This window comes from Streptomyces sp. NPDC027962 (assembly GCF_055566095.1).
In genome coordinates this window covers 1-57018 of the sequence record NZ_JBVHTA010000025.1, presented here as the reverse complement: position 1 = coordinate 57018, position 57018 = coordinate 1, and the positions used below count along the sequence as shown (strand labels likewise).

Annotated in this window: 51 protein-coding genes and 1 pseudogene (1 of these 52 only partly in view); 17 read left to right on the top strand and 35 right to left on the bottom strand. The window is 70.3% G+C overall.

Going from position 1 to position 57018, the window contains the following annotated elements; translation table 11 throughout:
- A protein-coding gene (locus ACZ4SA_RS22935; protein WP_468277481.1) for an alpha/beta hydrolase crosses the window boundary here: on the bottom strand, positions 1–169 show its start. The gene continues 941 nt to the left of window position 1, outside the view; 169 of the gene's 1110 nt are visible here — the first part of the coding sequence; it begins with the start codon at positions 167–169; its stop codon lies off the left edge, out of view.
- A 144-nt stretch (positions 170–313) separates the two neighbouring features.
- Here ACZ4SA_RS22935 and ACZ4SA_RS22930 point away from each other — a divergent pair, with 144 nt between their 5' ends.
- The 6 genes from ACZ4SA_RS22930 to ACZ4SA_RS22905 all read left to right on the top strand — a co-directional run bounded on the left by ACZ4SA_RS22930 (position 314) and on the right by ACZ4SA_RS22905 (position 5347).
- On the top strand, positions 314–2200 hold the full coding sequence (locus ACZ4SA_RS22930; RefSeq protein ID WP_468277477.1) for a phosphatidylglycerol lysyltransferase domain-containing protein: 1887 nt from the start codon (positions 314–316) through the stop codon (positions 2198–2200).
- Between the two features lie 162 nt (positions 2201–2362).
- Positions 2363–3220, top strand: coding sequence for a dihydropteroate synthase (gene folP / locus ACZ4SA_RS22925; protein ID WP_468277475.1), 858 nt, complete (start codon positions 2363–2365; stop codon positions 3218–3220).
- Positions 3217–3663, top strand: coding sequence for a nuclear transport factor 2 family protein (locus ACZ4SA_RS22920; RefSeq protein ID WP_468277473.1), 447 nt, complete (start codon positions 3217–3219; stop codon positions 3661–3663). Before folP ends, ACZ4SA_RS22920 begins: the two co-directional genes overlap by 4 nt.
- A gap of 190 nt (positions 3664–3853) precedes the next feature.
- A complete protein-coding gene (gene folB / locus ACZ4SA_RS22915; RefSeq protein ID WP_468277471.1) occupies positions 3854–4213 on the top strand; it encodes a dihydroneopterin aldolase in 360 nt (119 codons plus the stop codon).
- On the top strand, positions 4210–4809 hold the full coding sequence (gene folK, locus ACZ4SA_RS22910; protein WP_468277470.1) for a 2-amino-4-hydroxy-6-hydroxymethyldihydropteridine diphosphokinase: 600 nt from the start codon (positions 4210–4212) through the stop codon (positions 4807–4809). Before folB ends, folK begins: the two co-directional genes overlap by 4 nt.
- Before the next feature lie 55 nt (positions 4810–4864).
- Positions 4865–5347 (top strand): DUF3180 domain-containing protein, encoded by a 483-nt coding sequence (locus tag ACZ4SA_RS22905; protein ID WP_468277468.1) that lies wholly within the window; start codon positions 4865–4867, stop codon positions 5345–5347.
- Between the two features lie 66 nt (positions 5348–5413).
- On the opposite strand, the gene ACZ4SA_RS22900 is transcribed toward ACZ4SA_RS22905, so the two are convergent.
- The 7 genes from ACZ4SA_RS22900 to dacB all read right to left on the bottom strand — a co-directional run bounded on the left by ACZ4SA_RS22900 (position 5414) and on the right by dacB (position 13222).
- A complete protein-coding gene (locus ACZ4SA_RS22900; protein ID WP_468277466.1) occupies positions 5414–5656 on the bottom strand; it encodes a hypothetical protein in 243 nt (80 codons plus the stop codon).
- Positions 5657–5774: 118 nt separating this feature from the next.
- Entirely contained in the window at positions 5775–6380 is a 606-nt protein-coding gene (gene folE, locus ACZ4SA_RS22895) for a GTP cyclohydrolase I FolE (protein WP_468277464.1), read from the bottom strand.
- A gap of 117 nt (positions 6381–6497) precedes the next feature.
- Positions 6498–8531 (bottom strand): ATP-dependent zinc metalloprotease FtsH, encoded by a 2034-nt coding sequence (gene ftsH / locus ACZ4SA_RS22890; protein ID WP_468277462.1) that lies wholly within the window; start codon positions 8529–8531, stop codon positions 6498–6500.
- A 152-nt stretch (positions 8532–8683) separates the two neighbouring features.
- On the bottom strand, positions 8684–9223 hold the full coding sequence (hpt, locus tag ACZ4SA_RS22885; RefSeq protein ID WP_468277595.1) for a hypoxanthine phosphoribosyltransferase: 540 nt from the start codon (positions 9221–9223) through the stop codon (positions 8684–8686).
- A 38-nt stretch (positions 9224–9261) separates the two neighbouring features.
- Positions 9262–10305, bottom strand: a complete 1044-nt coding sequence (gene tilS / locus ACZ4SA_RS22880) for a tRNA lysidine(34) synthetase TilS (protein WP_468277459.1) — start codon at positions 10303–10305, stop codon at positions 9262–9264.
- Positions 10306–10541: 236 nt separating this feature from the next.
- Entirely contained in the window at positions 10542–11696 is a 1155-nt protein-coding gene (locus ACZ4SA_RS22875; RefSeq protein WP_468277457.1) for a zinc-dependent metalloprotease, read from the bottom strand.
- Positions 11697–11782: 86 nt separating this feature from the next.
- Positions 11783–13222, bottom strand: coding sequence for a D-alanyl-D-alanine carboxypeptidase/D-alanyl-D-alanine endopeptidase (dacB, locus tag ACZ4SA_RS22870; protein WP_468277454.1), 1440 nt, complete (start codon positions 13220–13222; stop codon positions 11783–11785).
- Positions 13223–13288: 66 nt separating this feature from the next.
- Here dacB and ACZ4SA_RS22865 point away from each other — a divergent pair, with 66 nt between their 5' ends.
- Complete coding sequence (locus tag ACZ4SA_RS22865; protein WP_108151010.1) at positions 13289–13783, top strand: inorganic diphosphatase; 495 nt, start codon at positions 13289–13291, stop codon at positions 13781–13783.
- 137 nt (positions 13784–13920) lie between these two features.
- Positions 13921–15594, top strand: a complete 1674-nt coding sequence (locus ACZ4SA_RS22860) for a threonine/serine exporter family protein (RefSeq protein ID WP_468277452.1) — start codon at positions 13921–13923, stop codon at positions 15592–15594.
- Between the two features lie 15 nt (positions 15595–15609).
- On the opposite strand, the gene ACZ4SA_RS22855 is transcribed toward ACZ4SA_RS22860, so the two are convergent.
- Positions 15610–16314, bottom strand: coding sequence for a DedA family protein (locus ACZ4SA_RS22855; RefSeq protein ID WP_468277449.1), 705 nt, complete (start codon positions 16312–16314; stop codon positions 15610–15612).
- A gap of 133 nt (positions 16315–16447) precedes the next feature.
- On the opposite strand from ACZ4SA_RS22855, the gene ACZ4SA_RS22850 reads away from it, so the two are divergent.
- Positions 16448–16813, top strand: coding sequence for a YbjQ family protein (locus tag ACZ4SA_RS22850; RefSeq protein WP_468277447.1), 366 nt, complete (start codon positions 16448–16450; stop codon positions 16811–16813).
- A gap of 109 nt (positions 16814–16922) precedes the next feature.
- On the opposite strand, the gene ACZ4SA_RS22845 is transcribed toward ACZ4SA_RS22850, so the two are convergent.
- Positions 16923–17681: a MerR family transcriptional regulator gene (locus tag ACZ4SA_RS22845; RefSeq protein ID WP_468277445.1), complete on the bottom strand. Its 759-nt coding sequence runs from the start codon at positions 17679–17681 to the stop codon at positions 16923–16925.
- 86 nt (positions 17682–17767) lie between these two features.
- On the opposite strand from ACZ4SA_RS22845, the gene ACZ4SA_RS22840 reads away from it, so the two are divergent.
- Positions 17768–19192, top strand: a complete 1425-nt coding sequence (locus ACZ4SA_RS22840; RefSeq protein WP_468277443.1) for a glutamate decarboxylase — start codon at positions 17768–17770, stop codon at positions 19190–19192.
- Positions 19193–19356: 164 nt separating this feature from the next.
- On the opposite strand, the gene ACZ4SA_RS22835 is transcribed toward ACZ4SA_RS22840, so the two are convergent.
- The 6 genes from ACZ4SA_RS22835 to ACZ4SA_RS22810 form a co-directional block, all read right to left on the bottom strand.
- Entirely contained in the window at positions 19357–20136 is a 780-nt protein-coding gene (locus tag ACZ4SA_RS22835) for an ABC transporter permease (protein ID WP_468277440.1), read from the bottom strand.
- A complete protein-coding gene (locus ACZ4SA_RS22830; RefSeq protein WP_468277437.1) occupies positions 20133–21062 on the bottom strand; it encodes an ATP-binding cassette domain-containing protein in 930 nt (309 codons plus the stop codon). The genes ACZ4SA_RS22835 and ACZ4SA_RS22830 overlap by 4 nt, the downstream gene beginning before the upstream one ends.
- Positions 21063–21150: 88 nt before the next feature.
- A complete protein-coding gene (locus ACZ4SA_RS22825) occupies positions 21151–21792 on the bottom strand; it encodes a PadR family transcriptional regulator (RefSeq protein WP_468277433.1) in 642 nt (213 codons plus the stop codon).
- A 51-nt stretch (positions 21793–21843) separates the two neighbouring features.
- Positions 21844–22395 carry a DinB family protein gene (locus ACZ4SA_RS22820; protein WP_468277430.1) on the bottom strand — a complete coding sequence of 184 codons (552 nt, stop codon included), beginning with the start codon at positions 22393–22395 and terminating at the stop codon, positions 21844–21846.
- 139 nt (positions 22396–22534) lie between these two features.
- A complete protein-coding gene (locus tag ACZ4SA_RS22815) occupies positions 22535–23992 on the bottom strand; it encodes an aldehyde dehydrogenase family protein (RefSeq protein WP_468277427.1) in 1458 nt (485 codons plus the stop codon).
- Between the two features lie 62 nt (positions 23993–24054).
- Positions 24055–24975: a helix-turn-helix domain-containing protein gene (locus ACZ4SA_RS22810; RefSeq protein WP_468277424.1), complete on the bottom strand. Its 921-nt coding sequence runs from the start codon at positions 24973–24975 to the stop codon at positions 24055–24057.
- Positions 24976–25291: 316 nt separating this feature from the next.
- Here ACZ4SA_RS22810 and ACZ4SA_RS22805 point away from each other — a divergent pair, with 316 nt between their 5' ends.
- Positions 25292–25786, top strand: a complete 495-nt coding sequence (locus tag ACZ4SA_RS22805; protein ID WP_468277421.1) for an ATP-binding protein — start codon at positions 25292–25294, stop codon at positions 25784–25786.
- A gap of 51 nt (positions 25787–25837) precedes the next feature.
- Here the strand turns inward: ACZ4SA_RS22805 and ACZ4SA_RS22800 are convergent, their stop codons facing one another.
- Positions 25838–26074 carry a DUF397 domain-containing protein gene (locus tag ACZ4SA_RS22800; RefSeq protein ID WP_468277417.1) on the bottom strand — a complete coding sequence of 79 codons (237 nt, stop codon included), beginning with the start codon at positions 26072–26074 and terminating at the stop codon, positions 25838–25840.
- A gap of 272 nt (positions 26075–26346) precedes the next feature.
- Here ACZ4SA_RS22800 and ACZ4SA_RS22795 point away from each other — a divergent pair, with 272 nt between their 5' ends.
- A complete protein-coding gene (locus ACZ4SA_RS22795) occupies positions 26347–26844 on the top strand; it encodes a hypothetical protein (protein WP_468277415.1) in 498 nt (165 codons plus the stop codon).
- Between the two features lie 22 nt (positions 26845–26866).
- Here ACZ4SA_RS22795 and ACZ4SA_RS22790 read toward each other — a convergent pair whose 3' ends face one another.
- The 3 genes from ACZ4SA_RS22790 to ACZ4SA_RS22780 form a co-directional block, all read right to left on the bottom strand.
- Positions 26867–28975, bottom strand: a complete 2109-nt coding sequence (locus ACZ4SA_RS22790; RefSeq protein ID WP_468277413.1) for an FUSC family protein — start codon at positions 28973–28975, stop codon at positions 26867–26869.
- Between the two features lie 276 nt (positions 28976–29251).
- Positions 29252–30394 carry a DUF2786 domain-containing protein gene (locus tag ACZ4SA_RS22785; RefSeq protein ID WP_468277412.1) on the bottom strand — a complete coding sequence of 381 codons (1143 nt, stop codon included), beginning with the start codon at positions 30392–30394 and terminating at the stop codon, positions 29252–29254.
- A gap of 297 nt (positions 30395–30691) precedes the next feature.
- Positions 30692–31309 carry a lipoprotein gene (locus ACZ4SA_RS22780; RefSeq protein ID WP_468277409.1) on the bottom strand — a complete coding sequence of 206 codons (618 nt, stop codon included), beginning with the start codon at positions 31307–31309 and terminating at the stop codon, positions 30692–30694.
- A 161-nt stretch (positions 31310–31470) separates the two neighbouring features.
- Between ACZ4SA_RS22780 and ACZ4SA_RS22775 the strand changes: the two genes are divergently transcribed.
- Both ACZ4SA_RS22775 and ACZ4SA_RS22770 read left to right on the top strand, forming a co-directional pair.
- Positions 31471–32031 carry a sugar O-acetyltransferase gene (locus ACZ4SA_RS22775; protein ID WP_468277407.1) on the top strand — a complete coding sequence of 187 codons (561 nt, stop codon included), beginning with the start codon at positions 31471–31473 and terminating at the stop codon, positions 32029–32031.
- A gap of 220 nt (positions 32032–32251) precedes the next feature.
- Entirely contained in the window at positions 32252–33937 is a 1686-nt protein-coding gene (locus ACZ4SA_RS22770; protein WP_468277404.1) for a bifunctional 3'-5' exonuclease/DNA polymerase, read from the top strand.
- A 66-nt stretch (positions 33938–34003) separates the two neighbouring features.
- Here ACZ4SA_RS22770 and ACZ4SA_RS22765 read toward each other — a convergent pair whose 3' ends face one another.
- Positions 34004–34444 carry a hypothetical protein gene (locus ACZ4SA_RS22765; RefSeq protein ID WP_468277402.1) on the bottom strand — a complete coding sequence of 147 codons (441 nt, stop codon included), beginning with the start codon at positions 34442–34444 and terminating at the stop codon, positions 34004–34006.
- Positions 34445–34618: 174 nt separating this feature from the next.
- On the bottom strand, positions 34619–34846 hold the full coding sequence (locus tag ACZ4SA_RS22760; protein ID WP_468277400.1) for a hypothetical protein: 228 nt from the start codon (positions 34844–34846) through the stop codon (positions 34619–34621).
- Positions 34847–34983: 137 nt separating this feature from the next.
- Between ACZ4SA_RS22760 and ACZ4SA_RS22755 the strand changes: the two genes are divergently transcribed.
- The gene (locus ACZ4SA_RS22755) at positions 34984–37557 is read left to right on the top strand and encodes a polysaccharide lyase family 8 super-sandwich domain-containing protein (protein WP_468277398.1); all 2574 of its coding nucleotides are present in this window, start codon (positions 34984–34986) and stop codon (positions 37555–37557) included.
- Positions 37558–37706: 149 nt separating this feature from the next.
- On the opposite strand, the gene ACZ4SA_RS22750 is transcribed toward ACZ4SA_RS22755, so the two are convergent.
- Genes ACZ4SA_RS22750 through ACZ4SA_RS22735 form a run of 4 tightly spaced genes read right to left on the bottom strand, consistent with a single transcriptional unit; the run spans position 37707 to position 46159 of the window.
- Positions 37707–38981 carry a TIGR02679 family protein gene (locus tag ACZ4SA_RS22750; RefSeq protein WP_468277396.1) on the bottom strand — a complete coding sequence of 425 codons (1275 nt, stop codon included), beginning with the start codon at positions 38979–38981 and terminating at the stop codon, positions 37707–37709.
- Positions 38971–43080 carry a TIGR02680 family protein gene (locus ACZ4SA_RS22745; RefSeq protein ID WP_468277394.1) on the bottom strand — a complete coding sequence of 1370 codons (4110 nt, stop codon included), beginning with the start codon at positions 43078–43080 and terminating at the stop codon, positions 38971–38973. Before ACZ4SA_RS22745 ends, ACZ4SA_RS22750 begins: the two co-directional genes overlap by 11 nt.
- On the bottom strand, positions 43077–44564 hold the full coding sequence (locus tag ACZ4SA_RS22740; protein ID WP_468277392.1) for a TIGR02678 family protein: 1488 nt from the start codon (positions 44562–44564) through the stop codon (positions 43077–43079). Before ACZ4SA_RS22740 ends, ACZ4SA_RS22745 begins: the two co-directional genes overlap by 4 nt.
- Positions 44561–46159, bottom strand: coding sequence for a TIGR02677 family protein (locus ACZ4SA_RS22735; RefSeq protein WP_468277389.1), 1599 nt, complete (start codon positions 46157–46159; stop codon positions 44561–44563). The genes ACZ4SA_RS22740 and ACZ4SA_RS22735 overlap by 4 nt, the downstream gene beginning before the upstream one ends.
- A gap of 373 nt (positions 46160–46532) precedes the next feature.
- Between ACZ4SA_RS22735 and ACZ4SA_RS22730 the strand changes: the two genes are divergently transcribed.
- Positions 46533–46694: a hypothetical protein gene (locus ACZ4SA_RS22730; RefSeq protein ID WP_468277386.1), complete on the top strand. Its 162-nt coding sequence runs from the start codon at positions 46533–46535 to the stop codon at positions 46692–46694.
- A gap of 1311 nt (positions 46695–48005) precedes the next feature.
- On the opposite strand, the gene ACZ4SA_RS22725 is transcribed toward ACZ4SA_RS22730, so the two are convergent.
- From ACZ4SA_RS22725 to ACZ4SA_RS22700, 6 genes are all read right to left on the bottom strand, one after another.
- Entirely contained in the window at positions 48006–48317 is a 312-nt protein-coding gene (locus ACZ4SA_RS22725; protein WP_468277384.1) for an SCO5918 family protein, read from the bottom strand.
- A 53-nt stretch (positions 48318–48370) separates the two neighbouring features.
- Positions 48371–48775, bottom strand: a complete 405-nt coding sequence (locus ACZ4SA_RS22720) for a CBS domain-containing protein (protein ID WP_468277381.1) — start codon at positions 48773–48775, stop codon at positions 48371–48373.
- Between the two features lie 46 nt (positions 48776–48821).
- A complete protein-coding gene (locus tag ACZ4SA_RS22715; RefSeq protein WP_468277378.1) occupies positions 48822–50333 on the bottom strand; it encodes a DEAD/DEAH box helicase in 1512 nt (503 codons plus the stop codon).
- Positions 50334–50659: 326 nt separating this feature from the next.
- Positions 50660–50863 carry a cold-shock protein gene (locus tag ACZ4SA_RS22710; protein ID WP_468277376.1) on the bottom strand — a complete coding sequence of 68 codons (204 nt, stop codon included), beginning with the start codon at positions 50861–50863 and terminating at the stop codon, positions 50660–50662.
- Positions 50864–51277: 414 nt separating this feature from the next.
- A complete protein-coding gene (locus tag ACZ4SA_RS22705; protein ID WP_468277374.1) occupies positions 51278–51610 on the bottom strand; it encodes a hemolysin III family protein in 333 nt (110 codons plus the stop codon).
- A 58-nt stretch (positions 51611–51668) separates the two neighbouring features.
- Entirely contained in the window at positions 51669–51965 is a 297-nt protein-coding gene (locus ACZ4SA_RS22700) for a hemolysin III family protein (RefSeq protein ID WP_468277372.1), read from the bottom strand.
- Between the two features lie 502 nt (positions 51966–52467).
- Here ACZ4SA_RS22700 and ACZ4SA_RS22695 point away from each other — a divergent pair.
- Positions 52468–52884 carry a hypothetical protein gene (locus ACZ4SA_RS22695; RefSeq protein WP_468277369.1) on the top strand — a complete coding sequence of 139 codons (417 nt, stop codon included), beginning with the start codon at positions 52468–52470 and terminating at the stop codon, positions 52882–52884.
- A gap of 206 nt (positions 52885–53090) precedes the next feature.
- Here ACZ4SA_RS22695 and ACZ4SA_RS22690 read toward each other — a convergent pair whose 3' ends face one another.
- The 3 genes and pseudogenes from ACZ4SA_RS22690 to ACZ4SA_RS22680 form a co-directional block, all read right to left on the bottom strand.
- Positions 53091–53426, bottom strand: a complete 336-nt coding sequence (locus tag ACZ4SA_RS22690; RefSeq protein ID WP_468277366.1) for a MerR family transcriptional regulator — start codon at positions 53424–53426, stop codon at positions 53091–53093.
- Positions 53427–54931: 1505 nt separating this feature from the next.
- Positions 54932–55241 (bottom strand): annotated as a pseudogene (locus tag ACZ4SA_RS22685) (transposase); the annotation flags it as partial.
- 65 nt (positions 55242–55306) lie between these two features.
- The gene (locus ACZ4SA_RS22680; protein WP_468277363.1) at positions 55307–56635 is read right to left on the bottom strand and encodes a phosphoribosyltransferase family protein; all 1329 of its coding nucleotides are present in this window, start codon (positions 56633–56635) and stop codon (positions 55307–55309) included.
- Positions 56636–57018: the final 383 nt, after the last annotated feature.

Sequence of the window (57018 nt, the reverse complement as noted above, 5' to 3'; positions counted from 1 at the left end):
CGACGGCGGCGAACAGCGACAGCTGTGTCGCAAGCAGCAGGCCGATCCGTCCGGCCACCGCACGAAGACCACCTCCCGCCAGCCGCGGCCACAGCCGAACGGTGGCGGCGAACAGCAGCACCGCTGCCGAGGCGGCCAGGGCCAGGACTTTGACACTGGTCAGACCCATGAGTCGTGTGTGCCTTCTGCGTCGGGGAATTTCCGGGACGAATGAACCCGCCTCCCACAAGTCCCGTCCTAGAGAGCGCAAATCGTCCGGGCCGAACGACCTGCGGCCCTGGACACGGGATCTCATCCGGAGTCACGGGAAGCGATGTCTGCAACGCTAGATGGGGACAAATCAGGATTGGTTCCGAATCAGGCCCCGGATCGGGCCCCGAGTCGGCTGCCGGCCCGGATACCGGCTCGGATCCGCCGCCTGCTGCGCGGCCCCCGGCCCGAGGCGGTTCCGGGTCTGGTGGGCACCGCGTGCACCTTCGTCGGGCTGATCGACATCGCGGCCGGGGTCTTCCCCCGCTTCCGGCACAGCCGGATGCACACCGTCGTCGAGGTACTGCCCGGCGCCACCGGGCCGTTCGCCGCCGCGCTCTCGCTGAGCGCGGGCATGCTGCTGCTCCTCCTCGCGCACGGCATCAAGCGCCACAAGCGCCGCGCCTGGCGGGCCGCCGTGATCCTGCTGCCCGCCGGAGCCGTCGCGCAGTTCGCCTACCGGCACTCCGTCGTCGGAACGCTGCTGTCCCTGGCGCTGCTGACCCTGCTGCTGCGCCACCGGGCGGAGTTCGCGGCCCTGCCCGACCCGCGCAGCCGCTGGCGGGCCCTCGCCAACTTCGTTCTCATGGCCGCCGGTTCGCTCGTGGTCGGTCTGATCGTCGTCAGCGCCCATCCCGGCAAGATCGTCGGCAGCCCGGGCCTCACCGACCGTCTGGAGCATGTGCTCTACGGGCTCTTCGGCTTCGAGGGCCCCGTCAGGTACGCCGACGGCGTCTCCTGGACGGTGGGCTACTGCCTCGGCGCCCTCGGCCTGCTGACCGCCGTCACCACCGTCTACTTCGCCTTCCGTCCCGAACACCCGGCCGCCCGCCTGACCGAGGAGGACGAACACCGGCTGCGCGAGCTGCTCGCCGTCCACGGCGGCCGCGACTCACTCGGCCACTTCGCACTCCGCCGCGACAAGGGCGTCGTCTTCTCCCCCAGCGGCAAGGCCGCCGTCTGCTACCGCGTCGTCTCCGGTGTGATGCTCGCCGGCGGCGACCCGATCGGCGACGTCGAGGCGTGGCCCGGCGCCATCGAACGCTTCATGGACGAGGCCAAGGCGCACTCCTGGACCCCGGCGGTGATGGGGTGCTCCGAGACCGGCGGCCATGTCTGGACCCGCGAGACCGGCCTCGACGCCCTGGAGCTCGGGGACGAGGCGGTGGTGGACGTCGCGGATTTCTCCCTGAGCGGGCGCGCGATGCGGAACGTGCGCCAGATGGTGAAGCGCATCGAACGGGCCGGTTACCGGACCCGCGTACGCCGCGCCCGTGATCTCACCGCCGAAGAGGTCGAACAGATCCGCAGCGCCGCGGCCCAATGGCGGGGCACCGACACGGAGCGCGGGTTCTCGATGGCCCTCGGCCGCATCGGCGATCCGGCGGACGGCGACGCGGTGATCGCCACCGCCCACAAGGACGACGACAAGGGAAGATCCCCCTACGGCGACCTGAAAGCGGTCATCCACTTCGTCCCGTGGGGCACGGACGGCATGTCGCTGGAGCTGATGCGCCGCGACCGCAGTGCCGACCCCGGCATGAACGAACTGCTCATCGTCGCCGCACTCCAAGCCGCGCCCGCCCTGGGGATCGATCGGGTCTCGCTCAACTTCGCGATGTTCCGCTCGGCACTCGCCCGCGGCGAGAAGATCGGCGCGGGGCCGGTGCTGCGGATGTGGCGACGGCTGCTCGTCTTCCTCTCCCGGTGGTTCCAGATCGAGTCGCTGTACAAGTTCAACGCCAAGTTCAAGCCCCGTTGGGAGCCCCGCTTCGTGGTGTTCCGGAACACCCGCGATCTGCCCCGTATCGGCTTCGCCGCGATGCAGGCCGAGGGCTTCGTCAACCTGGCGCTGCCCCGCCCCTTCGCCCGCCGGCACCCCGCCCCCGCTCCCCGGCCCTGCGCCCACCTCGCCCGTCACACGGAAACGCACGACGCCCGCGCGGCCTGACAGAGCGCCGAACCGCCCACCACCCGCCGGGGCCGGGCGACCTCTGCCCGGCCCGGGTCGAGCACTCTTCGAGCCCGGTCCCGTTCCCTTACAAGTCACGGACGAGCCGGACCCGTGCGCGAGTGGCATGGGGGCGGGCACTGCGGGCCTAGGCTTGGTCGCATGAGTACGTTGCGCGGACGGGGCACGGCCGACGGCCTGCCGGAGTGGGATCGCTGTGCGGTCATGGGGGTCGTCAATGTGACACCGGACTCCTTCTCCGACGGCGGTCGCTGGTTCGACACCACGGCCGCGATCAAGCGGGGCCTCGACCTGGTCGCACAGGGCGCCGACCTCATCGACGTCGGCGGCGAGTCCACCCGCCCGGGCGCCAGCCGGGTCGACGAGGACGAGGAGCTGCGCCGGGTCGTCCCCGTCGTGCGGGGCCTCACGGCAGAGGGCGTCATCGTCTCCGTCGACACCATGCGCGCCTGTGTCGCCGAACAGGCGGTCGCGGCCGGAGCGGTACTGGTCAACGACGTGAGCGGCGGTCTCGCCGACCCCAGGATGGTCCCGGCGGTCGCCGCCACCGGCGCTCCGTTCGTGGTCATGCACTGGCGCGGCTTCAGCGAGGACATGAACAGCCGCGCCGTCTACGGCAACGTCGTGGCGGAAGTCGTCGCCGAACTGCGCGAGCGCATGGAGGCCGTCATCGAGGGCGGTATCACGCCCGAGCGCATCGTCATCGATCCCGGCCTCGGCTTCGCCAAGCAGGCGGAGCACGATCTCGCCCTCGTCGCGCACCTCGCCGAGCTGCGGGCGCTGGGCAGGCCGGTCCTGGTCGCCGCCTCCCGGAAGCGCTTCCTCGGCCGCGTACTGGCCAGGGACGGCGCCCCGCCGCCGGCTCGCGAGCGGGACGCGGCCACGGCCGCGGTCTCCGCCATCGCCGCCCACGAGGGCGCCTGGGCGGTCAGGGTCCACGAGGTACGGGCCACCGCCGACGCCGTGCGGGTCGCGAGGGCCGTCGAGGGAGCCCGGTGAGCCTGACCGACACGGAACTCGTCGAGCAGGCCAACACCGCCTTCTACGAGACCATGGAGCGCGGGGACTTCGACGAGCTGTCCGCCATGTGGCTGGACGAGGGCATCTCGTGCATCCACCCCGGCTGGCCGGTCCTGACCGGCCGCGGCGAGGTGCTCCGCTCGTACGCGCTGATCATGGCGAACACGGAGTACATCCAGTTCTTCCTCACCGACGTCAAGGTGCACGTGGCCGGTGACACCGCTCTGGTGACCTGCACGGAGAACATCCTCAGCGGCGGCCCCGCGGAGGACGGCGGCGAGCTCGGACCGCTCGTCGGCCAGCTGGTCGTCGCCACGAACGTGTTCCGTCGCACATCGGACGGCTGGAAGATCTGGTCCCACCACGGTTCGCCCGTTCTGACGGAAACCGACACCGAAGAGGACGACAACACCCCCTCATAAGTGGGTAGGGGCCCAGGAAGAGGTTCGGCGGCACCTGTCCGCGGGTATGCGCGGCTACCAGTCCCACGTGGGCCCTCCTCGCCCCCGTGGGGACGACCTGTCGGCGCTCGCAGGTAGATTCGAATGCGGGCACCACGCCATCCGCATGTGGCCGCGTGCCCGCAGACCTACAGAAGCAGGAGTGATTCGCGTGGATCGTGTCGCGCTGCGCGGCCTCAAGGCCCGCGGGCACCACGGCGTCTTCCCCAAGGAGCGGGAAGAGGGCCAGACCTTCATCGTCGACCTGGTGCTCGGCCTGGACACCCGCCCCGCGGCGGCCGACGACGACCTGGCGAAGACCGTGCACTACGGCGTGGTGGCCGAGGAGGTCGTCGCCGTCGTCGAGGGCGACCCGGTCGACCTGATCGAGACGCTGGCGGAGCGGATCGCCCAGGTGTGCCTCAAGCACGACGGTGTCGAGGAGGTCGAGGTGGTGGTGCACAAGCCTGACGCCCCGATCACGGTGCCCTTCGACGACGTCACCATCACGATCACCCGGAGCCGAGTATGAACCAGGCAGCAAGCGACCCGACCGTGCAGCCGGTGCCGTCCTCCGTCACGGAGCAGGTCGATGCGGCCGACGTCACACTGTCCAACCCCAAGGACGCCGTGATCTCCCTCGGCTCCAACCTGGGCAACCGCCTGGAGACCCTCCAGGGCGCCATCGACGCCCTGGAAGACACCCCGGGCCTGCGGGTCAAAGCCGTCTCGCCCGTGTACGAGACGGAGCCGTGGGGTGTCGAGCCCGGCAGCCAGCCCTCGTACTTCAACGCGGTGGTGGTCATCAGGACCACTCTGCCGCCGTCCTCCCTGCTGGAGCGGGGACAGGCCATCGAGGAGGCCTTCCACCGGGTCCGCGAGGAGCACTGGGGCCCGCGCACGATCGACGTGGACATCGTGGCTTACGCGAACGTGGTATCCGACGACCCCGTCCTCACACTGCCGCACCCCCGCGCCCACCAGCGCGCGTTCGTGCTCGCTCCGTGGCACGACGTTGAGCCCGAGGCACAGCTGCCGGGCCACGGCGCGGTCGCCGAGCTCCTGGCCGGTGTGGGCGTCGGCGGCGTGCAGCCGCGCGAGGACCTGGAACTGCGCCTGCCCGAGTAGTCGTTAGGCTCGTACGGGACGATCTCGTACAGCGTGGAGAAGGGCGGCTTACTCGGTGAAGCAACTACGGCTCGGTGTGCTGGCCGGTCTCTTCGCCGCGGCCGGGGTGCTGTCCTGGGGCGGGGCGCGCCTGTGGGACTCGCTGGGCACGCTGCCGAGCGTGCCGCTGGCCGCCCCCGTCGTGCTGGCGGTGATCGCCGTCGTCCTCACCGCGACCGCGCTCTCGATCCGGTCCCGGCTGCGCGCCCAGCGTGAGCGCCGGCCGGGCGCCAAGGGCGTCGAACCGCTGATGGCGGCGCGTGCGGTGGTCTTCGGCCAGGCGAGCGCGCTGGTGGCGGCGCTGGTGAGCGGGATGTACGGCGGGACGGGCGTGTTCCTGCTGGGCTCCCTCGATGTCCCCGCCCGCCGCGACCAGGCGATCTATGCCGGGTTCTCGGTGGTGGCGGGCATCGCGGTGATCGCGGCGGCGATCTTCCTGGAGCGGGTCTGCAAGCTCCCGGAGGACGACGACGACAAGGACGCGACGGCTCCCGCCTAGCGCGGGAGCCGTCGCGTCGCTCGTCCTGGCCGGGCGGACGGGCGTGCGGCCCCGCGGTCCGAGGAGTCAGAGTGGCCACGTCGTCGCGCCGGCCGTGCAGGGACCTGCGGGTGAGCTGCTCGTTGTGTGCGTCGGCTCCGTAGCGTCGGAGGTGTCGATGAAGGTGGCGGCGGCCGCGGCGTGCAGGGCCCGCTCGGCACGGTCGTCGTCGCTCTCGCCGTACACGCTCGGAGACTGCATGGCGCCGAAGCCGAGCGAGGACACGTCGAGTCGACCGAGCTTGCGCATGGGGAGCAGTTGGTCGGTCATGGGCGCGATTTTTTCACCAAATACTCGTCGGCGCACGGGAGTTGACCGAACGCACCCAAACCGGTCAGCACGCCCGTAAAGGCGCCCGACCGCGCGAGGGTCGACGCGCCCCAACTGCTCAGCGCGCCAGTATCAGGCTCATTGCCTCGGCTCGCGTCGTCGCGTCCCGCAGCTGGCCGCGCACCGCCGAGGTCGTCGTCTTCGCACCCGGCTTGCGGATGCCTCGCAACGACATGCACATGTGCTCGGCCTCGATCACGACGATCGCACCACGCGCCTCGAGGATGCGCATGAGCGAGTCGGCGATCTGCGTGGTGAGCCGCTCCTGTACCTGCGGGCGCCGTGCGAACACGTCGACGAGCCGCGCAAGTTTGGAAAGGCCCGTGATCTTCCCCGTCGCCGCCGGGATGTAGCCGACATGCGCCACACCATGGAACGGGAGCAGGTGATGCTCGCAGAACGAGACCAGTTCGATGTCCTTCACGAGGACCATCTCGTCGTGGCCCAGATCGAACGTCGTCGTCAGGACCTCCTCGGGCGCCTGCCGCATGCCGGAGAGGAGCTCCCGATACGCCCTTGCCACCCGCGCCGGTGTCTCCAGCAGGCCTTCGCGGTCCGGGTCCTCGCCCACCGCGATGAGCAGCTCACGCACCGCGTTCTCCGCCCGCTTCTCATCGAACTCGGCGATAAAACGCTCGCCGTCCAGCGTCACCGGGTCGGTCATCTGTGCCTCGTTCCTGTGCTCCGACATGGCGTAAAAACGCCGCGCCTCCCAGGCTAGAACCTGAGAGGTGCGGCGTTCATTCCGGGGCTGGTGGCCGCCCGGCGACATATCGCCTGGTCAGGCCTCCGGACGCTCCTCGGGGACCGCCTCTGCGGGCGCCTTGGTGACATCGGTCACCGTGGTGGCCGTCGGCGCCGTGCCGTTGGCGGCGCCGTTGGTGAGGGCGAGCTCCTTGGGCGAGAGGACCGGCGGACGCGTGGAGGGCGTGCGCCGGGAGGAACCGGTCCACGCCGGGCGGGCCGGGCGCTTCACGATCGGGGCGAAGATCTCCGCGATCTCCTCCTTGCCGAGAGTCTCCTTCTCCAGCAGCTGGAGGACCAGGTTGTCGAGGACGTCCCGGTTCTCGACGAGGATCTCCCAGGCCTCGTTGTGCGCGGTCTCGATGAGCTTCTTGACCTCTTCGTCGACCAGCGCCGCGACCTCTTCCGAGTAGTCGCGCTGGTGCGCCATCTCGCGCCCAAGGAACGGCTCGGTGTTGTCGCCGCCGAACTTGATCGCGCCGAGCCGCTCGGTCATGCCGTACTGCGTGACCATCGCGCGGGCCGTGGCAGTGGCCTTCTCGATGTCGTTGGCAGCGCCGGTGGTCGGGTCGTGGAAGACCAGTTCCTCGGCCGCACGCCCGCCCAGCATGTACGCCAGCTGGTCGAGCATCTCGTTGCGCGTGGTCGAGTACTTGTCCTCGTCCGGGAGCACCATCGTGTAACCGAGGGCCCGGCCGCGGGACAGGATCGTGATCTTGTGAACCGGGTCGGAGTTGGGCGAAGCCGCCGCGACCAGGGCGTGACCGCCCTCGTGATACGCGGTGATCTTCTTCTCCTTGTCGGACATGATCCGGGTCCGCTTCTGCGGGCCCGCCACGACACGGTCGATCGCCTCGTCCAGGAAGTGGTTGTCGATCAGCTTCTTGTCGCTGCGCGCGGTGAGCAGCGCGGCTTCGTTCAGCACGTTCGACAGGTCGGCGCCGGTGAAGCCGGGCGTACGCCGGGCGACGGCGCCCAGGTCGACGTCCGGGGCGACCGGCTTGCCCTTCTGGTGGACCTTGAGGATCTCCAGACGGCCCTGCATGTCCGGACGGTCGACTGCGATCTGGCGGTCGAAACGGCCCGGGCGCAGCAGCGCCGGGTCGAGGATGTCGGGCCGGTTCGTGGCGGCGATCAGGATGACGCCGCCCTTCACGTCGAAGCCGTCCATCTCGACGAGCAGCTGGTTCAGCGTCTGCTCGCGCTCGTCGTGGCCGCCGCCGAGACCCGCACCGCGGTGCCGGCCGACGGCGTCGATCTCGTCGACGAAGACGATCGCCGGGGCGTTCGCCTTGGCCTGCTCGAAGAGGTCACGGACTCGGGAGGCACCGACACCGACGAACATCTCGACGAAGTCGGAACCCGAGATCGAGTAGAACGGGACGCCCGCCTCTCCGGCGACGGCGCGTGCGAGCAGTGTCTTGCCCGTGCCGGGCGGGCCGTAGAGCAGCACGCCCTTCGGGATCTTGGCGCCGACGGCCTGGAACTTGGCCGGCTCCTGCAGGAACTCCTTGATCTCGTGGAGCTCCTCGACCGCCTCGTCGGACCCCGCCACGTCGGAGAAGGTCGTCTTGGGGGTGTCCTTGGTGATCAGCTTGGCCTTGGACTTCCCGAAGTTCATGACTCGGGAGCCGCCGCCCTGCATCTGATTCATCAGGAAGAGGAAGACCACGACGATCAGCACGAACGGCAGGAGGGACAGCAGAACCGAGACGAACGGGCTCTGCTTCGACGGCGCGACCGTGTAGCCCTTGTCGATCTCGCCGGCCTGGAACTTCTCCTGCAGCTTGTCGGCCAGGTCGGCGCCCTGCGTGCCGATGTAACTGGCCTGGACCTTGCTGCTGTTGTCGACCTTCTGGCCCTCCTTGAGCTCGATCTTGATGATCTGCTCGTCGCCAGTGGTCAGCTTTGCCTGCTTGACCTGGTTCTTGTCGATCGCCTGGACGACCTCGCCGGTGTCCACCGTCTTGTAGCCACCGGACGAGCCGACAACCTGCATCAGCACGACCACGGCGAGGACGGCCAGCACGATCCACATGACCGGCCCACGGAAGTATCGCTTCACGTCCATCCATACGGAGCGGTGTCGCTCCGTCCCTCCTGCCCGTAGGTAAATGCTGCTGTGAGAAAAGACAACTGTTCTTCGGACGGTACCTCAGCATGGCCACCGGCGACCGCCTTCCTCTGCTCCAACGGCGAAAAGGCGGTTCTGGTTCCCGTGCGTCAGCCTCCGTAGACGTGCGGCGCCAGTGTGCCCACGAACGGCAGGTTCCGGTACTTCTCCGCGTAGTCCAGGCCGTACCCGACGACGAACTCGTTCGGGATGTCGAACCCGATCCACTTCACGTCGATCGCGACCTTGGCCGCGTCCGGCTTCCGCAGCAGCGTGCAGACCTCGAGAGAGGCCGGCTCGCGGGAACCCAGGTTCGACAGGAGCCAGGACAGGGTCAGTCCCGAGTCGATGATGTCCTCGACGATCAGGACGTGCTTGCCCTTGATGTCGGTGTCCAGGTCCTTGAGGATGCGGACCACGCCGGACGACTGCGTGCCCGCGCCGTACGAGGACACGGCCATCCAGTCCATCGTGACGGGGGTGGACAGCGCGCGCGCCAGGTCCGCCATCGCCATCACCGCGCCCTTGAGGACTCCGACGATGAGCAGGTCCTTGCCCGCGTACTCTGCGTCGATCTTCGCGGCCAGCTCGACGAGCTTCGCGTCGATCTCTTCCTTGGTGATGAGCACCGACTGAAGGTCGGTGCCCATGTCCTTCTCGTTCACCCGCGTCGCTTTCTCTCGGCGGTTCAGCCTTGCCGAATGACCAGTCTGCCACCCTGGCGTCGCGCCTCGACCCGGCCGGGCAGGTTGATGGCCCGCTGACCGCGCCATCCGGTGATCAGCCGGTCGACTTCCTCGACGTGCCGGGCGAAGAGGGATCCGGCGGGCGCACCGGCCTGGATGACGGCTCGGCGCAGTACCCGGCGGCGCACGGCAGGGGGGAGCGCGTAGAGCTTGGCGCAGTCCAGCAGCCCGCTCTCGTCCCGTACGGAGGCGTCCGCGTCGGCGGCCCAGCTGTCGAGCGCGTCGGCGTCGTCACGGGAGAGCTGGGCGGTGCGGGCGAGGGCTTCGACGACGCCCTTGCCGAGCGCCTTCTCCAGGGCGGGCAGCCCCTCGTGGCGCAGGCGGGAGCGGGTGTAGGCGGGGTCGGCGTTGTGCGGGTCGTCCCAGACGGGCAGCGACTGGACCATGCAGGCCTTGCGGGCGGTCTGCCGGTCGAGGTGCAGGAAGGGACGGCGGTAGCGGCCGGCGGCCCCCGACACGGCGGCCATGCCGGACAGCGAGCGGATGCCGGAGCCGCGGGCGAGCCCGAGAAGGACGGTCTCCGCCTGGTCGTCGCGGGTGTGGCCGAGCAGCACGGCAGCGGCTCCCAGGCGCTCCGCGGCGTCGTCCAGGGCTGCGTAGCGGGCGTCACGGGCCGCGGCCTCGGGTCCGCCGTTGCGGCCGACGCGGACCGCGATGGCCTCGACGGGGTCGAGCTGCATCGCGGTGAGGCGTGCGGCGACCTCGGCCGCACGGAGGTCGGAGCCGGCCTGCAGGCCGTGGTCGACGGTGACGGCGCCGGCGCGGACGGAAAGTTTGCGGGCCTCGAAGGCGAGGGCGGAGGCGAGTGCCATCGAATCGGCGCCGCCGGAGCATGCCACGAGGACAAGCGGGGCTTCGCCTGCGGACACCGGGCTCGGGCCGGAGTGCGCGTAGCGGGCGGCGGTTTCTGACTGTTCGGTGAGTACGTCGTGGAGTACGCGGCGGACCGCCAGGCGTATCGCCGCGACCGCAGGATGGGGACCCATGTCCGGTGCCCTTCGTGAAAAGTGGGAGAGGGAGTCTCGGTCGAGTCGGGACGATCAGGAATGGCCAGAGGACGAAGATCGCCACTCCGAGAGCAGTCACTCAGAGTGCGTCGATGGTGACAGAACCGAGCCAATACCCGAGCATTGCACGCCTATCCACAGCCCACGGTCCCTCGGATGGGTGATTGGAGGGGCGCCCCTCTGCCGCCGCCCGCCCTGTCGTCGACAACTCTCCCCTACGGTGCGCCCTCGCCCTTGCTGTGCACCCTCGCGACCCAGTCCGCCGGTTTGGCGATCTCCGCCTTGGTCGGGAGCGTGTTCGGGGAGGTCCACACCCGGTTGAAGCCCGCCATGCCCACCTCCTCCACCACGGCCCGCACGAAGCGCTCGCCGTCGCGGTACTGACGCAGTTTGGCGTCCAGGCCCAGCAGCTTGCGCAGCGCCAGGTCCAGCCGGCTCGCGCCGCGCGCCCTGCGCTGCTGGAACTTCTCCCTGATCTCCGCGACCGACGGCACCACCGCGGGCCCGACGCCGTCCATCACGAAGTCGGCGTGCCCCTCCAGCAGCGACATCACCGCGGTCAGCCGACCGAGGATCTCGCGCTGCGCGGGCGTCTGGACGATCTCCACGATGGAGTGGCCGCCCTCGTCCTGCTCGCCCTCCGGGCGCGCCCCGGCGAGCGACTGTGCGGCCTCGCGGAGCCGCTCGAGAACGGTCATGGGATCCATCTCGGTCTCGCCGAGGAACGACTGGATCTCGCTCTCGAGGTGGTCGCGCAGCCACGGCACGCCGGTGAACTGGGTACGGTGCGTCTCCTCGTGGAGGGCGACCCAGAGCCGGAAGTCGTGCGGCTCCACCTCGAGTTCGCGCTCGACGTGGACGATGTTGGGGGCGACCAGAAGCAGACGCCCGCCGCCGTTGCCGCCGTTCTCCGAGGGCTCGCCCGCGGGCAGGTCGCGGGTGCCGGGCGCGAAGGTCTCGTACTGTCCCAGGACCCGCGAGGCCAGGAAGGACAGCAGCATCCCCAACTCGACACCGGTCACCTTGCCGCCGACGGCGCCGAGCACCGCACCGCCGGGGGTGCCGAAGCGGCGCTCCTGCATCTTGTCCAGCAGGGGCCGCAGCAGTTCGCGGAAGCCCGCGACGTTCGCCTTGACCCAGCCGGCCCGGTCCACGACGAGGACCGGGGTGTCCCGGGGTTCCCCGCCTTCCGGAATCATCCGGGTGTACTCCCGGACGTGCTCCTCGGAGGCCTTGGCATGCCGTCGCAGCTCGGCGACGACGGCGCGCGCCTCGTCCCGGGTCACGTCCGGGCCGGGCCGCACGAAGCGGGTCGCGGTCGCCACGGCGAGGTTCCAGTCGACCATCTCGGCACCACCGATGCTCGTCATGCGTCAACCGTACGTTCTCGGCTGCGGGAGCGGTGAGGTGTCGGCGGACACCGCTTCGATCCCCGGCCCCCGCCCGGCCGGGTCCGTCACGAGGTGAGGGCGGCGGCCAGACGGTCGAGGGCGGGCTCCGCGGAGTACTCGGAAGGGGTGTCCTTGGCGAGGAACGCGAAGCCGAGGAGTCGGCCGCCCGGGGCAACGACCGTGCCGGCCAGGGTGTTGATGCCCCGCAGCGTGCCCGTCTTGGCCCGGACCAGGCCGGTGCCGTCGGAGTCGGCGGAGTAGCGGTCCTCGAGGGTGCCGCTGAAGCCCGCCACGGGGAGCCCGGTGAGGACGGGCCGCAGTTCTGGGTGGGCGGTGTCGCCCGCGCGCGCGAGGAGGCTGGTGAGCAGCGCCGGTGACACCCGGTCCCGCCGGTCGAGGCCGCTGCCGTCGGCGAATCTGGTGCCGGCGAGGGGCACCTGCAGCCGCCGCAGCTGCTTGGTCACGGCTCGTTCCGAGCCGGCGAAGGACGCCTTCTCGCCGGTGGCCAGTGCGGTCTGACGGGCCAGTGACTCCGCGAGGTCGTTGTCGCTTCTGGTCAGCATGCGTTCGACGAGCAGCGACAGGGGCTCGGAGAGCACCTGCGCCAGCGGGACGGCCTTGGCGGGCGGACGGCCTGCTGCGGGCGGTGCGGTGCGGACGCCGCGCGCGGTGAGCATGTCCCGGAAGACGCGGGCCGCTTCGCGGGCCGGGTCGGCGCTGCGGGTGGCCGCGCCCGTGGTGTGCTCGTCGAGCCTGCCCTGACCGACCATGAGGGCCGTGACCGGGGCGATGTTGTCGTTGGGACCGATGGGGTGCAGGAGCGGGCCGCTGTAGAGCGAGGTGTCGTACTCGAACCGCAGCTTGGCGCCCTTGGCGCCTTTTCCGTCGCGCAGGGCGCGTGCGGTCTTGTCGGCGAGTTCGCGAAGGCGTGCCCGGTCGAGGGTGGCGTCGCCGCCGCCGACCAGTGTGATCTCCCCGGCGTCGGGGGCCGCGACGACCGTGGTCGGGATGCGGTGGTCGGGTCCGAGGGCCGTCAGCGCCGCGGCGGCCGTGGCGATCTTGATGGTCGACGCCGGGACCATGGCGGTGTCCGCCCGCCTCCCGTACAGCCGCTCGCCGGTGGCGAGGTCGATGACGCTGGCGGCGGGGGCGGGGCCGAGGCCGGGGTCGGCGAGCAGCGGGCCGAGCGACTCGGCCAGGACGCCCGGAGCGGCGGCCGGTTCCTTGGCCGACACCGTGCGCGGGCCGCCCAGGGGGCCCAGCACGGGGGCCGCGCTGGGCGCGGGCGCGGGACGCCGGGGCGCCGGCGGTTCGTGATGTGCACCACCCATGGGGCTCTGGGCAGCCGCCCGCTCCCTCTCGGCCTTACGCTGACCGGAGTCCCAGGGACCCGCCGCGGTCACCGCCCCGGCGGCGAGGGTGAGGCCGACCACGGCAGCGCCCGCTGCAAGCTGCCACGTCCTGACCTTCGGCACCTCGCACCAGCCCCTTTCGCGATCACGCATGTGCGTGAGGGACACTTAATCACCAGTACTGCGTCTTGCTATGTGTTGATCATGGAGGAGCCACCCGTGGAGTTCGACGTCACCATCGAGATCCCGAAGGGTTCGCGGAACAAGTACGAGGTGGACCACGAGACCGGTCGGATCCGTCTTGACCGTCGACTCTTCACCTCGACCAGTTACCCCGCCGACTACGGATTCGTCGAGAACACCCTCGGTGAGGACGGCGACCCGCTGGACGCGCTGGTCATCCTTGACGAGCCGACCTTCCCGGGCTGCCTCATCAAGTGCCGCGCCATCGGCATGTTCCGTATGACGGACGAGGCCGGCGGCGACGACAAGCTGCTGTGCGTGCCGGCGTCCGACCCGCGCGTGGAGCACCTGCGGGACATCCACCACGTGTCCGAGTTCGACCGCCTGGAGATCCAGCACTTCTTCGAGGTCTACAAGGACCTGGAGCCGGGCAAGTCCGTCGAGGGCGCCAACTGGGTCGGCCGGACCGAGGCCGAGGCGGAGATCGAGGCCTCCTACAAGCGCCTGGAGGCGCAGGGCGGCGCGCACTGACGCCGCTGCCGTCGAGCACCTGACGCGGGCGGGACACCTTGGGTGTCCCGCCCGCGTCGCGTATCCGCCCATGTCCGCGCCCATACTGGGCAGAAGCGCCGGTCGAGAGGCGGTACGAGAGGGAGCGAGGACGACCAGTGGTGGCGGAGCCCGAGGGCCCGGAGGACCGGAAGCCTCAGTCCGACGAGGCACACAGCGCCTTCGCCCCACCGGCGGGGGTGGAACAGCCCGAACCGCCGGAAGAGGACCACCCCAGCTCCGAATTCGCCGTCCCGGAAGGCCTCGCGCCCGAACCGCCGGCCGAGCCTGAGGGCTCCGCGTTCGCCCCGCCCCGCACGTACAGCGCCAGGAACTCGCCGCCCGCCTTCACCCCTGCGCACGGCATCCCCGCCGTGCGGGTCACCAAGGACGCGCCCTGGCAGGACCGTATGCGGGCGATGCTGAGGATGCCGGTGGGCGAGCGGCCGGTTCCCGAGACGCCGCACCGGCACGACGAGGCCGGCCCGGCCGTCCCCCGCGTCCTCGACCTGACGCTCCGTATCGGCGAGTTGCTGCTCGCGGGCGGCGAGGGCGCGGAGGACGTCGAGGCGGCGATGTTCGCCATCTCGCGCTCGTACGGGCTGGACCGGTGCGAGCCGACGGTCACCTTCACCCTCCTGTCGGTCACCTACCAGCCGTCGCTGGTCGACGACCCGGTGACCGCCAGCCGGACCGTGCGACGGCGCGGCACCGACTACACGCGGCTGGCCGCGGTCTACCGGCTGGTCCACGACATCAGCGTCGAGGAGTCGGACGTCTCGCTGGAGGAGGCCTACCGGAGGCTCGCCGAGATCCGCCGTAACCGGCATCCTTACCCGGGGTGGGCGCTCACCCTGGCCGGCGGGCTGCTGGCCGGCTCGGCGTCCGTCCTGGTGGGCGGCCAGCTCACGGTGTTTCTGGCGGCGGCGGTCAGCGCGATGCTCGGCGACCGGCTGGCCTGGCTGTGCGCGGGGCGCGGGCTGCCGGAGTTCTACCAGTTCGTGGCGGCCGCGACCCCGCCGGCGGCGATGGGCGTGGCACTGACGCTGTCGCCTCTGGAACTGCGTGCGTCCGCGGTCATCACGGGTGGACTGTTCGCACTGATCCCGGGACGGGCGCTGGTGGCCGGGGTCCAGGACGGGCTGACAGGCTTCTACATCACGGCGGCGGCACGACTGCTCGAAGTGGGCTACCTGGTGGTCGGCATCGTCATCGGCGTGCTGGGGGTCCTCTATGTCGGCCTCACGCTGGGCGCCGGCCTCAGTCCGGAGACCGAGATCCACAGCATCGAGCGGCCGATCATCCAGACACTCGCGGCCATGGCCCTGTCGCTCTGCTTCGCCGTGCTGCTGCAGCAGGAGCGCCGCACGGTGGCTCTGGTGACCTTCAACGGCGGGGTCGCCTGGGTGGTGTACGGGGCACTCGCGAACGTGGCCGAGGGTTCACCGGTCGCGGCGACGGCGATCGCGGCGGGACTCGTGGGCCTGTTCGGCCAGATGCTGTCACGCTCGCGTTTCGAGTCCGCCCTGCCCTATGTCACGGCCGCCATCGGGCCGCTGCTGCCCGGTAGCGCCACGTACTTCGGTCTGCTGGAGATCGCCCGGGGAAACACGAACGCCGGTCTGACGTCCCTGAGCAAGGCGGCGGCGCTGGCGCTGGCCATCGCCATCGGGGTGAACCTGGGGGGCGAGATCTCCCGGCTGTTCCTGCGGATCCCGGGCGTCACCGGGGCGCTGCCCGGCGCGGAGACACCGGGCGGACGCCGCGCGGCCAAGCGGACACGCGGCTTCTGAGCCGCGGGGCCGGCGTCAGCGCCTGGCGTGACGGCCGCCGCGCGGGGAGGACGGCGGGGTCCCTTCGTCGGGGGCGGAGCCTTCGGTGGCGGCCGCCTTCTTTCCCTTGGAGCGGGCCCGCAGGAACTCGATCACGATCGGGACGACCGAGATCAGGACGATCAGGATCAGGATCGCCTCGATGTGCCGGTGGACGAAGTCGACCTTGCCGAGCGCGGCGCCGAGCAGCGTGACACCGGCTCCCCACAGGATGCCGCCGATGATGTTGAACGTGACGAACGAGCGGTAGTTCATCCGGCTCACACCGGCGATGATCGGCGTGAACGTCCGCACGATGGGCACGAAGCGGGCCAGGACCAGGGACTTCGGGCCGTACTTCTCGAAGAACTCGTGGGCCTTCTCCACGTTCTCCTGCTTGAAGAGCCTGGAGTCGGGCCGCTTGAAGAGGGCCGGGCCGACCTTGCGGCCGAAGAGATAGCCGACCTGGTCACCGATGATCGCGGCGAGCACCACGAGGGTGCAGACCATCCACAGGGGCTGCTTGATCACGTCGGTGGTCACCAGCAGACCCGTGGTGAACAGCAGCGAGTCGCCGGGGAGGAAGAATCCGATCAGCAGACCGGACTCGGCGAAGACGATGGCCAGCACACCGATCAGACCGAAGGTGGTGATCAGGTAGTCCGGATCGAGCCAGCTCGGTCCGAGCGCAAGGGTGTTCACGAGGTCCGGGCTCCTGTGGTGTCAGTCAGCGGCATGGTCGGCTGCCCAAAGCTATCAACGCACATGAGTAACCCCCGGTTCCACCGGCCCACCGCGGATGCGGGGTGAACGGACGACGGCGATCCTGTGCACCATGGGTATCGAGGACTACAGCGGCGGGCAAGGCCCGCAGGCAGATGTGACGGTCGTCACCACGAACGACATCCCGGGCTTCCGCGTGGAGCAGGTCATCGGTGAGGTCTTCGGACTGACGGTGCGCTCCCGCCATCTGGGCAGCCAGATCGGCGCCGGCCTCAAGTCGATGATCGGTGGCGAGCTCAAGGGCCTGACCAAGACCCTCGTTGAGACCCGCAACCAGGCCATGGAGCGCCTGATCGAGCAGGCCCGCGCACGGGGCGCGAACGCGGTGCTGGCGTTCCGCTTCGACGTGGCCGACGCCGCGGACGTCGGCACGGAGGTCTGCGCGTACGGCACGGCCGTGGTGATCGCCCGGACCTGACCGGCGGACACCACGGCCGGGGCGCGTACCCCGGCCGTGGTGTCCGTGCCGTCGCAGCCCCAGAGGGCACCTCGCAGTCCTGGAGGTGCCGGACGGCGTCCGCAGGCCCTCAAACGTGCCGGACGGCGTTCGCCAGGATCGCTTCCCGCTGGTACGCCGCGAGGCCCGGCTTCGCCTTGTCGATGTTGCGGGTGAACCGCTCGTCCGTGACGTACATCTCACCCAGGCACGTGTGGATCTCGAACGTGCACGTGTAGTGGTTACGCGTGATCCACTGGCGGTGCTCCTCCGCGACGTCCATCGCGGCCTTCGACTCCGGCTCCTCGCCGGCCTCCATCAGGGCCACGAAGCGGCGGGTGATCTCGTCGGCCTCCTGCTGGATCCGCTGCCAGTCCTCCTTCGTGTAAGCGGCGGAGCGGCGCTGCGACTCCTTGTACGCCTCCGTGCCGCCCCAGCGCTGCTCGGTCTCCTGCGCGTAGTCGTCCGGGTCGAAGTCCCCGAAGACCTCGAACTTCTCCTCGGGCGTGAGGTTGATGCCCATCTTTCTCGCCTCCATGGCCTTCTCGACGGCTGCGGCCATCTCCTGGAGCTGGGTGATCCGGGCGGACAGCAGCTCGTGCTGGCGCCGCAGGTGCTGCTGCGGGTCCACGTCCGGGTCGTCCAGCAGCGCCGCGACCTCGTCGAGCGGAAAGCCGAGCTCCCGGTAGAACAGGATCTGCTGCAGCCGGTCGAGGTCGGCGTCTTCGTAGCGCCGGTGGCCCGCGTGGCTGCGGCCGCTCGGGCAGAGCAACGCGATCTCGTCGTAGTGGTGCAGCGTGCGCACCGTGACACCGGCGAACCGGGCGACCTGTCCCACGGAGTAGCTCATGGCCTTCCGCTCCTTCGTCTTCGTTACGCAACCCAGGCTGACGCCTCACGTTGCGTGAGGTGCAAGCCCGTACGAGCCTGGGAGCTATGGCACTCCACCAGGGCGCGTCCGAATCCGCCGAGCAGGCCCCCGAGCTGCGCCGGCTCTCCATCAACCCTTTCTACGGGTCCGCCGACCCGGTCACCGAGATGACCTCGGCGCCGCCTACGCACCGGCTGCCGGACGGCCCGATGGCACCTCCCGCCGCATATCAGCTGGTCCATGACGAGCTGATGCTCGACGGAAACTCCCGGCTCAACCTCGCCACCTTCGTGACCACCTGGATGGAACCCCAGGCGGGCGACCTGATGGCGGAGTGCCGGGACAAGAACATGATCGACAAGGACGAGTACCCGCGCACCGCCGAGCTGGAGCGCCGGTGCGTGGCCATGCTCGCCGACCTGTGGCACGCGCCGGACCCCTCTGCCGCGGTGGGCTGCTCGACCACCGGGTCGAGCGAGGCCTGCATGCTCGCCGGGATGGCGCTCAAACGCCGGTGGATGAAGAGGAACGGGGACCGCTATCCGGGGGCTGCCCGGCCGAACCTGGTGATGGGCGTCAACGTCCAGGTCTGCTGGGACAAGTTCTGCAACTTCTGGGAGGTCGAGCCCCGGCTGGTGCCGATGGAGGGCGACCGTTTCCATATCGACCCGCAGGCGGCCGCCGAGCTGTGCGACGAGAACACCATCGGCGTGGTGGCGGTGCTCGGTTCGACCTTCGACGGGTCCTACGAGCCGGTCGCCGACGTCTGTGCCGCGCTGGACGCTCTCAAGGAGCGCACCGGGCTCGACATCCCCGTGCACGTCGACGGCGCGTCGGGCGCGATGATCGCCCCGTTCCTCGACGAGGACCTGGCCTGGGATTTCCGACTGCCGCGGGTGTCCTCGATCAATACCTCGGGTCACAAGTACGGGCTGGTCTACCCGGGTGTCGGATGGGCGCTGTGGCGTTCGCCGGACGAGCTCCCGGACGAGCTGGTCTTCCGCGTGAACTATCTGGGCGGCGACATGCCCACGTTCGCGCTGAACTTCTCGCGTCCGGGGGCGCAGGTCGTGGCGCAGTACTACACGTTCCTGCGGCTCGGACGCGAGGGCTACCGGGCCGTCCAGCAGACCGCCAGGGACATTGCGACGGGGCTCGCCGACCGGATCGAGGAGCTGGACGACTTCCGGCTGCTGACCCGTGGGGACCAACTGCCCGTCTTTGCCTTCACCACCGCGCCCGAGGTGAAGGCCTTCGACGTCTTCGACGTGTCGCGGCGGCTGCGCGAGAAGGGCTGGCTGGTGCCCGCGTACACCTTCCCGGCCAACCGCGAGGATCTCTGCGTGCTGCGGGTGGTCTGCCGCAACGGGTTCTCGGCGGACCTGTCGGCGATGCTCCTGGACGACCTGCGGCTGCTGGTCCCCGAACTGCACGAGCAGCCGGGCCCGTTGCGCAAGGACACGGCGGCGGCGACCTCGTTCCACCACTGACGGCGCGAGCCCGGCCCCGGGGTGTGCTCGGGGCCGGGCCGGGTGCCTGGCGCCGCGGTGTGCTCGGGGCCGGGAAGGGTGCACAGCCCCGGTGACCACGGGGCCGGGACGGGGGGGCGGCCCCACGGTGTGCTTGGACCGGGCCGGGCCGGGTGCCTGGCGCGTCAGCGGCCCAGGCGGCGGAAGCGGGCGACGGCCAGGGGGAAGAAGACCGCCATCAGGAGCAGCGGCCAGGCCACCGCCAGCAGGTACGCGTGTTCCGCCGGCCAGGAGCCCGTGGCGGCCTCCGGGATGCCGGAGAGGTCGCGGACCATGGTCGCAGTCGCCGAGATCGGGTTCCACTCGACCGCCGCGCCGAGCCAGCCGGGCATCGAGTCGGGCGTGGCGAAGGCGTTGGACAGGAAGCCCACCGGCCAGACCAGGATCTGCACCGCCTGCACCAGTTCCGGCTTCCCGGCCACCATCGCCAGGTGGATGCCGACCCACAGCATCGCGAAACGCAGCAGGAGCAGCAGTCCCACGGCTCCGAGCAGCGACATGAAGCCGCCGCCCCAGCGCCAGCCGATGGCGTGCCCCACACCGATCATGACCACGAGGCTGAGCGCCGACTGGAGCATGTCCGCGACGCTCCGCCCGACGAGCACCGCCGAGGATGCCATCGGCATGGACCTGAAGCGGTCGATGACGCCCTTGTTCAGGTCCTGGGTGACGGCGAGCATCGTCGCCTCGAGGCCGAAGGCCATGGTCAGCGCCAGCATGCCGGGCACCAGGAAGTCGACGTACGCGCCTTCCACGCCCCGGCCGCCGCCGATGAGGTAGCCGAACATCAGCAGGAGCATCACGGGGAAGACCAGGCCGACGACGACCTGGACCGGCTGCCGTGCCCAGTGGGCGAGTTCGCGCCGGGTCATGGTCCAGGAGTCGGTCAGTACATAGGTGCTCATGCCGCGTTCTCCTTGGTGAGGTGGAGGAAGACCTCGTCGAGGGTGGGACGGCGCACGGAGATGTCCTCGGCCTCGACCCCGGCCGCTTCCAGGGCTCGTACGGTCTCGGTCAGTGCGGCCATCCGGTCGCTCACGGGAGCGCTGACCATGCACCGGTCGACGTCGACGGCCGCCTCGCCGGGCAGCAGGGACGCGACGAGTCCGAGCCGGTCCGCGTCCCGCAGGACCACGTCGATCCGGTCGCCGCCGGTCTTGGCCTTGAGCTCGTCCGCCGTGCCCTCGGCGATCACCCGCCCGGCGTCGACGACCGAGATGCGGTCGGCCAGCTGGTCCGCCTCCTCCAGATACTGCGTGGTGAGCAGGACGGTCGTGCCCCCGCCGACGAGCGAGCGCACCGAGTTCCAGACCTCGGCCCGGCCGCGCGGGTCGAGCCCGGTCGTCGGCTCGTCGAGGAACAGCACCTCGGGATCGGTGATGAGCGAGGCCGCCAGGTCCAGCCTTCTGCGCATGCCGCCGCTGTACTGCTTGACCGCCCTGCGGCCGGTGTCCGCGAGTCCGAACCGTTCGAGGAGTTCGTCCGCCCGCGCGCCCGCCCGCCGTGCACCCAGGTGATACAGCCGTCCGAACATCTCGAGGTTCTGCCGACCGCCGAGCTCCTCGTCCACCGCCGCATGCTGACCGAGCAGGCCGATACGCCGGCGCACCTCGCCCGCCTCCTTGCGGACGTCGTGTCCGGCGACGCGCACCACGCCCTCGTCGTGCCGCAGCAGCGTCGCCATGACGCGTACGGCGGTGGTCTTGCCCGCGCCGTTGGGCCCGAGCACCCCGTGCACGGTGCCGCGAGCGACCGTCAGGTCCAGCCCGCCCAGCGCACGCTTGTCCCCGTACCGCTTCCGCACGCCCTCCACGACGATCGCGTCTGTCATCCGTCTCCTCCAGCAGCACTCGACAGCTAGTAGTCAAACTTGACCACTGCCGCAAGGTAGTCGATCGAACTCAATTGGTCAAACTTGATTAGCCGAGATCCCCTTCATGCGGCTCCCCCGTCGCGTAGGGGTTCTCCTCGCCCTCCGCACGCACGCCCACGAACGGCTCGCCCTCACCCGCGAAGGTGTATGCGCCGTCCTCGATCCGCCGGATCAGACCGCGGGTCCATTCCGCGCCGAAGTCCGCGGAGGAGACCCACATGTGCATGATCTCGCCGATGTGCCCCAGCGACCGGGGCCCCTCCTCCGGCGTGTAGTACTCGGTGACGGCGGACCGCCACTCCTCCAGGCCGCGCACACGCTCCTTGAGCAGCGCCACGGCCTCCTCCCTCGGCAGATCGACGATGAAGCCGACCCCGGCCGAGAGCACGTCCATCTTCTGGTCGTAGGCGGTCAGCGACTCGCGCAGCAGCGCGAAGAACTCCTCGGTCCCCCGATCGGTGATCTCGTACTCGGTGCGGGGCGGACCGCCTGCGGTGGAGGGAGCGATCTCGTGGGCGTGCAGCAGCCCCTGCTTCGCCATCTGCTTGAGCGCGTGGTAGATCGACCCGGGCTTGGCGTTGGACCACTCGTGCGCGCCCCAGTACTCGAGGTCGTTGCGGACCTGATAGCCGTGCGCCCTTCCGTGCTGGCGCACGGCCCCCAGGACCAGAAGCCGGATCGCTGACACCTGCGTACCTCCTACTCAATCTTGACTACGGTACGCAGCGTACGCAGCACATCACGCACCCTGGTCGCCCCCCTGCTCCTCGGCGACCAGGTCGAAGGCACCCTTGCCGTCCAGGGACTCGCGGATGATGTCCGCATGGCCGGCGTGGCGGGCGATCTCCTCGACCAGGTGCAGCATCAGCCAGCGCATCGAGACCCGCGAGTCCGCCGGGAACCAGGGCGCCGACGGCAGCGGGAAGGTGTCGTCCAGGCTCGGCACCGAACGGATGAAGTCCTCGGTCTCTTTCGCGACCGAGTCCCAGAATGCCAGCATCCCCGGGGTCGTCTCGTCACCGACCAGCCGGAAGCTGTCGCCCCAGGTCTCCTCCGAGCGCTGCCGCTCGTTCGGTTGCTGCTGGGCCAGCCGCAGCCAGTTCAGCTCCGTCTCGGCCACATGCTTGAGCAGTCCGGACAGGGACAGCTCGCCTGCGCTCGGCCGGCTCGCCGCCTGCTCCTCGGTGAGCCCGAGCACCGAGCGCCTGATCGCGCCACGCTGCGCCTCGATGAAAGAGAGAAGCGCGCCGCGCTCGTCGCCGTGGGCTTCTGCGGGAACGTGAGTGACCATGGGGTCCGCCTTCCGGATCGCGGGGCCTGGCGCCCCTCCTGCCGACGCTTCAAAAACTACGGGCCCTTGCGGTCAGCTTCTGTCCGCAAGGGCCCGGCGTCCGGAAGGATTCCTCGGAACGGGAAGCCGGAAGGATTCCTCAGAACGGGAACCGCGAGCGCCCGTGCTGCACGGAGATCCACTTCTGCCTGGTGAACGAGTCGACCATCGAGTCGCCGTTCAGCCGACCGAGACCCGACTGCTTCTCCCCACCGAAGGGGACGATCGGCTCGTCGTGCACGGTCCCGTCGTTGATGTGGATCATCCCGGTGTCGATGCGCTTCGCGAGCCGCACACCGCGCTCCACGTCACCGGTGTGCACGGCGCCGCTCAGGCCGTACGGGGTGTCGTTGGCGATCCGGACCGCCTCCTCCTCGCCCTCGAACGGGACGATCAGGGCCACCGGACCGAAGATCTCCTGCGACAGGATCGGCGAGTCGGCGGAGAGTCCGGTCAGCACCGAGGGGGAGACCAGGCCGCCTTCCGCACCGCCGTGCAGCAGCGCCTTCGCGCCCGCCTCGACCGTCTGGTCCACCAGCGACGAGACCGCCTCGGCCTGGGAGGAGTTGATGAGCGGGCCGATGTGGGTCGCCGGGTCCGCGGGGTCGCCCACCTTGAGCGTCCGCACCTTGGCGACGAACTTTTCGGTGAACTCCTTCTCGACGGAGCGATCGACGAGGATGCGGTTGGCGGCCATGCAGACCTGACCCTGGTGCACGTAGCGGCTGAAGACCGCCGCGTCCACCGCGTAGTCGATGTCTGCGTCGTCAAGCACGATCAGGGCGCTGTTGCCGCCGAGTTCGAGGATCGCGTGCTTGAAGTTCGCGGCACAGACGGTGGCCACGTGGCGGCCCACCTTGTCGGAGCCGGTGAAGGAGATCGCCTTGGGGACCGGGTGCGCGATGAGCGCGTCGCCTATCTCGGCTATGTCCGTGATCACGACGTTCAGCAGGCCGGCGGGCAGGCCCGCGTCCTCGAACACCTTCGCCACCAGGGAGCCGCCGCAGATCGGGGTGTTCTGGTGCGGCTTGAGGACCACGGCGTTGCCGAGGGCCAGCGCGGGCGCGACCGACTTGAGCGACAGCAGGAACGGGAAGTTGAAGGGGCTGATGACACCGACGACGCCCACCGGAACCCGGTAGACGCGGTTCTCCTTGCCGTCGACCGGCGAGGGCAGGATGCGTCCCTCGGGCCGCAGCGCCAGGTGCACCGCCTCGCGCAGGAACTCCTTGGCGAGGTGGAGTTCGAAGGCCGCCTTCAGATGCGTCCCGCCGAGCTCCGCGATGATCGCCTCTGTGATCTCCTGCTCGCGGTCCTCGATGATCCGCAGGGCACGCTCGAAGACCGTCCGGCGGGCGTACGGATTGGTCTGTGCCCACGCTCGTTGCGCGCGCTCGGCCGCACGGTAGGCCAGGTCGACCTCGTCCGCCGTGGCCACCGGGATGGAGGCGAGCTTCTCCCCGTCGTACGGATTGAAGTCGATGATGTCCCAGGAACCGCTGCCGGGCCGCCACTCGCCGTCTATGTACTGCAGGGCCAGATCGGTGAAGAAGGACATGTGATCCCTTACTCCAGAGGCATGAGCACGGACGTCTGATGTGGCGTCATCGTACTTATGTTTCAGATGAGTTGGAGCAGTCCCCGGAGAAGGTCGCGAGTCTCGGCCGGATCCGGACTGTCCTCCGTCAGCCGCTCCATCACCCGCTCGTACTGCGCGACCTCCTCGCGCTTGTCCAGGTACAGGGCGCTGGTCAGCTGCTCGAGATAGACGATGTCGGAGAGGTCCGACTCCGGGAAGCGCAGCATGGTGAACGTACCGCTCTCGCCCGCGTGACCACCGAAGCTGAAGGGCATCACCTGCAGCGTGATGTTCGGGTGCTCGGACACCTCGATCAGATGCCGCAGCTGTGCCTGCATCACGGCACGGTCGCCGTACGGGCGGCGCAGCGCGGCCTCGTCCAGCACGGCGTGCAGCCGCGGGGAGCGTTCGGAGACAAGGGTCTTCTGCCGTTCCAGGCGCAGCGCGACCCGGCGGTCGATCTCCGCCTGGGGCGCGTCGGGCATACCGCGGGTGACGACGGCGTGCGCGTACGCCTCGGTCTGCAGAAGACCGTGCACGAACTGCACTTCGTAGATGCGGATCAGCGAGGCGGCGCCTTCGAGGCCGATGTAGGTCTGGAACCAGCCGGGCAGGACGTCGCCGAAGCTGTGCCACCAGCCGGCGACGTTGGCCTCCTTCGCGAGGCAGAGGAGGGAGTCGCGCTCACGCTCGTCGGACACGCCGTAGAGCGTCAGCAGGTCCTCCACGTCCCTCGCCTTGAAGCTCACCCTGCCCAACTCCATACGGCTGATCTTGGATTCGGACGCACGGATCGAGTAGCCGGCGGCTTCCCGTGTGATGCCTCGCGATTCCCTCAGCCTTCGCAGCTGTGAGCCCAACAGGATGCGCCGCACCACCGAACCTCCGCCCGGACCCTCGGCGCGGGGGTCACCCCACGACCACGCTGCCTCGCCTGCCGCCACGACTTCGACCCTCCCCATCCCTGCTGCACCCTTGCTCTGTTCGCGCAGCCCCGATGCTGCCTCGTGGTCCCTGGAACCCCAAGAGCCGGATTCTGCCACCAAAAAGCTTCAGCCCGTACTCATTCGGTTACTGAAACGAGAAGCCGCCGGGAGGGGAGCGGAAGAGAATTCACGGAAGAAATGAGCAAGAAACGGCACGGGTTCGGACAGAGCAGGCGCGTGCACGTGCATCTGCCCTTGCATCTGCCCTACGCATTCGGAACCATGGCAGTCGCGCACCTGCGTGCTCGTTCGTGTTGTAGCGCCACAGCCGCGATTCCCGGGAGTGCCTCGCATGGGACCGAATGGATCGACCATGCTCGAGCCGTTACGGCAGGGCCTTCCCCCGATCGACCCCGCGGCCGTCTCCACTTCGGCCTCCTGCGCCTTGCCGGCCCGCTACGAAGCGGTGCGCGGAGCCCGGCAGTTCACCAGGAGCACACTCGGCCAGTGGGATCTCGACGAACGTTTCGACGATGTCGCACTGGTCGTCTCCGAACTCGTCACCAACGCCCTCCGGCACGCCCTGCCGGGCGACGGCATGCCGCGTGAGCCCGTCAAGGAGCCGCCGGTGCGGCTGCACCTGATGCGGTGGACGGGCCGACTGGTGTGCGCGGTGCGCGACCCCAGTCACGACGGCCCCAGGTCGCGGCAGTCGGACGAGGACTTCTCCGCCGAGTCCGGCCGGGGGCTCTTCCTGGTCGACTCCTTCAGCGACGGCTGGGGCTGGCACCCGCTCGCCGGGACACTGCGCGGCAAGGTGGTCTGGGCGCTGTTCCGCCTGGGCTAGGAACGGGGCGCGGGCTGCGGCTTCGGACTTGGCCTCGGCTTCGACCCCGGTTCACGCCACCAGATGGTCGAACTCGCCGTCCTTGACGCCCAGCAGCAGGGCCTCTATCTCCGCCGGCGTATAGACGAGCGCCGGTCCTTCCGGGTGCCGCGAGTTGCGCATCGCGACATCACCGCCCGGCAGCTTGGCGAACTCCACGCAGGAACCCTGCGAGTTGCTGTGCCTGCTCTTCTGCCAGACGACCTCCTGAAGCTCCGTGGCCGCCATGCCGTTGTACACGTGGTGCACAAGTCGCTCCCGGGGTGCAAGGTGCAGGTGTCAACTATCCGGGATCATAGCTGTGTTCATATGCCAACGCATGGAGCGTCTGCACGAGCAGATGCACGTGCACGCCGGGTGCTGCCGCGGTTACCAGCTGCGGCTCCGGACGTATAGACGTCCTGGCCCGGCGATCGGTGCCATCCCCCACATACTTTCCGACCCGCCGGATTCCTCCCCGGAGTCCCCAAGTCGTCCTGGTAGCTTGGCGCGGTCTTGATACCGATCAGGGGGACTGACCAGTGCTCAAGCTCGTACGTACGGCGGCCGTCGCGGCGGGTCTCGTCGCCGCCCTCGCGCTCACCGGCTGCGGGAGCGGCAGCGGCGACAACGACGGCGCCGGCAAGGACAAGGACAAGGACAAGGCGTCGGCCTCGCCCACCGAGACGGACGGCGACGCCGACGGCGGTGAAGGCCGACCCGGCGACATCCAGGGCACCTGGACGGGGCTGAGCGACGGGAAGCCGGTCGCCCTCTCCGTCACGGGCTCGAACGCCGCGATCGTCGCCGACGGCCATGCCTGCACCGGCGAAGTGAAGGACATGGGCGAGCAGATGCTGGACCTGAAGTGCGCGGACGGGAACACCGACCGCACGATGGGCTCGATCGAGTCGAACGACGGCACGACGCTGGTCGTTTCGTGGGACGCCGGCAAGAAGGACACCCTCAGGAAGAGCGAGACGGGCGAGCTGCCCGACGGTCTGCCGACCGGACTCCCGACGGAGTTCCAGGTTCCCTGACGGGGGCTTGCCCTGACGTGCGTCAACGGGCCGGGGATCCGTCACGGGTCCGCGGCCCTTCGCCGTCCGCGGCCCTGGCCAGGGCGTCGCTCAGCTCGTCCAGCGTGGCGAGTAGCTGCACGGCGCCGCCGCGCAGCACCGCGTCGGACGCCTCCTTCGTGCCCCAGCGGTCGACGACCTCGTGGACCGGGCCCCAGTCCGGCACCCGGTACTCCCGTACCGCCTCCGCCGCTTCCTCTGTCGCATTGCGCAGCACCTCCGCGAGCGCGGCGGCAGCCGGCACCGGGTCGGCACCGTGGGCGCCGCGCTCGGGGCCGCCGCCGCGTTCGGGCAGATGGGCCTCGATGAGCATCGCGACCCGTCCGGTCTGGGCGAGCGCCTCGCCCGCCGCCTCGGCCGTGTCGCGGGTCAGGGCCTGGGCGCGCACGGGCTCGTCCTTGGCCTTCGTCAGCGCCTCCCGCCAGGCGATCCGGGTGTCGCGCGCGGCGAGCAGAGCCTGGCGTACGTCGGCGGTGTCCTCGGGGTCGGCGTAGCGGTCGAGGACCGCGGCGGCGTAACGGCCGTTCGCGATGAGCCAGTCGGCGAGCCGGTGGTGCAGGCGCGGGGTCTCCCAGGCGGGGTAGACGGCGTAGGCGAGCATCGCGAGCAGCCCGCCGATCAGGGTGAGCAGCACCCGCTCGGGAACGGTCTGGTCCCACTCCTCGCCGCCCGTGCCGAGCAGGAAGACCACGTAGGCGGAGATGAAGACGCTGGCAGCGACGTAGCCGGTGCGCATGACGAGGAACATGCCGAAGGCGCAGAGCACGGCGATCGCGGCGGACAGGTACGTACCGGGGTCGGCCGCGCGGACCACGGCCGTGGCCACGCCCACACCGACGAGCGTGCCGCAGAAGCGGGCCACCGAACGGGAGTAGGTCTGCGAGAAATCGGGGCGCATGACCATCACCGCCGTCAGGGGCGCCCAATAGCCGTGACCGAGGGGGAGCACGCTCCCGAGCAGCGAGCCGGTCGCCACGACCGTCGACGAGCGGACGGCGTGCCGCAGGATCGGGGAGTCTGGGCGCAGTTCGGCGCGCACCTCGCGCAGGGCGCCGGGAAGCAGACGCAGCAGCCCCTCGCGCGTGCGATGGTCGGACTCCACGGTGCCCGTGCCGCGTACCGTTTCGAGGACGTCGTCGAGAAGCGCCGCCAGCCGCACGGCGGCACGGCGTGGCGGCCCGGAGAGGATCGCGCCCGTGTCGGGCGTCCGGAGCGCGGCGACCGCGGCGGGCGGCACCTGCACCGGTTCCCCGTGGCGTACGGCGCGGGCGGCGGCGTCGAGCACGGTCCCGGCGGCGTGGAGGAGTTCCCGCACCCTGTCGCGGGCGTGCCCCTCGGCCGGGACGCCCACGGCCGGGTCGGCGAGGGAGGCGAGCACGGGTCTGATGCGTTCGGCGACCCCGCGCGTGCCGTGCAGCTCGGCCGGGCGGCGTCGGGCCTCGCGCGGCGTGACGGCGGCGGCGCTGCGGGCGTGCATCAGGGGAGCCGGGTCGAAGGCGGCGGTGGGGTCGTCCCGCAGCCTGCGCGCGTAGTCGGCCTCCGCGGCGAGCGCGTCGGCGAGCGCGTCGCGCTGTGCGCCCCAGCGGCGTACCGGGAACAGCACGACGAGCGCGGCCTGCACCACACCGCCGATGGCGATCATGGCCGCGTGGCCCGCGGCGGCGGCGACCGAGGTGGGCAGGGTGACGGTCACCAGCATGATGGCCACGTTGGACGATGCCATGATCCCGACGGTGGGGCCGATGGCCCAGGTGAGGCCGCCGAGGAAGGTCCACAGGGTGAGCAGCGCGACGAACAGGACGACGTGCGCGCCGGCGAGATAACCGAGGAAGGTGGAGACGGCGAGCGTCGCCCCGGAGAGAAGCGCGAGGACGGGCCGCGGCCGCCAACTGCGCTGGAAGGTCGCGATGGCCGCTTGGAACGCGCCGAAGGCGGAACTGACGGCGACCGCGGGCCCGAAGAGTGCGAGGGCGGCACCGAAGACGAGCGCGAGCCCGGCCGCGCCCCGGACGGCGATGAGAGGCTCCAGCCGCTGCCGCTCGATCTTCAGGCCCGAGCGTGCGGTGTCCTTCAGCGCCCGCAGCCAGCTCATGGGCCCGAGCGTAACGACCCTCACGGACATTTCACCCAGGGGCGGGGCCGGTTCGGCGTACAGCGGCGGGGCACACGTGCGGGCGAGCCGGAGACCAGCCCGCCTGCGACGCCCGGGCAGGAGCCGTATCGGCCTGCGGCGCCCGGGCACGCGTCTCGGGCAGAACCCAGTGATCAGCCCGCCCGCGACACCACCGCACACGCACTGGCAGCATCCGGACACCAGCCCGCCCCCCACGCCGGAGCACGCGCTCGGCCAGGACGCGGAGATCAGCCCCTACGACCCGCGTCTGCGGGCGAGGCCGCCCGACGGCCCGCCGGGGCCGCGCCGCTCGGCGCGGTCGGCCGCCGCGCGGCCGTCCTGCCAGCCGTCGAGATCCGTCGCGCCGCGCACGCGCGTGGTCGTCGTCCGCGGGAACATCCGGTCGGTGTGCGACGCCACCGCAACGTCCCGTGAGGCCAGCACCGGGAGCAGGTCCGCCGTCACCACCTCGTCGGCGACCGCGGCGAGATGTTCGCCCAGTCGACTGGCGTACGCCGTCCAGAACGACTGCCGGAACACCTTCGTCCGCTTGCGTCCGCCCGCGCGCTGCGCGGACTCCGCCTTGGCCAGCGCACCCGCCCCCTGTACGAGCAGCGACGTGTAGAGCAGCTCGACCGACTCCAGGTCGCCGTCGAAGCCGACGACGGTCGAGAAGTCGAAGGAGCTGTTCCACACCGCCCGGCAGCGGTTCGCGCGGGCCACCGCGTCGAGGAGGATCGCCTTCGCCGTCTCGTACGGCGCGTCCACTCCGATCCGGCACGCGGCCGGGGCGTCCGGGCTGTGCGTACGGGCTGCCAGCAGGGCGTCGTCGATGCTGTGGCGCGCCATCAGCTCCTGCGCCTTGGCGGTGAGCGCCTCTGCTTCCTCCGGGTAGCCGGTGGCTTCGGCCTTCGCCAGCAGCGCCCGGATGCGGGTGAGCATGCGCGGCTCGTGAGGCGACGCGGGCACCGAGGCCAGGGCCGCGCCCGGGATCGGGCCGACCGGCTCGATCGCGGGGAGGCGGGCCAGCAGGCGGTACAGCTCCAGCAGGGCCGTGGCGTACGAGAAACGGTCCGCCCGGGGCGGCTGCGAGGGGGCGAGATCGGCGAGCTGGGCCCGGAAGCGGGGGGCCAGCCGCTGTCCGTAGCGCGCGGTCTCCGCCGTGATCAGTCCGGCCGCCAGCTGCTCGTGCACCTCTTCGAGGTCGCGGCGGACCAGCCGTACGATGTCGGCGGGCTGCCAGCCGCGCTCCCAGGCACGGCGCAGAAGTTCCTCGCCCCGCAGGCGCAGTTCATCGTCGGCGGACGGGTCGGCGGCGAGCAGCGAAGCACCGGTGTCGAGCGCCTCGTCACCCTCCGCGTACAGCGCCGCTGCCAGCGCCTTCTCGACCGTGCTCATACCCCGGATGGTCCCACGGCCGCCTTCGACGGCCCCAGGGGGTAGTGCCTGCCCTACCCCGGGAACACCCCTCAGTGGTCGTGATCGCGCCCCCTGGGACCGGAGGCCTTGTGCCCATGACCACCCCAGCCGTACGGCTCACCGCGCTCCGCCGGCCGGTCCGCGGGCGGCCGGGAGCGCAGGAGTGCGCGGGCCCACCGGAATGGTCGGGTCCACGGGCGTGGTCGGGTCCGCAGGACCGGTCGGGTCCACGGGCGTGGTCCGGTCCGCGTCCATGCCCGCCGCAGGGCACCACGGTCAGGAGCTGCGCAGGGTCTTCCTGGCCAGTTCGTACGCCGGGAGCATCTGCTCGTGCTCCTCCGAGTCGAATCCGCCGAGGTCCACGACCACAACGCCCTCCGGCGTCGACACGGCGAAGGCACGCTCCTTCTTCGGCTCGTCGAGGAACTCGTTGGTGTTGAGGTACGTCACCTCGGTGGCGGCGAACTTTCCCGCCTTCGTCTCCCTGTACGCCTCGTCCTTGCGGTCCTTGGCCCCGTCGGCGACGAATGCCTCCAGTGCCCTGCGGGTGTCGTCGCCCGCGTCGGCGCCGATCCACACACGGAGGAAGCCGATGTGCCCGGCCGGCTTCGCGTCGATCTCGCAGACGAGCGACACCGGGCCCTGGTCGAAGAGGGCGGAGAATTCGTCGTCCGTGTCGTTCTCGACCGGGTCCGGCTTCCAGTCCGCCGCCAGATCGAAGGTGACCGGCATGGGGCATGACGAACCGGGATCGCCGACCGTGCCGGCCTTCGCCGCCTCACCCTTGTCCTCCGCGTCGGTCTGCTCTGCCGTCCCCGGCTTCCCGCTCGTCGAGCCGCCGGCGTTGTTCCCCCGGGCCGCCTCCGACGAACAGCCGGTCACGGCAACCGCCACAAGCGCCGACGCAACCGCCCCGAGAGCCGCGCCGCACACGCGCCGCCCCCGCATCACACCTCGCACCGGACAATCCCCGCCCTGCTATGCCCTCGCCCCCGCGTTCGGGTGCGTAGAAGGATCGATCCTACGGAACGCGGGCCAGAGGAAGGACCGAATGAATGGGCGAGAACAAGGACCGGATGTCGGCCGGCGAGTGGTACCTCCCCGATGACGAGGAGTTGGCCACCGATACCCGACGCCGCTTCGAACTGTGCGCCGCCTACAACGCGAACGGCGGCGCCGCACCCGCCGACCGGGCGACGATCCTCGGCGAACTCCTCGGCTCGCTCGGCAAGGACGTGCGCATCCGGCCGCCGTTCCAGTGCGACTACGGCTACCACATCCGCATCGGGGACCGTACGTTCGTCAACTTCAACGCGGTCTTCCTCGACGCGGCGCCCATCACGGTCGGTGCCGACACCCAGATCGGACCCGGGGTCCAACTCCTCACCCCCACCCACGAGATGGACGCCGAGCGCCGCCGGGCCGGCTGGGAGAGGGCGGCCCCGATCACGATCGGCGACAACGTGTGGCTCGGCGGCGGCGTGATCGTCTGCCCCGGTGTCGCCATCGGCGCGAACACGGTCGTCGGGGCTGGCTCGGTGGTCACCAAGGACCTGCCTCCCGGCGTGCTCGCCGTCGGCAACCCGGCCCGCGTCGTCCGAGCCCTCTCACCCTGACGGGCCGCACACGGGGCCTCCGCTCAGCAGGTCGGCCGGCTGCCCCCGCACATGTGTGGTGGCACTCAGCTCCCGCACACATGTCCGGTGACGCTCGGCTCCCGCCCCGCGACTGAACAGTCGCAGGACAGCCCAGCAGGACATCAGTCAGACCCTGAGCCACGACCACCGGAACCCGCTACGAGTATCAATGTCGGACCCGGCTGCGACACTCGATCTCATGGGCGAACGGTGGGCTGTGGAGGCGGCTGAAGGGGGCGGAGCGCGACTCGTCCCCCTCGGCTCCGACGGCCTGCCCGCGAGGCCGGTGCTGGACGAGCCGGATCTGGTCCGGGCCGTGCGGTCCCGCCCGGAGGTCGGCCGGTGGGTGTGGCGGTCCACCGCCGAGATCTATCCGGGACTGCTGGCAGCCGGCGTCCGGGTCGAGCGGTGCTACGACATCGAGGACGCCGAGCTGCTGCTGCTCGGGCACGAGGGACGGCTCGGCGAGCCCCGTTCCGCGGCAGCGGCGTGGGCGCGGCTGCACAACGCTCCCGTACCGCCCGATCCCCCGGCCCGCGCGGCCGAACCGGGCTCGCAGTCCTCCCTCTTCGAACCGCAACCGGTCCCTGTGCCGCTGGAGGCGCTGCTGGAGGTCTACGCCGATCAGCAGCGAAGACACACGGCCGCCGAGCACCCCGTCCGGATGCGTCTGCTGACGGCCGCCGAGTCCGCGGGGATGCTGGTGGCCACCGAGATGAACCGCGCGGGTCTGCCGTGGCGGGCGGACGTGCACCGCGAGGTGCTGCACGAGCTGCTCGGTGAGCGGTACGCGGGCGGCGGTGAGCCACGGCGGCTGGCGGAACTCGCGGACGAGGTGTCGGCGGCCTTCGGCCGACGCGTGCGGCCCGACCTGCCGGCGGACGTGGTGAAGGCGTTCACACAGGCCGGGATCAAGGTGCGCTCGACGCGCCGCTGGGAGCTGGCCGGCATCGACCATCCGGCCGTGCAGCCGCTGATCGAGTACAAGAAGCTGTACCGCATCTGGACGGCGCACGGCTGGAGCTGGCTGCAGGACTGGGTACGGGACGGCCGGTTCCGCCCCGAGTACGTGCCCGGCGGCACCGTCTCCGGCCGCTGGACCACCAACGGCGGCGGGGCACTTCAGATCCCGAAGGTGATCCGGCGCGCCGTCGTCGCGGACGAGGGCTGGCGGCTCGTCGTCGCCGATGCCGACCAGATGGAACCACGCGTGCTCGCCGCGATCTCGCGGGACCCAGGTCTGATGGAGGTGGCCGGACACGACGGCGACCTCTACACCGCCCTGTCCGACCGGGCCTTCTCCGGCGACCGCGACCACGCGAAAATCGCGCTGCTCGGGGCGATCTACGGCCAGACCTCGGGCGACGGTCTGAAGAACCTGGCCGCGCTCCGGCGCAGGTTCCCCCGTGCCGTGGCCTATGTGGACGACGCCGCGAAGGCTGGGGAGGAAGGCCGGCTCGTACGGACCTGGCTGGGACGCACCAGCCCGCGGGCGGCCGGTGCGGGCGACGACGACGAGGCGGGCATCCCGCAGGATGCGCTCGAACAGCCTTCGGCGGAGGACGAGTTCGTCCCGGGCTATGCCTCGACGAACGCCAGGGCGCGGGGCCGCTTCACCCGGAACTTCGTGGTGCAGGGCAGTGCCGCGGACTGGGCCCTGCTGATGCTCGCGGCGCTGCGGCAGGCGACCGCTGGGCGCCGCGCGCAGCTGGTGTTCTTCCAGCACGACGAGGTGATCGTGCACTGTCCCGCCGAGGAGGCCGAGGACGTGGCGGAGGCGATCCGCTCGGCCGGTGAACTGGCCGGGCGGATCGCCTTCGGGGACACTCCGGTGCGGTTCCCGTTCACGATCGCGGTGGTGGAGCGCTACTCGGACGCCAAGTGAGGCCCGTGCAGTGTCCCGGGCGGGTGCGGCGGTCCGGGCGGCGCGCTCAGAGCGTGCCGGCGCGTCTCACTGGGCGGCTGTGCGCCACTTCTTGTCGAGGACGACTGCCTTCATCTGCTCGATCGTCAGAACTGGCTCGGCACGGCCGGCGTCCTGCCCGTATCCGGGCGCGTTGAGCGCTGTCATCACGACCCGGAAACCGTCCGGGCGCAGCGTGTCAACTGTCCAGTTGACCACGCCCTCGCCTCCCTTCTGGTCGGGGTCGTTCTCCTTCTTCACCATGACCAGCGTGCCGTCCGGGAGGGTTGTGCCCTCGCCGGTGAAGATGTCGGTGATGTCCTGCATACCGGACTGGGCGTCGACCCCGATCATGCTTCCGCCCTTGCCGTCGTCGGCGACGACGAAGCCGTAACCCGGGTCGCCCTGCTTCTCGACGACCTTCAGACCCTTGGGGAGCAAGGCGGCAAGGATCTCGTCCACCCCGGTGCCGCTCGCCGGGTCCGCCACTGGCTTTTCCTTGGGCTCCTCGCCCAGTGCCGCGCCCAACGCCGGCCACGCCTCGGCCGTGAGCAACCGAGCCCACTGACAACGCGACCTCGCTTCGTGGCCCGGCAGCCGCTCCGGCCACGGGTCACGGCAGCAGCTCCGGCCACCGGTCAGGGCAGCCACTCCGGCCACCCGTCAGGGCAGCAGCTCCAGTGGCTGGTACTGGTGCGGCCGGCCGCCCGCCCACTCCACCAGGGTCGGATCTGCCAGGAGGTCCTCGTTGCCGCTGATTCCTGCCTGTTCCACCAGCTTCAGCACATCGTGGTCGGAGTGCGCGAGCCCCATGATCCGCCCGCGCACGGTGACGCGCCGGCCGCCGGAGGCGGAGATCCGGTGGACGACGATCGGCGGGTTCCCGGCCATGCCTCCAGCGTGCGCCGCCGGCCGTGCCCACGGCTACCCGGCCGACACCGCTGCCTGCCACGAGGCCGTTGACATCACGGAGACACCGTTGCTTGTCTGGCTGCAAGCGCTTTCCGGCCGAACCTTGGAGCGTTCAGGTGGAGTTCTCGCGTCGATCCGTGCTGTCCATGATTCCCGCCGCCACGCTGCTGGCTGTGGCAGAGCCCCTACGAGCTCGGGCAGCATCCCGGTCGGCTCCGGCCGCCGCCGGTGACGCGACGGCGGCGGGCGGCGCCTCCGATCACGCCGTACTGATCGGCAACACCGTCGCGATCTTCGCGGGCACCACCGGGTCCAACGCCCGTCCCGAGGTCCGCGCGAAACTCGCGTCGATCGAGTCGACGGCGCGGGCCCACCTCGCCGCGATGGACGGCGCAGGACCGGACGAGCTCTTCAGGGGCGTTCCGCTCGGCACGAGTGACCCGAACCTGAGCAAGTCGTTCCAGAACCTCTACGAGATGGCCCTCGCCACCCGCACTCCCGGCCCCGAGGCGTCGGACCTCCGCGGCGACGTCACCGTCCAACGCCGGGTCATCGACGGCCTGGTCCGCCTCCACGACGACTACTACGGCGACCAGTCGAAGGGGTACTACGGCAACTGGTTCCACTGGGAGATCGGCATCTCCGCCCACGTCAGCAGGATCCTCGTGCTGCTCAAGGACGCTCTCGCCGCGTACCGCCCCGAACTCCCCGCCGCCTACGTCGCCTCGATGGACGCCTATCTCCGCAACGGCAAGGACGGGGACGTCGACCTCGACTCGCGCTTCCACACCGGCGCCAACCTCGCCGACATCACGACGAACCGCATCCTCCAAGGTGCTGCCCTCGGCAACGACGCCCGCGTCGAAAAGGCCGTCGCCGACCAACTGACCGTCTTCGCGACAATCAACCCGTACGACCTCCGACACGGCGTCACCGACGGCTTCTATGCCGACGGTTCGTTCATCCAGCATTCGTCCGTCGCCTACACCGGCTCCTACGGCAAGGGCCTCCTCACCCGTGTCGTTCAGACTGTGAAGATCCTCGACGGCACGGCCTATGTCCCCGGGGACGACCTCGTCGGTGTCGTGCAGGGCTGGCTGGCCGGCGGCTTCGCACCGCTGATCTTCGAAGGCTGGATGATGGAGATCGTCAAGGGGCGGAGCGTGTCCCGGACGACGACCGGATACGCCGATGTCGCCGCTGTGGTCGAAGCAGTCGTCGACCTCTCCGGGTACGCGACCGGCGCGGACGCCGAAGCGCTCGAGGGTTACGTCAAGTACGTGCGGCAGACCTCCAGGACGGCGATCGACCCGACGCGCTTCGTCTCCCCCGTCAGCGTCGCCCGCCACGCCGACATCCTCGCCTCGACCGCCCCGCCGAAGGACCTTGCCGCCGCCGAGTGCACCGTCGCCTTCAACGCCATGGACAGGACCGTCCACCGACGCCCCGGCTACGCCTTCGCCCTGGCCCGCAGCTCACAGCGGATCAGCAAGTACGAGTACATGAGCGGCGAGAACCTGATGCCCTGGTTCCAGGGCGACGGCGCCCACTGTCTGTATCTCTCCGGCGAGGACCAGCGCGAGGCCTTCGGCGTCGACTACTACACCGCTGTCCCGCCCCACCGCCTCGCCGGCGTCACCGCCCCCGTGGAGGAGCGCCGCACCGTCCCCGAGCTCTACGGCACGCTCTGGTACGACAACCCGGAGCGCGGCTTCACCTCGTCGTCCGAGTCGCAGAACACCTACGTCTACTTCCCCCGCAGCACCAACACTCTGTCGGGCGGCGCCGTCCTCGGCGCCTACGGTGCGGTGGGGCTGGTTCTCGGCGACGACGTCGCCTACGCCGCGAAAGAGGCCGGCATCCTGCCGGCCGACTTCGTCGCCTACCGGGGCGCCCGTGCCACGAAGTCGTGGTTCCTGCTCGACGAGGAGATCGTCGTCCTCGCCGCGGGAGTCGGCGACCCGGCGGGCCGGGCGGTCACCAGCACGATCGACGCCCGTATCGCCGACGTGTCGGAGACCGTCACCCTCGCCGGCCAACTCCGCGACGGCACACCCTGGTCCGGCACCGGCACCGCCCCGCTGTCCTGGCTTCGCTACGCCAACACCGACCGGAAGACCGCCGTCGGATACGTCTTTCTCTCCGGCCGGCAGCCCACCGTCGCGCTGGACACCGTGACCCGCAGCCGCCGCGTCGTGCGCCTGTCCAACCCGGACACCCCGGTGACCAAACAGCTCTTCACCCTCTCGCGCGACCAGGCACCCGCCGAACCCCTGACCTCGATGGCCCACGCTCTCGTACCGAACGCCTCCGAGCACCGCCTCCGGTCCTACGCCCGGGGCCCACTGTCCGTCCTGGCCAACACTCCGCGTGTCCAGGCCGTCAAGCATGTGCGCCTGGGCCTCGTCGCGGCCAACACGTTCGCGCCCGGCACACACCACACCGAGCGTCTCTCGATCGACGGCCCGGCCTCCGTGATCCTGCGAAGGTCCCGGGCCGGCACCGTGTCGATCGCCGTGTCCGACCCGACGATGGAACGCCCCACGATCTCGGTCACGCTCCACGGCCGGACCCTGAAACCGCTGTCGACGGACGACGCGGTCAGCACCCGCCGCATCCCCGGCGGCACCCGCATCGACGTCACAACCCATCAGGCCCACGGACGAAGCTTCACGGCCACACTGTGCTGACGGTGCCACGTGGGCTGCCCCCACGACATGAGAAAATCCGGGCCGGACAAAGTCCGACCCGGCTTCCGGCGGAGCCGCCTTCGGGATTCGAACCCGAGACCTACGCATTACGAGACGGCTTTGCCGGCACGCCGCCGGTACCAAGCTCATCAGCCGAGGTCCGAGAGGAGTTCGGGCAGCAGTCGTTCCTCCATGACCGCCTGGCCCGACTCGCTCAGGGCGGAAGCGAGGGCGGGGTCCCAGGGGCTGGCGGCGGGCGGTCCGGTCAGCGTAGTGGACTCGCCTCCAGCCAGGGCTCTGCGGTAGTCGGCGGTGCTCATGCGCCAGGGCCGGGCGCCATGGCGCTCCACGGCGGCGGCGGTGATACGCAGGCCGGTCCAGTCGAAGTCGGCGCGCCAGTGCAGGCGGGCGCCGGACCGCGCGGCGGCGGCGAGGAGCTTGTGGCAGGCGGCGGAGGGCATTCCTTCGGTGCAGACCAGGGCCGCCGTGCGCTCTTCGAACTCGGCGGCTGCCGCGCGCAGTACGGCCGGGTTCTCGCAGATGTGGATCTCGCGGGCGGCGGGGACGACGTCGGCGGCCGTCAGCTGGTGGAGGGTGAGGCGGAAAGGGATGCCAAAGCCTGTGGCGTCGCGCAACCAGTCGCACACCACATCGTCACCGCGGGCACCGATGTTGAGGACGAGGACCTGACTGGCGAGATCGTCGGCGACGACTCCGGCGCTCTCCCACAGGGTGCGGCGTCCGGCCCGGTCACGGGGAACACGACCCGGTTCGGCTCCGCCTGCCGTGGCGCGCAGGACGATGGCGCGCAAGACGAGCTGTTCGAGGGGGCCGCCCGGCAGCAGGGCCTTGGTGTCTCCGGTGGCCCACTCCGCGAGGACGGGCAGCGGGAGCAGGCCCCGATCCGCGTCGCCGCACACCCCGGGGAGTTTCTCCAGGACGCGGACGGCCGCCTGGAGCAGGGCGCCGTCGCCGCGCCGCAGGAGGCGGGTGAGAGTGCCGTCTGCTGCGATCTGCTCCAGCCAGGCCCGGTACCAGTCCAGGGCGGCGAGGGGTGAGGCGTGGGCGGCTTCAAGGGCCTGGGCGCGGGCGGACGCCTCGTCGGCGCGCTCGGCCGGCCGGTCGCGCAGGGGTCCGTGCAGCCGGCCCAGGGTCTTGAGCAGGCCGGTTCCGTAGCGTCCGTGCAGGTAGGCGTCGAGGTCGGCGAGGGGGACGGTGAGGCGCTTGACGGTTTCGGGGCGATAGCGGCCGGTGATGCCGATGACGGTGCGGCGTTCGGCTTCGGTGGGGGCGGTGAGGCCGATGTCCCCGTCGAGGACGCCGCCGGTGCGCTCCAAGCGGCGGCGGGCGGCGGCGAGCAGGCGGCGCCAGCCTTCTTCGTGGAGCTCGGTGTACGCCGGCGGGGACGGCTGGTCAGTCGACAAGCCGGGCCTCCTGTTCCCACCGGTCCTGCCGGCCTACGGAGCGGGTGCCCGGTGAGCCGAGCATGCTGCCGAGGGTGCCGCTGTCGTCGGCGTGCAGGCGTTCGCCGTCCCACAGGAGCAAGAGCGCGGAGACGGTGTGGTCGACGGCGGAGTGCGCGAGGTCGTAGTGGGCGGCGGCACGCACCGCGCTGTGCACGGCCCACAGGTCGTACCCGGTCATGAACAGGTCGAGGTCGAACTGGGCGGCCAGTGACATGAGTTCGCCGCGCCCGGTGTCGTCGACGCCGGCGAACGCCTCGTCGAGGGCGAGCAGGCGCGGGGCGTCGGGGTGCGCGGAGTTGAGCATGGCGTGGGCGGCGGCGAACAGCGGCAGGTGCAGGGAGACGGACTGCTCGCCGCCGGAGAGGCGGCTGTGCCGGGCCCGGGTGAGACGTTCCTCGGCGCCGCCGGGGCGTACGAGCTGGAAGGCGAACTGGCGCCAGCGCCGGTAGTCCAGGACCTCGGCGAGCAGTTGCCGGTAGGGGGTCTCGCGCTGCCGGGCGCGGGCGTTCTTGATCTGCGCGGCGAAGTGGGTGCGCATACGGGCCAGCTTCTCGGGGCCGAGGCGGGCGGCGTCGGCGTCCAGGAGGGCGCAGACGGCGCGCTGTTCGTCGTCGAGGCCGTCGGCGAGCAGCCAGCTGACGCCGACCGTGGTGCCCGAGGACATGCGGCGCTCGCGCATGTCGGTGTTCATGCGGCGGATCAGGTCGCGGGCGTCGACGGTGCGGTCGTGGATCTGTTGGGCGAGGCGAGTGAGGAGGGCGTCCTCGAGGATGCGCTGCTCGGAGTCGGAGAGGAGTTCGGCCTGGTCACGGCGGTGGGAGGCGATCTTTTCAGCGAAGGAGGCGATGGGCAGCGGGCCCTGTTCGTCAGCGACCGTGACGGTGATGACGCCGCTGGAGCTGTCCCAGGCGGGCTGGTAGTCCTGCCCGGCGGCGGCGAGATGGGCGTGCAGGTCCTCCAGGGCCGTGGTGAGGCGGGTGACGGACTGCTTGACGCTGGACTCGGTGGGCGCGAGTTCACGGGTGGCGGTCAGGATCGCCTCGTGGACGGTGACGGCGGCGGGCGGCAGACGCTCAGCCGTCCAGTCGGCCTCCTGGGCGGGCCAGGCCAGGCCGGGCGGGCAGCGCAGGAGGTCGAGGAGTTCGCGGGCCGCGTACGGGGCCAGACCGCGGGCGGTGTCCTTCTGCTCGGTGGCCGCGACCCGCAGCGCTTCGGCGGCGGCGGTGCGGCGAGCCTCGGCGGCGGCCAAGCGGCCGATCGCCTCATCCTTGAGACTGCGGGCGGCGTCCGTCTCCCGCGCGGCGGTCTGCAAGTTGCTCTCGGTCTCCTCCACGCGGGCCATGACCTGCTGCGCTTCGGCCCCGACGGTCTCGCGCAGCGCCTGAAGCCCGGCGGCCTCCTCGGCGTGGCGACGACGAGCGGCGCGTTCGGCCCCGGCGGCGGCCACCTCGTCCTCGGCGGCGGCCGTGAGCCGGTCCGCGGCGGCGGCGGCGGTCTCGGTCTGCCGGGTGTGCTCTCGACGCCGGGTGGCCAGTTCGCCCGCCTCCCGTTCGAAGGCGCGAGTGGCGGACTCGGTGCCGTCGGCGTCCTGGGCGGTCACGCCATGCTCGGACTCGGCGCGGTGCAGGACGCGTGCGGCAACCGCGCAGGCGGCCTGCGTCTCGTCGTAGACGGACTGGGCGGCATCGGCGGCCGTGCGAGTGGCTCGCAGGGAGGCGACGGCGCGGTCCAGGGCGCGCAGGTGCGGAGCGAGGGCGGCAGTGCGGGGCAGGGCGGCGCGGGCGGTGTCGTATTCCTGAAGACTCTGCTCGCAGCGGGACCTGGTCTGCGTCAACTCCTCCAGCTGGAAGGCCAGTTCGGACAGGATGGCCTCGCAGGCAGCGATGCGCGCAGCGCGGCGGCGCATCCGGGCGGTGGCTCCGACGTACTCGGCGTGCGGTTTGCTGTGGGAGCCGATGAGGATTCCGGCGGCGTAGCGGCCGTCCGGGCAGACGGCGGTGGCCGCGCCCGCCGTGTCGGCGACGGCGACCGACCTGAGTACGGCGGTGGTCCGGGCGGTCGGGATGGCCGTACCGGTCTCGGGGCGCAGCAGGTCGGCGAGGCTCGGACCGTCGACGGGGGCGGTGGCGCGCAGGTATCCGTCGCCGTCACCGGTGGGGGGCTCATCGGCGGTGACGAGCGCGTCGAGCAGGCCGGAGGCCTCCAGGGCCGCCTCCACACCCGCGCGTTCCGTGTCGTCAAGGCCGTTGGCGAAGTCGACCAGCCGCCACAGGGGGAGAGCGCCTTCCAGGCTGTCACGGTCGGCGGTGCGGCCGCGGGGGGCAGGCGGTGCGTCGTCGTGTTCGGCGGCGATCCGTGTCCGCTCGGCCTCGGTCTCGGCCCGGCGGGCCTCCAGTACGCCGAGCTCGCCGCGCAGGGCGGCGAGCCGGTCTCGCAGGCCCTGGACAGCGGGGGCGGTGGCGTCGGTGAACAGGTCGGTGAGTGCGGAGGTGCCGGCTTCCGGGCCATCCGGTTCGGCGGCGGCATCGAGGGCCCGCGCGAGCAGTTCGGCGGTGCCTTCGGGCAGCAGCTGCCCGTACTGGTCCTGCCACCGCCCGAGTTCCTCCCGGGCCCGCGTGTGGGCGGCGCTGAGCATGTCCTGGGCCGCTCGCTCCTCCGTCTCGGCGGCCCGGGCGGCCTCCTGGGCGCGCTCCTGTCCGGCGAGGGCCGCGTCCCGGCCACGCTCGGTGTCGCGCAGGTCTGCCGCGGCGGCCCGTACCGCCCGTACGCCTTCGTGGCGGGCGACGGCGCACGCCGCGGCGCGTTCGGCAAGAGCGGAGGGGACGGCGTCGGCAGGGGTCCAGGGGATGCCGGCGCGGTGCGCGTGGTCGGCGAGGGCGGCGGCCGAGGCGCTGACGGCGGTGGCGAGTTCGGCGGCCAGCTGCCCGGCGCGTTCGGCCTCGGCGCGGCCCCGGCCGGTGGCGGCGGTGCGGCGTTCGTGCTCGGCGGTGGCCTGCCGGGCTGTCTGTTCGCAGGTGCGCACCAGGCGTTCCAGATCGGCGAGTTGCTCGACGGCCTGGTAGGCGGCCGAGGAACGCAGCTGTTCAAGGCGGGCGCGCAGCGCGGCGAGCGCGGCCTCGGCCTCGTCGGCCCGTGCTCCGGCCGCCTCGCGCTGCTCGCGGGCCTCGCCGAGCTCCGTTTCCGACGCGGCGAGGGCGCGTTCGCGATCGCCGCTCTCGGCCCGCCGGGCGCTGAGCCTGTCGGCCGCGACGCGGGCGTTGACCCGCAGGTACGTCGAGTACGCGGCAAGGAAGGATCCGGTGGCCTCGTCGGCGGCGACCAGGCCCTCCAGGGTGCGCTGCACGGACTCCATGTCGTCGAAGGAGCGGGCGGCCTCACCGATCAGGTCCTCGTCCAGCGGCCGCAGGCCTTCGGTGAGCGTGTCGGAGAGCTTGGCCGGGTCGAGGTTCTTGGCGAGCTGCGGGCGGCGCAGCGTGAGGATGAGGGTGAGCAGCTGTTCGTAACGCTCCCGGCCGAGGCCGAACAGGCGCTGGTCGACAGCGGCCCGGTAGTCCGTGGCCGAGGCGATCACCTCGGCGCTCAACGGGGCGAATTCGGCTGCCAGCTGCTTCTTCGTCAGCGGCCGGTCGTCGTCGGTGAGCAGTGAGAAGTCCTCGCCGATGCGGCCGTCGGCGACGAAGTGCCAGCGGGCGGGCGTGTCCCGGTGCTTCTGGGCGTGCAGGCCGATGCCGCAGGTGACGGCCTGTCCGGTGGTGCGGTGGGTGAACTCGATCCATACGTAGCCGAGCGCGCCCTCCTGCCCGCGAAAGAGCAGGTTGGACTTCATGGTGCGGTCCTCGGCGGCGAACGGGTTGAGCCGCTTGGGGTCGATCCGCCCGTCCAGGACGAACGGGAAGAGAACTTCGAGGGCCTTGGTCTTGCCGGATCCGTTGGGGCCGCGCAGCACCAGCCAACCGCCGGCGAAGGAGAACTCCTCGTCGCGGTAGTCCCACAGGTTGACGATCCCGGCACGAGTGGGAACGAACCGGGGCTGGAGGTCTGTGGGTGGGGTGCTCACTGGACAGGGTCCTTCACGTCGTCTGCGGGGAACAGGGCGTCGGGGGCCTCTGCTTCGGAACTTCCGGCACTCCTGGGGCTCGCGGGGCTTCCGGGGCTCCGGGTGGTACGAACGCGGGGGCGCGCCTTCACCTCAGCCGTCACCCCGCGGTAACGGGCCAGCAGCGGCAGCGCGAGAACCCCGCCCACCACCCGCACGACGAGCGACATGGCGGCCAGCAGGTCCAAGGCCTGGTCGAGGAGCCGGTCGGGGTCGCCGCGCAGGTCGGCGGCGAACCCGGCACCGTACTGCTCGGTGATCTCCTTGGTCCGGGCGCGCAGCCAGGAGGTGGTGACGAAGGGGTAACGGATATCCCGGGCGTGGTGCGCCTCGTTCTCCCCGTCCGTCTCCTCCTGCGTCGAGTCCTCCGTGTCTTCCCGGTCCGCCGTGGCCTGCTCGAACACACCCTGTATGGGGAGAGCGAGGTCGATCCGGCCGGCACGGTCCGCGAGGCGTTCGGCGGCACTCGGCGCGGGCAGCGACTCGAGCGCGTGCCGCCCGGTGCGCGCCGCGGCCTGACTGATCCGCGCCCCGAGCAGCAGAGCGGCCTGCGCGACGGTGCCGCCGCCGGGGAACCGCGTAGCGGAGAGGCGTCCCGAGGTGTCCACCAGGGCGATGCCCTCCGCGCGCCGCTCGACAGTGAGGCCGGTGAGGCGGGTGAGGTCCTCGGCGAGCGCGGGGGCACGCAACTGGCCGGTCAGCTCGGGGTCGGCGTCGGCGTAGTAGGCGACCGGGTGCTCCAGGACCAGGCGCCTCGCCCGCCGGGACGCGGAAAGCCGCTGGGCCCGCCGCCCCTCGGACAGGCTCCGTGCACCCGCCGAGTCAAGGAGCGCAGTCACCGACGTGACGTGCTGGAGGACGCGGGTGGGCTGGTGGACGGCGGTGAGCACCTCCCGGTCGATGTCGTACAGCGCCTCGGCCCGCTCCGGATCGGAGACCCAGGAGGTGGCCGAGCCGTCGGCCAGTCGCAGCGCGCCGCGTTCGGTGAGCCAGCTGACGGCGTCGACGAAGGCGTCGCGGTCGTGCTTGCGGCCGGTGTCCAGGCCGAGCCCGTCGATGCGGGCGGCGTCCGCGGCGACGGCGTCGGCGAGTTCACCGAGCGCAACCTGCGCGCCGTGCCGGCCCAGCGCGGCCAAGGCGAGGGCGAGGTAGGCATAGCGGCGCCGGTCGAAGGGGCGACCGGACCGGCTGAGCGCAGGCCGGGTGGGGTCCAGTTGGTCCTGGGCGCGCTGGAGGCGGGCGGTGTCGGCGGTGGTGATCAGCCGGTAGCCGAGCACCTCCATCAGATCGGTACGCAACTGCTCGGCCCAGCGCCGCACGGTCGCGAGCGCGCCGCCGTCCGGGTGCACCGGCGTGATGAGCGGATGCCGCAGCACGAGACGTACGGCCTTCTGGTAATCGGCCAGTTCCAGGGCCGATACGTTCTCGGCGACGCGGGTGCTCATCCGGTGACCTCCAGGCGCAGTCCGTCCAGGTGCAGGTCGCCACGCACAGTGCGCACCGTGGTGAACGCCTCGCCGGGCCCCGTCGGAAGGAGGGTGATCCGCACCCCGTGCGCCGAGCCGGAGGCCGTCGGCCCCGCGACACCCCGGGTGACCGGCACCCGCGCGGCCAGCGCCACGTCCATCAGGGAGAGCAACGCGCGGGTCTCGGCCTCGTCCAGGACCCTGCCGTACGCGCCGTCGCGGGCCAGCGAGACAGCCGCCCCCCGGCGCTCGGCCTGCTCCTTGATCTGCGCGGCCCGCAGCCGGGCCCGCTCGGGGTCGTTGCGCTCGATCCGTCCCGGCCCCTTGAGGGCAGGGGTGCGGCCTGACTGCACCAGGGTGCGGGCCAGCTCCACCGGCTCGGCCTCCCACCACGAGGTACGCCCGGGAATCAGCTCGGGGTCCGGATAGGGGACGGCGATGTGCCGGGGCGCACCGAGCCCGAACACCGCCTGGAACAGGGCGTGCGCGTCGTCGTCGCTGACACATGAGGTGAACCACTGGGCGAGGTGGCGCAGCTGGCTCTCCCGGCTGACTCCGCCGCGCCGCGCTTCGGTGACCCGCCTCAGCAGCGCGAGGACCGAGCGGATCGCGGTGACCGTGGCGTCCTGCAGCCGCTCGGCCTCGCTGTGCTCACGCTTCCCGAACCAGTGCACGATGCCGCCCCACCGCTGCCGCCAGTCATCCAGACGGGCGGCCGGGGTCCGGAAGAGCCGCTCGTCGGCCTCCGCGGCGTACTCGACCATCCGGTCCACGCCGCTGGCCGCGGCCTTCTCCACCCCCTCGGCGAGCAGCGGGGCGTAGCGCCCGAGTTCGGCGGTGAACTCCCGCATGTGCGCGAGCAGCGCGTCCTTGTGCGCGAGGAACACCTCGGGCCGGGTGTCATTGGTCCGCGCCAGGTCGCCGAGCATCAGATAGAAGCGGGCAGCCCGCTGCGCCATCTCGTTCAGCACGGAGTCCAGGCGGCCCAGCTTCCGATAGACCTCCTCGGCGTCGCCCGCGGCGTTCGCTTCGGCGAGCGCGGTCAAGTCGGCGAGAATGTCGGGGAAGACGAGCCGCGAGAGCTGCGCGTCCTCCAGGGCGGCGCCGAGCACGTCCTCCACCGCCCGGTAGGCCCGGTATCCGGCCTGGGTGAACTGGTACACGTAGTGCCGGTTGCGGTACTCCGCCAGGTTCGCCGCCCGCGTCCCGTCGTAACTGCGGTCCAGGACCCGCCACTCGGCGAGCGCGTCCAGCAGCGGCTGTACGTCGCCCACGGCCGCCCCTGGATGGTCCGCGACCAGCCTGCCCACCAGGGCGGCTGCGTCGGAAGCATGCAGCAGCACCTGGTAGTTGGCCCGGCCCCTCTCGAAGGCACGCAGCAGCCACAGGTACTCGTGACGCTTCTCTGCAGCCGCGAAGTGGAAGAGCCGCAGCCGGTCGTCGAGGGTGAAGGCGTCGATCCCGAAAGCATCCTCGTCTCCGTCCTCCGGAGGCGTCGGACCCGGAGGCACGGAGCCCGGGGGCACAGAGCCTGCCGGCACAGCCGGGGGCGGGGCCAGGGAATCGTCACTCACGGGCGTCAGCGGCTTCCTCGTAGACGGGGCGGAACCGACGGGACGATGCCGGGCCCGATCCCAGTCTGCCGCGCGGACCCCGGCTGGGAAAAACCTGCTCAACGAATCCATCAGCGCAGGTAAACTACGCGCCCGCCCCGACCCTTCCCCCCTGCCGCTGGACGGCTCTGCAACCGACACCTCAAACGCGACCGGGAAGAGAAACCGAGCGCGTACTCGCAGACGGGCACCCCGGTGTACCTACTGGCCGACCGGGACACCTGCGAAAGTTCGTGCACAGGTGGCCGGAACCACGACAGCTGTCGCCGCGGCATCCGTACTCGCACTCTTAGCCCCGGCACAGGCGCACGCCACGGCCATCGGGTCCACACCCGTGGCCAGCTTCGATTACCAAGTCGGTGGCGTCACCATGAAGGTCCCCACCGGCTGCATGTTCAGCCACATCATCCGCGGCGAGGGCAAGGACATCACCTACCAGAACGCTGGCGTCGACCGGGGATTCGTCGGAGCCCTCAACGCCGGCTTCTGCAACTGACGGATCGACTTCACCTACGCGAACACCGGCAACAAGACGTACCGCACCTCCCGCGGCAAGACCCACACCGAGTGCAAGACCGACCCGATGCGGAACAACACACCGCAGAAGCTTCCGCACTACGGCAAGGCATGCGCCCACCTGAACATCAACGGTGTCCGCCGGGTCAGCCAGTGTCACCACATCACGAAGTGAGCCGCACATGAGCAGTCAGCAAGACCCCGACTGGGAAACCTAGCGACGCCGCGCCGGCATCATCGCTTTCCTCGTCGGCGCGGCCGCAGTCCTCGCCTTCTTCGCCTTCTTTCCCAGCCTCCCCCACGTCATCGACTGGGGTGCCATCATCGTCTCCCTCGCCGTTGGGGGCTCACCAGCTGGGCGTGGCGATCCCGACTCGCGAAGAAGCACGTCAGCTCTCGGTAGGGGCCGCACCGTGCCGTGGCCTCACCCCGGAGAGGGCGGGGCCCACCGAACCCCGGGTGGTTCAGGTGCGGCCATCACACAGACATGGAACTCATCCACGCGGACATGGTCGTGATCCAAGGATTTCAATGCGCTCCCCTCGCGCCCCCCTGCCCGTCCCACCGTCGCGCGACCTGACGGGCAGTCAGCACGGGAACACAAAAGCCCAGGCCAGACACTGCCTGACCTGGGTAAGAATGGAGCCGCCTTCGGGATTCGAACCCGAGACCTACGTATTACGAGTCAGCACTTGATCATCACGATCTTGATCAGCATGACCTGATTCTCGGGAACGTTGCAGGTCAGGGTGAGTGCGGGTGGCCGCCCTCGCTCGGCCTTGCAGCATCGTTCCCGATCCTTCCGTTCCCACCAGGTTCCCATCCGTTCCCGTGCGTCGACCCCAGGAACGTGCTGAGCGGCAGCGTCGCTGGTCGGAGTGGGGGCCGAACTGGTGAGCTTCGCACCGGCATCGAGATGAACACGGGCTCGCTTCCCCTGCGCCCGAGGTCGAGCCAGTGACCGTTCGCAGGTCAGCCGCGCACCGGTAGCTTGGCGTGCGCATACGAGAGTTGTGGCGGGTGCCACAGGAGCCACGTTCGGAGCGGCGACGTCAATGTGCCGCGGAAGGGGCGGCTGCCCGCGAGGGCGCGGTGGGGATCCCGGAGACGGGCGGGATGTACCGCGTGGCGATCGAGGGCGTCAGTGCCTGGACCATCGGCGACTTCAGCTACTCCGACCGCTGACCAACTGTCGCGCCGAGAATGCTTCGGTACGCGGTGAAGGTCCGACCGGCGTATTCCGGTCGGACCCTCATCGCTGCTTTGGTGGCGGCTCGCGCCTGCCCGTCGGTCAGGCTGCCGCGGGGGCGCCGAGCATCGCGGAAGCCTGTTGGAACGGGTTGAGGACGCGCTTGGACATGGCGGCCTTGGGAAGGCCGCGGCAGGTGAAGCCGAGCTGGGTCATGGCCCGGAGGACTTCGCCGGCGCTGAAGTCGCGGCGGTCCTGGCGCGTGACGACCTGGCCGACCTGCTTGACGGGGTAGGTGCGGCGGCCGATGATCACGGACTCGCCGGAAGCCTGCTCGGGCTTGACGCCCTTCATCGACTCCAGGACGCCGCTCTTGGTGAGGTCGAACGGGAAGCGGGCGATGACACAGCGCATGATGCCTCACAGGAGAGGACCGAAGGGGGATGGTTCTGCACGGTTGAGGCGGTTCAGCGAGCAAGGGCGAGGACGCCCAGAGTGCTGCCGTGTTCGTCGACCACAGGCAGGGCATTGAGCCGGCTGTAACGCATCGTGTGCTCGGCTTCGGCCAGGGTGGTCAGGGGAGGGGGGAACGGCCCTCGGTCACCGAGGATGTCGCGCAGCTGGACCCGGTCCGTGTACGCGGAGCTGTCACGGGCCGCGGTGAGCTCGGCCTGGGTGAGAAGTCCGGTGCACAGGCCGTCGTTGTCGCAGACGAGGAGGTGTCCGGTGCGGGCGCTGTCCATGACGGACAGGGCGACCTCGACGGTCATGTCGTCGCAGACCTGCGGTCCGCCGGTGTCCATGGCGTCGGCCGCCGTCCTGTGCACGGGGGTGGCACTCATCGAGCGGGGCTGCATCTGAACCAGCGTCAAAAGGTGCCTCCTGCAGTGGTGGGCCAGTTTCCTGATCACGAAGGTTCTAGGCCGCCGCGTCGAAGGAGGTCTGCCGCGCTGTCATGCGCCGGGCCGCCGAAGCGGGGCTGCGTCGGCCGCGTGAGGACGCGCTGCGCTGACGCCGCTCGACTACTGGCGCGGTGATCGTCACCGGGATGCCGGAGGGGGTCTGGGCGCCGGTGATCTGGCTGAGTGCCTCTTCGCCGGAGCGGACCTGGGTGGTCTGGGGCACGATGCCGGCCGCTGTCATGAGGCGGGTCATGTCCCGGCGCTGGTTGGGGGTGACCAAGGTGACGACGCTGCCGGACTCCCCGGCCCGCGCGGTACGGCCGCCGCGGTGGAGGTAGTCCTTGTGGTCGGTCGGCGGGTCGATATTGACGACGAGGTCGAGGTCGTCGACGTGGATGCCGCGGGCGGCGACGTTCGTGGCCACAAGCACGGTGACGTGTCCGGTCTTGAACTGGGCCAGGGTCCGGGTGCGTTGGGGCTGCGACTTGCCGCCGTGCAGGGCGGCGGCCCGCACCCCGCTGTTCAGCAGGTCTTGTGTCAGCCGGTCGACGGCGTGCTTGGTATCCAGGAACATGATCACCCTGCCTTCGCGGGCCGCGATCTCGGTGGCCGTCCGGTGCTTGTCGGCGCCGTGGACGTGCAGCACGTGGTGCTCCATCGTGGTGACCGCGCCCGCGGACGGGTCGACGGAGTGGACGACGGGGTCGGTGAGGTAGCGGCGGACCAGGCGGTCGACGTTGCGGTCGAGGGTGGCGGAGAACAGCATCCGCTGGCCCTCGGGGCGGACCTGGTCCAGGAGTGCGGTGACCTGGGGCATGAAGCCCATGTCGGCCATCTGGTCGGCCTCGTCCAGGACGGTGATCGCGACCTGATTGAGTCGGCAGTCGCCGCGGTCGATGAGGTCCTTGAGGCGGCCCGGCGTCGCGACGACGACCTCGGCGCCGCCCCGCAGAGCATTGGTCTGCCTGCCGATCGACATTCCGCCGACGACGGTGGCCAGGCGCAGCTTCACCGAGCGGGCGTAGGGGGTGAGTGCGCCGGTCACCTGCTGGGCCAGCTCGCGCGTCGGCACGAGGATCAGGGCCAGCGGCTGGCGGGGCTCGGCGCGATGCCCGGCGGTGCGTGCCAGCAGGGCCAGGCCGAAGGCGAGGGTCTTGCCGGAGCCAGTGCGCCCGCGTCCCAGGGCATCGCGTCCCGCGAGGGTGTTGGGCAGAGTCGCACCCTGGATCGGGAAGGGGACGCTCAAGCCTTGCGCGGTCAGTGTGGCCAGCAGTTGGGCGGGCAGGTCGAGGTCGGCGAACGCCTCGACCGCGGGCAGCGCCGGAGTGATCGTCTTCGGCAGGGCGAACTCCCCCTGGACCGCGGCGGGCCGCCGGCCGTGGCCGCCCGAGCGGACCGGAGCGCCGGAACGGGTCGGGGCGGGCGAGCCCAAGCGGGCGCCCCGCCTCGAACCGGCGCCGGACCCGAAAGCGGGGTCCTCGGTCCGGCGGGGGCGGGAGGAACGGCCGTTCGTACGTGTGGGGTTCATCGAGAACCTTCCTTGATACGGCGCGTATCAAGGAATTCCCGCAGCGAAAGAGCAGCGCGGGGAATCACAAGAACGAACCGAATGGAAATACGAAAGAGGAATGTGGCTTGCAGTGAATCCGGTGCGGGAGGCAAGCTATGAAATAGATGACGTCATATGGACGTGAAATCCCGGACGTCGACCGGTACAGCTCCGGAAGGCACGCATCCCTGAGGATGGGGCTGCGGGCAGTGTTGTCCCACAGGTGACACCCCTGTGGAAAATGTCCGTAGCTGGGGCCCGCACCCCGAGGGATGCGGGCCCCAGCTACGAAGTCCGCGTCAGCGTCAGGCGGGAACGATGTTCTCGGCCGTAGGGCCCTTCTGGCCCGTCGCGATGTCGAAGGTGACCTTCTGGCCTTCGAGCAGCTCGCGGAGGCCTTGGGCGGCGATGTTCGAGAAGTGGGCGAACACGTCGGCGCCCCCACCGTCCTGCTCGATGAAGCCGAAGCCCTTGGCCGCGTTGAACCACTTCACTGTGCCTGACGCCATGCCATATCTCCTTTGGGGGCAGTACGCCGGGATTCGCGATGTGCGGATACCGGGTCGCCGCGATGATGCCCCGTCCGGAAAAAGACCGGCAATACAAAAAGCTTCCAGATTGCCGGGAAATTCCGGCGAAGGAGCTCGAAAGTTTTGGGAACCACAACTGCAACTGAGATCGACAGTAGCATGAGGTAGCGGCCCATGTACGGTAAATGTCTCCACTTCGTTGGTTGCCATAAAAACACTCCCCGCACTGCGCGTTAAACCCTCATCTCGCGGTCATAGATATTGCCCCACCCGGACCGTAGCGTTTCAGGAAAGGCGGGCGCTGCTCACGGCTCGGAGGGCACAACTGTTCCGGTGGCACCATCCCGCCCGGCGTCGGCCCGTAGCCGGTCTCGACACAGATCGGGGGCGCGGTCAGGAGATGCTCAGGAAGATGGCGATGTAGTGCGCGGTGAAGGCTGCCACGGTCAGCGCGTGGAACACCTCGTGAAAGCCGAACCAGCGGGGTGAGAAGTCGGGGCGCTGGAGGGCGTAGACGACTGCGCCCGCGCTGTAGGGGAGACCGCCGGCCACGATCAGGCTGAGTACGGCCGCTCCGCCGGCATGCAGGAAGTCGGGCAGGTAGCGCACCGGTGCCCACCCCAGGGCCAGGTAGCACGGGGTGTACAACCAGCGCGGAGCTCCGACCCACAGGACCCGGAACGCGATGCCGGCCAATGCGCCCGTCCATACGATCCACAGCAGCATGGACCTCTGGTCCGGCGGCAGGAGAAGCACAGCCAGGGGGTGCAGGTGCCGGCGATGATCAGGAAATGTTGGCGTGGTCCAGACGTCGCAGAAGGGCTTCGCCGAGCGGTCCCCAGGTGCCGCGGTGGTAGATGGCGCTCGTTGCGAACAGCAGCCAGGCGGTGACCGCGTACACGGCGCAGGCCCAAGTCGCCTGCGGGGTGCCGGCCAGGCAGATGAGTACGATGCCTGCGATCAGCGCGGTGGGGACCATTCCGGCATGGAGCCAGCCACGCAACCTCGGCTTGATCGGTTCTGCCAGGTCGGCCGCCTGCTCCACCAGAGCGGGCAACCGAGTGACCCTTTTCTCCTGCATCGTCACATCGTGGCCCGGGGGCCAGACCGACTTCGCGGTGTTCTCCACGCTCTGAGGCGACGTGGCCACATTCGACCTCAGCGGCGTCACGGCACATGGCTTCCCGCCCTCCCCCGGACTCCTCGGCGTCACTGGCAATCATGCGCTCACGCTAAGAGACCTCACAGGACAGCCCTTTCGAGAGGCCGGCCCGAAATCCAGGCCCAAGTCGCCGGGCCTGGACTGTCTCTCCGCCGTGCGGACTCCGGCCCCCTTGGTCCCGCCGATGGGCCCCCGAGGCCGAGTAGACCGGCCGATCCTGGGAAAGATCCGGGCTTCCGAACGGGCACCACTGCTCGCCTACCCGCAAGGATCGCCGATGCTTCCTGAAATCCGCCCCCACGTATCCGCCCCCTCACAGACCAGTTGGAACACCAGTTGGGTCTGGCTCCAGACCTCGAAGCCAGCCATCTCGATGTGGAGCGCGTAGCCGGCATCGCAGTCGTCGCAGCTGCTCACTCCGGTGGCTACGGCGGCCATCGGCCATCTCCTCGGGCTGCTGGCCGCGCTTCCTGCCCCCACCGCGGCAGGTGAGCACTTCTGGTTGGAACTGTGGAGGTCCTCGGGCACCGCCTACCTGCTACCTGCCAACATGAAGGCTGAGGTGCTGCAATCCCTGGCAGGCGAAGGAACCGCCCTGGCCCGACAGATCCTCTCGGCTGTCGATGAGATGACCCCGCCCCAACGCGTCGCGGCCGGGGAGGTGATCGGTCAAGCCCTCGCCGAGTCCGATCATCTTCCCGGCCTCAAGACACAGGTCATCGGAGAACTATGGCTCCGAGATCTCGAACTCACTGCCTGGCGCGTCCTGCACGCCGACGGCAGGTCGGACGATCCCGCTGGACGGAAAGCCTTCCTCGAAGCCTGGACGAGTGTCTGAACGTCTGTTCCGCCGTCCTGCGCGATGAAGCTGAAGCTCTTGTCCTCGTTGAACCACTTCACCGTTCCCGTAGCCATGTCTCATGCCTGCCAGCCGATGTACGCCTCCCGCAACGTGCGGGAGGCAGAGGTGATCGCCTTGGTTCCTGTGGCACGGCACAGCAGAACGCCCACGCCGTAAACGTTGGCGAAGGCGGGCGCGCTGCCTCAAGCCACGGGCGGTTTCGCTGATTCCGCGGTGCGGCGGTATTCGGCGTTGATGCGCTGGGCTTCTTCGAGCTGGTCTTCGAGGATGATGATGCGGCAGGCGGCCTCGATGGGGGTGCCCTGGTCGACGAGTTCGCGGGCGCGGGCGGCGATGCGCAGTTGGTAGCGGGAGTAGCGGCGGTGGCCGCCCTCGGAGCGCAGTGGGGTGATGAGGCGGGCTTCTCCGATGGCGCGGAGGAAGCCCTGGGTGGTGCCGAGCATCTCGGCGGCCCGGCCCATCGTGTAGGCGGGGTAGTCGTCGTCATCGAGACGGCCGAACGAGTCGTCTGCTGTCATCGCACCTCTCTGTGGAACGTGTGGAGGGGCCCTGGTGCCATATGGCACCAGGGCCCCGAAGGAACTGCTACACCATCTGCCGGCCCTGGTACTGCGCCGGCCTCCTGTGTCCGCATGCCCACCCGGGAGAGGACGGGGAATGCGGGGATCGCGGTTGCTTGACCGAAGACCACCTCACTATCGATGTCCTGCGGTACCCGGGCTCAAGACTTCCGCCCGGGCGATCCTGATGGCGCGGGGCTCCTCCGTTCTTCCTCGGTGATCAACTGCTTACCAAACGGGGGACTGCGTACTGCTGGTACTGCTCTACTGCGTACTGCTGGTGATGCGAACTGCTCAGTGGCCTGCGACAGCACCACTCTTCGGCAGCCAGCCCCGTCGCCCGTCCTGCGTCTGCTCTGGCTTGGAACGCCACTGCCGAACTTCCCGGTGCGCGCGTCCGCAGCCGACGCCTTCACCGAGGTGCTGCTCACTGACTTCACTGCTGGGTACTGCGAACTGCACTTACGGGTACTGCACTTGCGTTAACTGCGGTCTTGCTCACGGCGGCCCCTGATCACTGCGGGCCACCCGGTCCGGTCGTCAGTCCCGTCGCCGTCCTGCAACAACCCTGGCTTCGGAACTCCACCACCGCACCGTCCTGCAAACTACAACTGCGGTTACTGCTGCCCGGCAGTTCGTCTCTGCCAGGCCCTGCTGTCTCTCTGGGCTACGAGAGAAACCATAACCACACCACCACCCAATGTCTACTCCGGCCGACATAGATTTCCGAGTGTTCGACGGTGAGGTAATCGACCTCGAACAGCGACGAGGGCAGGCGCAAGGCCGTCACTGCCGACGGGTTAACGGGCCGCAGGCCGGGGCAGAAGCCCGGGGCAGACAGGACCGGCGTTGACGACGGAGACCAGGGTGACCTGATGGACACGATGAGCGTCAACGTCGCAACCGTCCGCTCCGCGACATCCGTCGCCGGCGCACGCGAGAGCACCCGGGATTTCCTCGAAGGTCTCGTACATCCGATCGCAGCCGAGGCTGCCGATTCTGCAAGTTGCTGAGGCCCCAGCCTGAACAGCGGACTGGGAAACGATCACCACGAGCGTGGGAAGCGATCACTGCCAGGCACTCCTGGCCAGCACCGCAGCCGCACCCCCAGCAGATACGCCAATCAGTACAACCCACGGCCGCAGTGATCGCCAGAACACAAAGCCCCCCGGCTTCCGCCACAGCACCACGTATGCGCAGCCAGTTGCTGCCGGGCTCCTCCGGAGCCAACACGGTGCGCCGGATGACGAGGCCAGAACAAGGCGTCAAGTACCCCGCGACACACCACTCGGAGACCGAGGAAATGACATGCCTTGTGAGACAGAAGGCCGCTGACGGCTCGTGAGACTGCCGGAAAAGCTGCTGGGCACCGCGCTGCCCTCAGGACGCGAAGCTCGAGAACTACAAGTGGCGTGACTGGCCTCACGGGCTACCCCGACGGCACCCGGGATTATCAGGCGGCGCAAACGTGCCACTTTAGGGAACGACACGTCGTCGACCACCCACACCTCAAGCGTGATCGCCTCGGTCAGAGGCTCGGCGATCCGCCGCCGCACTGGCATGGGATCCCACGGCGACTGGTTCACGAACTGCTGACAGGGCCTGCCTGTTCCCGTCCGGCAGCCGCTCGGCCATCGGCTGGATCGACTTGCGCCCGCCATCCAGCATCAGGCCCCGCAGATAGCGCCTGCCCCACCGGCGCTGATCCCGCCGCGGGAGCGAGGCAAACACATCCGCAACGGACTCCGATAGCTCACCCCGGAGCCGTTCCACCTACCCGAGCTTCATACCGACCACCATGCCCCCGACCAGGCAAGATCAGCAGAGGAAACGAAGCACTAGGCCAGGTGCCTGCTGAACCAGACCGTGGCCAGCTCGGTGACCGATTCCAGGGTGCCGGGTTCCTCGAAGAGATGAGTGGCACCGGGGACGATGGCCAGCTGATGCTCGCAGCTCAGGCGCGCCGCGGCCTGCCGGTTGAGGTCCAGCACCAGGTGGTCGCGGCCCCCGACGATGAGCAGCGTCGGAGCCTTCACCTCCGGCAGCCTGGGGCCGGCCAGGTCCGGCCTGCCTCCGCGGGAGACGACTGCCGTGACGTCCGCGGCGGGCTCCGCCGCGGCCCACAGCGCGGCGGCGGCGCCTGTGCTGGCACCGAAGTAGCCGAACTCCATGCCCTGGGTTTCGGGCTGCTCACGCAGCCATTCGGTCGCCTGGGTCAGGCGGCGGGCGAGCAGCGCCGTGTCGAACACGTTGTCCCGGTTCACCGCCTCGGCCTCGGTGAGCAGATCGAACAGAAGGGTGCCCAGACCGGCGCGGTTCAGCCTGGTGGCGACGAAGCGGTTGCGCGGGCTCTTCCTGCTGCTGCCGCTGCCGTGGGCGAAGAGGACGACCCCGGGGGCACCGCGGGGCACCGTGAGCCGCCCGTCGAGCGCAGCGCCTCCGGCCGGTATCCGGACCGACCTGCCATAGGGCAGGAAATCGTGCTCCGGGGAGGCGCTGCCCGCGGCCGGCGGCGCGTCGGACGTGGCGTGCGCCACGCGGTTGTGCTCCAGGCAGGCGATGACCTCCTCGTCGCTCGTCTGCCCGAAGTCCGCGTAGAACTCACCGATCGCGTGGAACTGCCGGGGGGTGTGCAGGCAGATGCCTTCGTCCGCCTCGCCCCCGAGGCGGGCCGACCAGTCGTGCGGCGCCACGGGAACCGCCAGCACGATCCGCGACGCGCCGCGGGCGCGCGCAATCCGGCAGGCCGCCAGTGCCGTGGAGCCGGTCGCCAGACCGTCGTCCACCACCAGAACCGTCTGTCCCTCGTACCGGGCCGGCTGCCGCTCGCCCCGATAGCGGCGGGCGCGCTGCTCCAGGACGCCGCGCTCGTGTTCCTCCACCGCCGCCAGATGACGGTCCGTCACACCCATGCCCCGCACCACCGGTTCATTGACGACGCGCACGCCTTCCTCGCCAATGGCGCCCATGGCCAGCTCCGGCTGGAAGGGCACCCCCAGCTTGCGTACGAGACAGACGTCGAGCGGAGCGCCCAGGGCCTCTGCGATCTGCGCAGCGACCGGGACGCCGCCGCGGGGAAGTCCCACAACCACCAGGTCTTGGCCCTTGAGGTGGTGCAGCCGGGCGGCGAGTCGCCGGCCCGCGTCGGTTCGGTCTGTGAAGTACATGGTCGCCTCCCGGGTGAGGTGAGGTGAGGCCCTCGAGTCCCGACTGCCCGTTGTGCGCGCCGGGCGGCCGTTGCTGACAGATCTCACCGATGCCACCGGGCTTAACGGCGCCTTCACCGCTGCGCTGCATCGGCTCCTGCCTCGCGAAACCCAGATCATCGGCCAGCGCAAACGTCCACTCAGAGCGAAACGGCACATAAAAGAATAAGCGTCGCATCCAATGTTCCCAGGGTGTTCCCATCAGGCACACAAAAAGGCCCTCCGCAATCTCTCACGAAGGACCTTGGAGCCTCTGACGCGTAAATAGCAGCAGGTCAGGGTCGGTGTGGGCAGTACTGGACGCCCGGTGGCCGTGGGGTCGCCGGGTGTCCGGGGTCGTCGGT

Excerpts from the sequence above, each read along its gene's own strand:
- folK (WP_468277470.1), top strand. The coding sequence starts at position 4,210 with ATGAACCAGGCAGCAAGCGACCCGACCGTGCAGCCGGTGCCGTCCTCC.
- ACZ4SA_RS22840 (WP_468277443.1), top strand. The coding sequence starts at position 17,768 with ATGGCACTCCACCAGGGCGCGTCCGAATCCGCCGAGCAGGCCCCCGAG.
- ACZ4SA_RS22805 (WP_468277421.1), top strand. The coding sequence starts at position 25,292 with ATGGGACCGAATGGATCGACCATGCTCGAGCCGTTACGGCAGGGCCTT.
- ACZ4SA_RS22700 (WP_468277372.1), bottom strand. The coding sequence starts at position 51,965 with ATGCAGGAGAAAAGGGTCACTCGGTTGCCCGCTCTGGTGGAGCAGGCG.
- ACZ4SA_RS22875 (WP_468277457.1), bottom strand. The coding sequence starts at position 11,696 with ATGACGAGCATCGGTGGTGCCGAGATGGTCGACTGGAACCTCGCCGTG.
- ACZ4SA_RS22775 (WP_468277407.1), top strand. The coding sequence starts at position 31,471 with ATGGGCGAGAACAAGGACCGGATGTCGGCCGGCGAGTGGTACCTCCCC.
- ACZ4SA_RS22715 (WP_468277378.1), bottom strand. The coding sequence starts at position 50,333 with ATGAACCCCACACGTACGAACGGCCGTTCCTCCCGCCCCCGCCGGACC.
- ACZ4SA_RS22830 (WP_468277437.1), bottom strand. The coding sequence starts at position 21,062 with ATGACAGACGCGATCGTCGTGGAGGGCGTGCGGAAGCGGTACGGGGAC.
- ACZ4SA_RS22810 (WP_468277424.1), bottom strand. The coding sequence starts at position 24,975 with ATGGGGAGGGTCGAAGTCGTGGCGGCAGGCGAGGCAGCGTGGTCGTGG.
- ACZ4SA_RS22790 (WP_468277413.1), bottom strand. The coding sequence starts at position 28,975 with ATGAGCTGGCTGCGGGCGCTGAAGGACACCGCACGCTCGGGCCTGAAG.
- ACZ4SA_RS22845 (WP_468277445.1), bottom strand. The coding sequence starts at position 17,681 with ATGAGCTACTCCGTGGGACAGGTCGCCCGGTTCGCCGGTGTCACGGTG.
- folP (WP_468277475.1), top strand. The coding sequence starts at position 2,363 with ATGAGTACGTTGCGCGGACGGGGCACGGCCGACGGCCTGCCGGAGTGG.
- ACZ4SA_RS22705 (WP_468277374.1), bottom strand. The coding sequence starts at position 51,610 with ATGCTGCTGTGGATCGTATGGACGGGCGCATTGGCCGGCATCGCGTTC.
- ACZ4SA_RS22900 (WP_468277466.1), bottom strand. The coding sequence starts at position 5,656 with ATGACCGACCAACTGCTCCCCATGCGCAAGCTCGGTCGACTCGACGTG.
- ACZ4SA_RS22850 (WP_468277447.1), top strand. The coding sequence starts at position 16,448 with ATGGGTATCGAGGACTACAGCGGCGGGCAAGGCCCGCAGGCAGATGTG.
- ftsH (WP_468277462.1), bottom strand. The coding sequence starts at position 8,531 with ATGGACGTGAAGCGATACTTCCGTGGGCCGGTCATGTGGATCGTGCTG.
- ACZ4SA_RS22930 (WP_468277477.1), top strand. The coding sequence starts at position 314 with ATGTCTGCAACGCTAGATGGGGACAAATCAGGATTGGTTCCGAATCAG.
- ACZ4SA_RS22770 (WP_468277404.1), top strand. The coding sequence starts at position 32,252 with ATGGGCGAACGGTGGGCTGTGGAGGCGGCTGAAGGGGGCGGAGCGCGA.
- dacB (WP_468277454.1), bottom strand. The coding sequence starts at position 13,222 with ATGCGTGATCGCGAAAGGGGCTGGTGCGAGGTGCCGAAGGTCAGGACG.
- ACZ4SA_RS22740 (WP_468277392.1), bottom strand. The coding sequence starts at position 44,564 with ATGAGCACCCGCGTCGCCGAGAACGTATCGGCCCTGGAACTGGCCGAT.
- ACZ4SA_RS22820 (WP_468277430.1), bottom strand. The coding sequence starts at position 22,395 with ATGGTCACTCACGTTCCCGCAGAAGCCCACGGCGACGAGCGCGGCGCG.
- ACZ4SA_RS22680 (WP_468277363.1), bottom strand. The coding sequence starts at position 56,635 with ATGTACTTCACAGACCGAACCGACGCGGGCCGGCGACTCGCCGCCCGG.
- ACZ4SA_RS22760 (WP_468277400.1), bottom strand. The coding sequence starts at position 34,846 with ATGGCCGGGAACCCGCCGATCGTCGTCCACCGGATCTCCGCCTCCGGC.
- ACZ4SA_RS22690 (WP_468277366.1), bottom strand. The coding sequence starts at position 53,426 with ATGACAGCAGACGACTCGTTCGGCCGTCTCGATGACGACGACTACCCC.
- hpt (WP_468277595.1), bottom strand. The coding sequence starts at position 9,223 with ATGGGCACCGACCTTCAGTCGGTGCTCATCACCAAGGAAGAGATCGAC.
- tilS (WP_468277459.1), bottom strand. The coding sequence starts at position 10,305 with ATGGGTCCCCATCCTGCGGTCGCGGCGATACGCCTGGCGGTCCGCCGC.
- ACZ4SA_RS22710 (WP_468277376.1), bottom strand. The coding sequence starts at position 50,863 with ATGGCGTCAGGCACAGTGAAGTGGTTCAACGCGGCCAAGGGCTTCGGC.
- ACZ4SA_RS22725 (WP_468277384.1), bottom strand. The coding sequence starts at position 48,317 with ATGCGCTGTGTCATCGCCCGCTTCCCGTTCGACCTCACCAAGAGCGGC.
- ACZ4SA_RS22815 (WP_468277427.1), bottom strand. The coding sequence starts at position 23,992 with ATGTCCTTCTTCACCGATCTGGCCCTGCAGTACATAGACGGCGAGTGG.
- ACZ4SA_RS22785 (WP_468277412.1), bottom strand. The coding sequence starts at position 30,394 with ATGAGCACGGTCGAGAAGGCGCTGGCAGCGGCGCTGTACGCGGAGGGT.
- folE (WP_468277464.1), bottom strand. The coding sequence starts at position 6,380 with ATGACCGACCCGGTGACGCTGGACGGCGAGCGTTTTATCGCCGAGTTC.
- ACZ4SA_RS22835 (WP_468277440.1), bottom strand. The coding sequence starts at position 20,136 with ATGAGCACCTATGTACTGACCGACTCCTGGACCATGACCCGGCGCGAA.